This window comes from Enterobacter cloacae complex sp. FDA-CDC-AR_0164, assembly GCF_003071645.1.
In the GTDB taxonomy this organism is placed as follows: Bacteria; Pseudomonadota; Gammaproteobacteria; order Enterobacterales; family Enterobacteriaceae; genus Enterobacter; species Enterobacter ludwigii.
The window spans coordinates 4542001-4599671 of the sequence record NZ_CP028950.1 but is presented as its reverse complement, the minus strand read 5'-3'; the positions used below and the strand labels follow the sequence as shown (position 1 = coordinate 4599671).

52 protein-coding genes, 2 tRNA genes and 1 pseudogene (2 of these 55 only partly in view) are annotated in these 57671 nt (G+C 51.6%); 41 read left to right on the top strand and 14 right to left on the bottom strand.

Features of this window, described 5'->3' with window-relative positions; all coding sequences use genetic code 11:
• The 3 genes from pqiB to rmf form a co-directional block, all read left to right on the top strand.
• Positions 1-187: the 3' end of an intermembrane transport protein PqiB gene (gene pqiB, locus AM410_RS22740; RefSeq protein WP_020884796.1), read on the top strand. 1454 nt of this gene lie to the left of the window's left edge; 187 of the gene's 1641 nt are visible here — the last part of the coding sequence; its start codon lies beyond the left edge, outside the window; its stop codon occupies positions 185-187.
• Positions 184-750 carry a membrane integrity-associated transporter subunit PqiC gene (pqiC, locus tag AM410_RS22735; protein ID WP_025204538.1) on the top strand — a complete coding sequence of 189 codons (567 nt, stop codon included), beginning with the start codon at positions 184-186 and terminating at the stop codon, positions 748-750. Before pqiB ends, pqiC begins: the two co-directional genes overlap by 4 nt.
• Positions 751-1007: 257 nt before the next feature.
• A complete protein-coding gene (rmf, locus tag AM410_RS22730; RefSeq protein ID WP_013097261.1) occupies positions 1008-1175 on the top strand; it encodes a ribosome modulation factor in 168 nt (55 codons plus the stop codon).
• A gap of 72 nt (positions 1176-1247) precedes the next feature.
• Here rmf and fabA read toward each other — a convergent pair whose 3' ends face one another.
• Together fabA and AM410_RS22720 are read right to left on the bottom strand one after the other, a co-directional pair.
• Positions 1248-1766 (bottom strand): bifunctional 3-hydroxydecanoyl-ACP dehydratase/trans-2-decenoyl-ACP isomerase, encoded by a 519-nt coding sequence (fabA, locus tag AM410_RS22725; protein ID WP_014169427.1) that lies wholly within the window; start codon positions 1764-1766, stop codon positions 1248-1250.
• A 68-nt stretch (positions 1767-1834) separates the two neighbouring features.
• A complete protein-coding gene (locus tag AM410_RS22720) occupies positions 1835-3595 on the bottom strand; it encodes an AAA family ATPase (protein WP_108648512.1) in 1761 nt (586 codons plus the stop codon).
• Positions 3596-3781: 186 nt separating this feature from the next.
• On the opposite strand from AM410_RS22720, the gene matP reads away from it, so the two are divergent.
• On the top strand, positions 3782-4234 hold the full coding sequence (matP, locus tag AM410_RS22715; protein WP_014169429.1) for a macrodomain Ter protein MatP: 453 nt from the start codon (positions 3782-3784) through the stop codon (positions 4232-4234).
• Between the two features lie 69 nt (positions 4235-4303).
• Here the strand turns inward: matP and ompA are convergent, their stop codons facing one another.
• Together ompA and sulA are read right to left on the bottom strand one after the other, a co-directional pair.
• A complete protein-coding gene (gene ompA / locus AM410_RS22710) occupies positions 4304-5359 on the bottom strand; it encodes a porin OmpA (RefSeq protein WP_020884794.1) in 1056 nt (351 codons plus the stop codon).
• Positions 5360-5713: 354 nt separating this feature from the next.
• Positions 5714-6223, bottom strand: coding sequence for an SOS-induced cell division inhibitor SulA (gene sulA / locus AM410_RS22705; RefSeq protein WP_025204536.1), 510 nt, complete (start codon positions 6221-6223; stop codon positions 5714-5716).
• A gap of 217 nt (positions 6224-6440) precedes the next feature.
• Here sulA and AM410_RS22700 point away from each other — a divergent pair, with 217 nt between their 5' ends.
• Positions 6441-7067: a TfoX/Sxy family DNA transformation protein gene (locus AM410_RS22700; RefSeq protein WP_020884792.1), complete on the top strand. Its 627-nt coding sequence runs from the start codon at positions 6441-6443 to the stop codon at positions 7065-7067.
• Here the strand turns inward: AM410_RS22700 and yccS are convergent.
• Positions 7024-9186, bottom strand: a complete 2163-nt coding sequence (yccS, locus tag AM410_RS22695) for a YccS family putative transporter (protein ID WP_020884791.1) — start codon at positions 9184-9186, stop codon at positions 7024-7026. The two genes, AM410_RS22700 and yccS, sit on opposite strands and share 44 nt — an antisense overlap.
• Positions 9187-9205: 19 nt before the next feature.
• The gene (locus AM410_RS22690; protein ID WP_047742503.1) at positions 9206-9652 is read right to left on the bottom strand and encodes a YccF domain-containing protein; all 447 of its coding nucleotides are present in this window, start codon (positions 9650-9652) and stop codon (positions 9206-9208) included.
• Positions 9653-9775: 123 nt separating this feature from the next.
• Here AM410_RS22690 and helD point away from each other — a divergent pair, with 123 nt between their 5' ends.
• Complete coding sequence (helD, locus tag AM410_RS22685) at positions 9776-11830, top strand: DNA helicase IV (RefSeq protein ID WP_108648510.1); 2055 nt, start codon at positions 9776-9778, stop codon at positions 11828-11830.
• Positions 11831-11889: 59 nt separating this feature from the next.
• Here the strand turns inward: helD and mgsA are convergent, their stop codons facing one another.
• Positions 11890-12348, bottom strand: coding sequence for a methylglyoxal synthase (gene mgsA / locus AM410_RS22680; protein ID WP_020884788.1), 459 nt, complete (start codon positions 12346-12348; stop codon positions 11890-11892).
• 80 nt (positions 12349-12428) lie between these two features.
• A complete protein-coding gene (gene csgI / locus AM410_RS22675; protein ID WP_032679662.1) occupies positions 12429-13091 on the bottom strand; it encodes a curli synthesis inhibitor in 663 nt (220 codons plus the stop codon).
• A 172-nt stretch (positions 13092-13263) separates the two neighbouring features.
• Here csgI and AM410_RS22670 point away from each other — a divergent pair, with 172 nt between their 5' ends.
• Positions 13264-13680, top strand: a complete 417-nt coding sequence (locus AM410_RS22670; protein ID WP_073395865.1) for a CoA-binding protein — start codon at positions 13264-13266, stop codon at positions 13678-13680.
• 33 nt (positions 13681-13713) lie between these two features.
• Here the strand turns inward: AM410_RS22670 and hspQ are convergent, their stop codons facing one another.
• The gene (gene hspQ / locus AM410_RS22665) at positions 13714-14031 is read right to left on the bottom strand and encodes a heat shock protein HspQ (RefSeq protein ID WP_013097248.1); all 318 of its coding nucleotides are present in this window, start codon (positions 14029-14031) and stop codon (positions 13714-13716) included.
• A 60-nt stretch (positions 14032-14091) separates the two neighbouring features.
• The gene (gene rlmI / locus AM410_RS22660) at positions 14092-15282 is read right to left on the bottom strand and encodes a 23S rRNA (cytosine(1962)-C(5))-methyltransferase RlmI (RefSeq protein WP_032677819.1); all 1191 of its coding nucleotides are present in this window, start codon (positions 15280-15282) and stop codon (positions 14092-14094) included.
• A gap of 175 nt (positions 15283-15457) precedes the next feature.
• Between rlmI and AM410_RS22655 the strand changes: the two genes are divergently transcribed.
• Genes AM410_RS22655 through yccX form a run of 3 tightly spaced genes read left to right on the top strand, consistent with a single transcriptional unit; the run spans position 15458 to position 17107 of the window.
• Positions 15458-16015: a kinase inhibitor gene (locus AM410_RS22655; protein ID WP_025204530.1), complete on the top strand. Its 558-nt coding sequence runs from the start codon at positions 15458-15460 to the stop codon at positions 16013-16015.
• Between the two features lie 7 nt (positions 16016-16022).
• Entirely contained in the window at positions 16023-16814 is a 792-nt protein-coding gene (locus AM410_RS22650; RefSeq protein ID WP_042866505.1) for a helix-turn-helix transcriptional regulator, read from the top strand.
• An 11-nt stretch (positions 16815-16825) separates the two neighbouring features.
• Positions 16826-17107: an acylphosphatase gene (gene yccX / locus AM410_RS22645; protein WP_020884783.1), complete on the top strand. Its 282-nt coding sequence runs from the start codon at positions 16826-16828 to the stop codon at positions 17105-17107.
• On the opposite strand, the gene tusE is transcribed toward yccX, so the two are convergent.
• Both tusE and yccA read right to left on the bottom strand, forming a co-directional pair.
• Positions 17104-17433, bottom strand: a complete 330-nt coding sequence (gene tusE, locus AM410_RS22640) for a sulfurtransferase TusE (protein WP_020884782.1) — start codon at positions 17431-17433, stop codon at positions 17104-17106. The two genes, yccX and tusE, sit on opposite strands and share 4 nt — an antisense overlap.
• Positions 17434-17521: 88 nt before the next feature.
• Positions 17522-18181 (bottom strand): FtsH protease modulator YccA, encoded by a 660-nt coding sequence (yccA, locus tag AM410_RS22635; protein WP_014169445.1) that lies wholly within the window; start codon positions 18179-18181, stop codon positions 17522-17524.
• A 269-nt stretch (positions 18182-18450) separates the two neighbouring features.
• On the opposite strand from yccA, the gene AM410_RS22625 reads away from it, so the two are divergent.
• From AM410_RS22625 to AM410_RS22615, 3 genes are all read left to right on the top strand, one after another.
• Positions 18451-20079, top strand: coding sequence for an ABC transporter substrate-binding protein (locus AM410_RS22625; protein ID WP_020884781.1), 1629 nt, complete (start codon positions 18451-18453; stop codon positions 20077-20079).
• Positions 20080-20223: 144 nt separating this feature from the next.
• Positions 20224-20311 (top strand) — tRNA-Ser (locus AM410_RS22620).
• A gap of 133 nt (positions 20312-20444) precedes the next feature.
• Positions 20445-20532, top strand: a tRNA-Ser gene (locus tag AM410_RS22615).
• Positions 20533-20641: 109 nt separating this feature from the next.
• On the opposite strand, the gene AM410_RS22610 is transcribed toward AM410_RS22615, so the two are convergent.
• Positions 20642-20893: a DUF4942 domain-containing protein gene (locus AM410_RS22610; protein WP_333051776.1), complete on the bottom strand. Its 252-nt coding sequence runs from the start codon at positions 20891-20893 to the stop codon at positions 20642-20644.
• 728 nt (positions 20894-21621) lie between these two features.
• Here AM410_RS22610 and tssB point away from each other — a divergent pair.
• From tssB to AM410_RS22470, 28 genes and pseudogenes are all read left to right on the top strand, one after another.
• A complete protein-coding gene (gene tssB, locus AM410_RS22605) occupies positions 21622-22122 on the top strand; it encodes a type VI secretion system contractile sheath small subunit (RefSeq protein ID WP_025204527.1) in 501 nt (166 codons plus the stop codon).
• Positions 22123-22155: 33 nt separating this feature from the next.
• Positions 22156-23703 carry a type VI secretion system contractile sheath large subunit gene (gene tssC / locus AM410_RS22600; protein WP_108648508.1) on the top strand — a complete coding sequence of 516 codons (1548 nt, stop codon included), beginning with the start codon at positions 22156-22158 and terminating at the stop codon, positions 23701-23703.
• A 13-nt stretch (positions 23704-23716) separates the two neighbouring features.
• Positions 23717-25066: a type VI secretion system baseplate subunit TssK gene (tssK, locus tag AM410_RS22595; RefSeq protein WP_025204525.1), complete on the top strand. Its 1350-nt coding sequence runs from the start codon at positions 23717-23719 to the stop codon at positions 25064-25066.
• Complete coding sequence (tssL, locus tag AM410_RS22590; protein ID WP_108648506.1) at positions 25063-25752, top strand: type VI secretion system protein TssL, short form; 690 nt, start codon at positions 25063-25065, stop codon at positions 25750-25752. The genes tssK and tssL overlap by 4 nt, the downstream gene beginning before the upstream one ends.
• Positions 25752-27431, top strand: a complete 1680-nt coding sequence (locus AM410_RS22585) for an OmpA family protein (RefSeq protein WP_108648504.1) — start codon at positions 25752-25754, stop codon at positions 27429-27431. The genes tssL and AM410_RS22585 overlap by 1 nt, the downstream gene beginning before the upstream one ends.
• 2 nt (positions 27432-27433) lie before the next feature.
• The gene (locus tag AM410_RS22580) at positions 27434-27925 is read left to right on the top strand and encodes an Hcp family type VI secretion system effector (RefSeq protein WP_001007312.1); all 492 of its coding nucleotides are present in this window, start codon (positions 27434-27436) and stop codon (positions 27923-27925) included.
• A 162-nt stretch (positions 27926-28087) separates the two neighbouring features.
• Positions 28088-30760 (top strand): type VI secretion system ATPase TssH, encoded by a 2673-nt coding sequence (gene tssH, locus AM410_RS22575; RefSeq protein WP_108648503.1) that lies wholly within the window; start codon positions 28088-28090, stop codon positions 30758-30760.
• Entirely contained in the window at positions 30757-33114 is a 2358-nt protein-coding gene (locus AM410_RS22570; protein ID WP_108648501.1) for a type VI secretion system Vgr family protein, read from the top strand. Before tssH ends, AM410_RS22570 begins: the two co-directional genes overlap by 4 nt.
• Positions 33115-33129: 15 nt before the next feature.
• Entirely contained in the window at positions 33130-35829 is a 2700-nt protein-coding gene (locus AM410_RS22565; RefSeq protein WP_236900100.1) for a glycoside hydrolase family 19 protein, read from the top strand.
• On the top strand, positions 35816-36676 hold the full coding sequence (locus AM410_RS22560) for a hypothetical protein (RefSeq protein WP_032681311.1): 861 nt from the start codon (positions 35816-35818) through the stop codon (positions 36674-36676). The genes AM410_RS22565 and AM410_RS22560 overlap by 14 nt, the downstream gene beginning before the upstream one ends.
• 6 nt (positions 36677-36682) lie before the next feature.
• Positions 36683-37198, top strand: a complete 516-nt coding sequence (locus AM410_RS24255) for a hypothetical protein (RefSeq protein WP_236900098.1) — start codon at positions 36683-36685, stop codon at positions 37196-37198.
• Between the two features lie 14 nt (positions 37199-37212).
• Positions 37213-37404: a hypothetical protein gene (locus tag AM410_RS24250; RefSeq protein ID WP_131797432.1), complete on the top strand. Its 192-nt coding sequence runs from the start codon at positions 37213-37215 to the stop codon at positions 37402-37404.
• Between the two features lie 152 nt (positions 37405-37556).
• A complete protein-coding gene (locus tag AM410_RS22545; protein WP_108648499.1) occupies positions 37557-37952 on the top strand; it encodes a lysozyme inhibitor LprI family protein in 396 nt (131 codons plus the stop codon).
• A gap of 67 nt (positions 37953-38019) precedes the next feature.
• Positions 38020-38511, top strand: a complete 492-nt coding sequence (locus tag AM410_RS22540; RefSeq protein ID WP_108648497.1) for a hypothetical protein — start codon at positions 38020-38022, stop codon at positions 38509-38511.
• 310 nt (positions 38512-38821) lie between these two features.
• Entirely contained in the window at positions 38822-39532 is a 711-nt protein-coding gene (locus AM410_RS22535) for a hypothetical protein (protein ID WP_050594881.1), read from the top strand.
• 141 nt (positions 39533-39673) lie between these two features.
• Complete coding sequence (locus AM410_RS22530) at positions 39674-39937, top strand: PAAR domain-containing protein (RefSeq protein ID WP_071993110.1); 264 nt, start codon at positions 39674-39676, stop codon at positions 39935-39937.
• A gap of 2 nt (positions 39938-39939) precedes the next feature.
• A complete protein-coding gene (locus tag AM410_RS22525; RefSeq protein WP_032681310.1) occupies positions 39940-41148 on the top strand; it encodes a hypothetical protein in 1209 nt (402 codons plus the stop codon).
• Positions 41141-44512 carry an ImcF-related family protein gene (locus AM410_RS22520; RefSeq protein ID WP_108648494.1) on the top strand — a complete coding sequence of 1124 codons (3372 nt, stop codon included), beginning with the start codon at positions 41141-41143 and terminating at the stop codon, positions 44510-44512. Before AM410_RS22525 ends, AM410_RS22520 begins: the two co-directional genes overlap by 8 nt.
• Positions 44513-44912: 400 nt before the next feature.
• Positions 44913-46520: a type VI secretion system protein TssA gene (gene tssA / locus AM410_RS22515; RefSeq protein WP_108648492.1), complete on the top strand. Its 1608-nt coding sequence runs from the start codon at positions 44913-44915 to the stop codon at positions 46518-46520.
• A gap of 33 nt (positions 46521-46553) precedes the next feature.
• Positions 46554-48323 carry a type VI secretion system baseplate subunit TssF gene (gene tssF, locus AM410_RS22510; RefSeq protein ID WP_108648490.1) on the top strand — a complete coding sequence of 590 codons (1770 nt, stop codon included), beginning with the start codon at positions 46554-46556 and terminating at the stop codon, positions 48321-48323.
• On the top strand, positions 48287-49369 hold the full coding sequence (gene tssG, locus AM410_RS22505; protein WP_108648488.1) for a type VI secretion system baseplate subunit TssG: 1083 nt from the start codon (positions 48287-48289) through the stop codon (positions 49367-49369). Before tssF ends, tssG begins: the two co-directional genes overlap by 37 nt.
• Before the next feature lie 35 nt (positions 49370-49404).
• Positions 49405-49929: a type VI secretion system lipoprotein TssJ gene (gene tssJ / locus AM410_RS22500; protein ID WP_032681305.1), complete on the top strand. Its 525-nt coding sequence runs from the start codon at positions 49405-49407 to the stop codon at positions 49927-49929.
• A gap of 4 nt (positions 49930-49933) precedes the next feature.
• Positions 49934-52396, top strand: a complete 2463-nt coding sequence (locus AM410_RS22495; RefSeq protein WP_108648486.1) for a type VI secretion system Vgr family protein — start codon at positions 49934-49936, stop codon at positions 52394-52396.
• Positions 52397-52400: 4 nt separating this feature from the next.
• Positions 52401-53385, top strand: a pseudogene (locus AM410_RS22490) (DUF6402 family protein).
• Positions 53378-53761, top strand: a complete 384-nt coding sequence (locus tag AM410_RS22485) for a hypothetical protein (protein WP_233098508.1) — start codon at positions 53378-53380, stop codon at positions 53759-53761. The pseudogene AM410_RS22490 and the gene AM410_RS22485 overlap by 8 nt, the downstream one beginning before the upstream one ends.
• 869 nt (positions 53762-54630) lie before the next feature.
• On the top strand, positions 54631-55080 hold the full coding sequence (gene tssE / locus AM410_RS22480) for a type VI secretion system baseplate subunit TssE (protein WP_108648484.1): 450 nt from the start codon (positions 54631-54633) through the stop codon (positions 55078-55080).
• A gap of 90 nt (positions 55081-55170) precedes the next feature.
• Positions 55171-55515, top strand: a complete 345-nt coding sequence (locus AM410_RS22475; protein ID WP_108648482.1) for a hypothetical protein — start codon at positions 55171-55173, stop codon at positions 55513-55515.
• Positions 55516-55602: 87 nt separating this feature from the next.
• On the top strand, positions 55603-56994 hold the full coding sequence (locus AM410_RS22470) for a VasL domain-containing protein (protein ID WP_108648479.1): 1392 nt from the start codon (positions 55603-55605) through the stop codon (positions 56992-56994).
• A gap of 264 nt (positions 56995-57258) precedes the next feature.
• Here the strand turns inward: AM410_RS22470 and AM410_RS22465 are convergent, their stop codons facing one another.
• Positions 57259-57671, bottom strand: partial view of a PDR/VanB family oxidoreductase gene (locus tag AM410_RS22465; protein ID WP_108648477.1) — the 3' portion only. It continues 538 nt past the right edge of the window; the window shows 413 of its 951 coding nt (coding positions 539-951); its start codon lies off the right edge, out of view; its stop codon occupies positions 57259-57261.

Below are 57671 nucleotides of genomic sequence, written 5' to 3'. Positions count from 1 at the left end.
CCGCAGTATGCAGGGCTTCCAGCCTGGCTCGGCGGCGTACAACAAGATGGTGGCAGATATGCAACGTCTTGATCAGGTCTTGCGTGAACTGCAGCCGGTTCTGAAAACGCTCAATGAGAAGAGCAACGCGCTGGTGTTCGAAGCGAAAGATAAAAAGGATCCTGAGCCTAAGAGGGCAAAAGAATGAATAAATGGCTATTAATGGTTGGCGCTCTGCTGTTAACGGCGTGCAGTTCAGGCGTGGAGAACAAGAGCTACTATCAGTTGCCTCTTGCAGCGCAAAACGGGGTACAAAGTACCGCCAGTCAGGGAAACCGTCTGCTGTGGGTTGAGCAGGTTGCCGTGCCGGATTATCTGGCAGGCAACGGCGTGGTCTACCAGACCAGCGACGTAAAATACGTGATTGCGACAAACAACCTGTGGGCCAGCCCGCTGGATCAGCAGCTGCGCAACACGCTGGTGGCCAATCTGGGCAGCCAGCTTCCGGGTTGGGTTGTCGCGTCGCAGCCGCTGGGTAACGACCAGGATACGCTGAACGTCACGGTTACGGGTTTCCATGGCCGTTATGACGGTGCGGTGGTGATTAGCGGAGAGTGGTTGCTGAACCATCAGGGCCAGATGATTAAGCGTCCTTTCCATCTTGAGCTGAAACAGCAGAAAGATGGCTATGATGAAATGGTGAAAGTGCTGGCTCAGGGCTGGGCGCAAGAGTCGGCCAGCATCGCCAGGGAGATTTCCCGGCTGCCATAAGTAAAATTCATCGGTAAAAACCGCAGTCGGCCTGTTGCTGATTGCGGTTTTTTTTTCAGTTTCACTTCAGACCGTTACTTGTGCCGGGTCACAATTTTTGTACAAATGATCTTCCAGGTAGCTCACAAATATGACACCCGTATGAATTTTGAACATTGACGCTGCGACTAATTCGGGGTATTCGTTATCTGTGCCTGCGCAAGTTTGTGCAGACACTGTTTTCTTTCCACCAGACAAAAGAATGAGGGAAACGAGGCATGAAGAGACAGAAACGAGATCGCCTGGAACGGGCTCATCAACGTGGTTATCAGGCCGGCATCGCTGGACGATCTAAAGAAATGTGTCCTTATCAGACGATAAATCAAAGGTCACAATGGCTTGGAGGCTGGCGAGAAGCCATCGGCGACAGGGCACTCATAGCCTGATAACGTCTCTTTCAAAAAAAGAAACCTCCGCACTGCGGAGGTTTCGCCTTTATGGGGTCGCTCAACGCGAAATCAGAACGCGGAAGTGTCCTGGAACAGACCCACTTTCAGGTCGTTTGCAGTATAAATCTGACGACCGTCTACCAGCACTTCGCCATCTGCCAGGCCCATAATCAGGCGGCGGTTAACGATGCGTTTGAAGTGAATACGATAGGTCACTTTCTTCGCAGTAGGCAGAACCTGTCCGGTGAATTTCACTTCGCCCACACCCAGCGCACGGCCTTTACCTTCACCACCCAGCCAGCCCAGATAGAAGCCAACCAGCTGCCACATTGCATCCAGACCCAGACACCCAGGCATTACCGGATCGCCAATAAAGTGGCAACCGAAGAACCACAGGTCCGGGTTGATATCGAGTTCTGCTTCTACGTAACCCTTATCGAAGTTGCCGCCGGTTTCGGTCATTTTCACGACACGGTCCATCATCAGCATGTTCGGGGCCGGTAACTGTGGGCCGTTAGCGCCAAACAGTTCACCGCGACCAGAGGCAAGAAGGTCTTCTTTTGTATAGGATTCGCGTTTATCTACCATGTTCTCAGTAAGCCTTATTTTAGTGAAGGACGCAGGATAGCTAACACGTGTACGCTGAACAAGTCCGATCAGTTTGAACTAAACCAGCCTAACCAGCGTAACGGCCAGGGATAACGATGACGAGCATCCTGCTGCGTCGCCTGAGTAATGCGCTCCTGGATAGTCTGCATCAGGGTTGTTTGCCCTTCGCCGTCCCATACCAGGTTTGTCAGTAAGGGTAGTGCATCATCAATGCCTTCGATGGCCCAGATGGTGAATTGTTCCTGTTCCACGGCATCCAGAATGTCCTGGCTGAGGCTCAAATGGCGCGCGTTAGGGGCAGGAATAATCACCCCCTGTTTGCCGTTTAACCCACGCTGCTGACAAATCGAGAAGAAGCCTTCAATCTTTTCGTTCAGACCACCCACTGGCTGCGCACGACCAAACTGATCGACCGAGCCGGTGATCGCGATGTTCTGATTAACTGGCACTTCTGCCAGGGCGCTGATTAAGGCGCACAGCTCAGCCATAGAGGCGCTATCACCATCGACTTCACTGTATGATTGCTCAAACGTCAGCGAGGCGGAGAAGGGGATTTGCTGCTCAAGCTGCAGCTCTGACATCAGGAACGCCTGCATGATCATCATGCCTTTAGCGTGAATGTTGCCGCCCAACTCGGCTTTGCGTTCAATATCAGTGAACTCACCGTCACCGACATGCACAACGCAGCTGATGCGGGAAGGCTCCCCGAAAGCGCGCGGGTGGCCGGGGAATTCAATCACCGACAGGGCATTGATCTGCCCGATACGTTCGCCTTCGGTCTCAACCAGAATTTGTTCCAGCAGAATTTCATCCTGCATACGGTCAGCAAGATAGCCTTCACGCCACTCACGCTGCGCCAGCATCTGGGTCAGCTGCTCACCGGTGAATGCGCCGTTACCGCTGACGACACCCACTTCACGTAACTGCTTGCCGATCCAGAGCGGGCAGAGCGGCAGCGTCTCCTGGTCACCGGTGTAGCGAACCGCTTCGCGGATCAAACCAGGCCAGGCGTCGGCGGCCGGCGTTGGCAGTGCGAAACGTTCCGCAACGCTCAACACCCACTGGCACCACTGTGCCATATCATCGGCATCGGTAATCTGGATGTTATCTTCGTATTCGCTGTAGACCGCCTGCTCAGCCAGTTCGGGCTCCATCTCCTGGAAGTCAGCCAGCGATTCACGATCACCCGTCAGCACCACGGTCAGCGACAGCGGCATTGAAGGAACTGAGACGGGCAGGGGACGAGACTCGTCGTAGCCAACCCAGTCAAAACGCTGCTGACTAACCACCGTTTTCAGGCGCATCCACAGCAGAGGTTGTGAGAGGAGGGTGCGCAACGAGATGATCAGTACGCCGCCATTCGCGCGGTGCACCAGCCCAGGTTGCAGCGAGAGCTCACCGTTAAACTGGCGCAGACAACCAAAGAGTTGTTCAGCCTCGACCCAGTTAGCGGTAATCACTTCACCCCTGGCAGCAAAGCGGTCGTCGGGCTGCTCTGCCGGTTCGAATGTGACATCATGTCCCGCGATACGATATTGGCCGCCAAAGACGGCGTTCGCTTGCGGTCGCAACTGGCGCATGGCATCACCCAGAAGCGTCAGATATTCCGCTTCTTCCGGGGCCTTGAGCATCATGAAGGGTGATGTTGCCCAGGGGCTTAACACCTGCTCCAGCGCATAATGCAAACGGGGTTGCGTATCACTAAGGATGAATTCGTGTTCTTTTGCGAGATCGGGTCGTGCAAACAGTTCCTGATAGCTCTCGGTATCCGGAACGAGGTCACGCCATGCAAGTTTCGTAATGGTCAAAGTTGATGTTTTTTAGTTAGATGTAAAAGCGTGGAGTATACCGTAAGCGGGGGGCTCTACCCAAGCAGGATTGGGCATTTCGGCAGGGTGATTGGCTGCATTCACTCACAGGATATGATTTCTTTTCAGCAGATTGCCAAAAAACTGATATTCTGAACAGAGTTACGTGGTAACACTGAGATCGCAATGAAATATCAACAACTGGAAAATCTCGAAAGCGGCTGGAAATGGAAGTACCTGGTCAAAAAGCACCGTGAAGGGGAGCTGATCACCTGCTACATCGAAGCCAGCGCAGCGCAAGAAGCCGTGGATATTTTGCTGACCCTCGAAAATGAACCGGTACAGGTTAACGGCTGGATTGAGAAACACATTAATCCTGCGTTGTTAAACCGGATGAAGCAAACTATTCGTGCGCGTCGCAAGCGGCATTTTAATGCGGAGCATCAGCACACTCGCAAAAAATCCATCGACCTGGAGTTTATGGTCTGGCAACGTCTGGCAGGGCTTGCGCAACGGCGTGGGAAAACGCTGTCAGAAACGATAGTGCAGTTGATTGAAGATGCCGAGCATAAAGAGAAGTACGCCAACCAGATGTCGACGCTGAAGAATGATCTTCAGGCTCTATTGGGTAAGAAATAGATTTTTGTTTTCTTCAGATTCAGATAATAAAAAACCCCGCAATGCGGGGTTTTTTTATAAGACGATAACTTATGCCGCTGGCTGAGTTACAACGTCTTTGATGCCTTTAACTTCGATCTCTACGCGACGATCTGGAGCCAGGCAGTCGATCAGTGCAGCGCGAGCTTTAACGTTGTCACAGGTGTTGCCAGTAACTGGGTTAGCTTCGCCCATACCACGTGGGGAGATCTTGTTAGCTGGGATACCTTTAGAGATCAGGTAATCAACAACAGACTGAGCACGTTTCTCAGACAGTTTCTGGTTGTAAGCGTCAGAACCGATACGGTCGGTGAAGCCCAGAACCACTACAGAACCGTCTTTAGGATCCAGGTTGCTCAGCTGGGTGTACAGCTGATCCAGTGCCTGCTGACCTTCTGGTTTCAGGGTAGCTTTGTTGAAGTTGAACAGAACGTCAGACTTCAGAGTGAAGTGCTTGGTCTGTACTTCTGGAGCTGGAGCCGGCGCTGGAGCAACGATTGGCGCTGCATCTTCCTGCTGGCCGAAACGGTAGGACACACCTACGCTCAGCATGCCGTTGTCAGGACGAACACCAACGGTGTTGCCGTCGCCGATGTTGTTAACCCACTGGTATTCCAGACGGGTAGCGATATCACGGGTCATAGCCCACTCAACGCCACCAGCGAATACTGGGGAAACACCGGTGTCATGGTCGTCGCCAGCGATGCTGTTGCTGGAGTCAGCGCGCCATACCATGCCGCCCAGACGAGTGTACACGTCCAGATCGTCAGTTACTGGGTAACCCAGTTTAGCGGTCAGCTGTACGCCCTGAGCTTTAAAAGCGCCGTTTACGTTGTCGCCTTTGTATGGCATACGACCTAACCAGTCGTAACCCATTTCAAAACCAACATACGGGTTAACCTGATAGCCACCGAACGCACCTGCACCAAGCTGGCTCTCGTGAGTAGGGCCATCGTTGTTCAGGCTGCTGTTGTACCAGCCGGTGTCATGGAACTGAGACCAGCCCAGTTTACCACCTGCATACCAGGTATTATCTTTCGGAGCGGCCTGCGCTACGGTAGCGAAGCCAGCCAGTGCCACTGCAATCGCGATAGCTGTCTTTTTCATTTTTTGCGCCTCGTTATCATCCAAAATTCGCCATGAAGGTCTCAATAGAGATTCACGGTTAAATCCTTCACCGGGGGGCGTGGTCAAATATAAATCTACCGATATCTTCGGCTTAGGCCGAGCACCCCTGGCGATGTAAAGTCTACAACGTAGCTGAAAACTTACAAGTGTGAAGTCCGTCAGGCATATGAAAAAAAAAGTTCCGTATACCGATTATTTAACATTTTTCGAACGAGTTTTGTGCAATAAAATTAAGGAGAACCGCACCAGACAAGCCTTGCCGCAGTTTTGGCGCCTGGAACTAAAATCGCATCTTGTGGTCAAAAAAAATTCCAGGAATAATCTTAATTTTCCTCAATGATACAAATTTGAGTGAATTTTTAGGCCAGAAAGTTGTCCTCTGCGATAAGAATCTGGTCGAACCGGACGCATGATCAACCCGATCGCACTACCTTCTTCAGCCGCTTCCGTCAGCCGAAAATGATCCTCATCGGTCAATTCGTCTGATAACCATCCAATCACCACGCTGTAATTCCCCGTACGTAACGCCCGGATCATCGATTCCACAGTATCGCAGGGAGAGAGTTGGTTAATTTGCATGACCTTTGTCAGCGGCAGGCCTGCGGACTGCACCCATTCACGGCTCAGTTTTTGTTGAGGCGTCAGCCAAAGCTGCCAGCGCGACTGCTGACCAAGCTGTTGTAATAACGGCAACAGCAGAAGTTGAGTGAGCAGGGGCTGGTCTTCACGATAAACCACTTCACTGATAAGCCCTGTCGAAACACGCCCGGTGGAATTCTGCGTGACATTGCCAGCGGAAGAAGAGAGAGAGGTTGAGCGATTTGCATAGCCTGAAGTGTACATATTCATTCCAGCCCTGTAGTTACTGTATGGATATACAGTAACCCCTGTATGCATAAAGATCAACCTCATTTTCGGAAAGCGACTCGCAAAATTCATTCATTATTGATGCGCCTGGAAAAATCATCTTGCTCAACGACGATAAGTTGCCTATTTTCCTGCTAACGGATCCGCTAGTAAGAAATTTCGTTGTTACTTTATGATTTTGAAGGGAAATATCATGAAAAAGATATCTTATGAACGGATTTATAAATCCCAGGAATACCTTTCACCCTTAGGTGAAATCCACCATCGTGCGCTGTTCGGTGGGTATACCCTGGCCGTAGATGATGCCGTCTTCGCTATGGTCTCCGACGGGGAGCTGTATCTCCGGGCCTGTGAGGAAAGTGCAAAATACTGTGTAAAAAATGCCTCATCATTCTTAACCCTGATGAAACGGGGTCGCCCGGTGCTGCTCAATTATTATCGTGTCGATGACGGACTGTGGCAGGACAGAGAACGGCTGCTTCAGCTCTCCTCGTTCGCGCTCAATGCGGCACGAAAAGAGCGTTCGCAGCGTGATCGGCGAAACCGCCTCAAGGACTTGCCCAATCTCACCTTTCAGCTTGAAGTGCTGCTCTTTGAAGCCGGAATCACTGATGAAGAGACGCTGCGGGAGCTGGGGGCCCGTGCGAGCTGGCTAAAGATGCGGGCGAAAAATAAAGCGCTCAGCATTAAAGTGCTCTTCGCACTGGAAGGGGCCATCGCCGGACTTCATGAAGCGGCACTCCCGGCGGGAATTCGCCGGGAGTTAACGGAGTGGTTTAATGCGCTGCCTGAGCCACAGGAGAATCACTCCTCCAGGTAGCGATCTGCAGTTGCAGTCGGCAAATTTCTGGCAGCAGAGCGATAAGGAGGCCAATCTGCTGAAGAACCAGCGGTGCTTTGCTGTCGCTTCCAGGGTCAATATGCGTTATACGCTGAGCCAGTTCATCCAGCGCGTGTTGAACGCGAGGCTCATCGGCTGGTCGGTGATGAAGCGCGTCATCGACATAGCATACGGCATCATCCAGCAGGGCGAGGATGGCCGGGTGAGTCAATTTCTCACGGTGGGCACCCAGCGTCGAAATATAGCTGGTGAAGGTATGGTTCAGACAGAGCAGGCGGAAAGCCGTTTCCCGAATTTCTGCCGTGGCGCGAGGCTCCGTGGACATGTTAGAGACCACCGAAGCCAGTTCAGCATCACAGTTATGCGCATCGCGGCGTGCGATACGATAAGCCAGACGGTTATCGCGACCCTGATGATACTGCTCAAGGATGGCATCAAGGTATCGACAGTTCGCGTTCATCGCCCTGTCTACCACACGCGGTAAATTACGGAATCGCCAGTCCGGCCAGATAAAACTGACCGCCGCCCAGGCGATAGCGCAGCCAATCAGCGTATCTATCACGCGGGGCAGGGCCACTTCAAATCCTTCACCCAGCAGGTTAAAGCAGAGTAGAACCAGCAGCGTGATGAACATTGTGGCATGCGCATACTGCACATTACGGAAGGCGAAGAACAACACACCGGTGATCACGATCAGGATCAGCTGGCCTTCGACAGAGGGCACGAAATAGAGCACCGGCAGCCCAATAGCGACGCCCACCAGCGTACCAATAATACGTAGCGCAAGGCGGTGGCGGGTGGCGTTATAGTTTGGCTGGCAAACAAACAGGCTGGTCAGCAGGATCCAGTAACCGTGATGTAACCCGGTTATCTGAATGATGGCATAACCCACGCACAGCACCAGTGACATCCTCACCGCATGGCGAAACAGTGCCGATTCCGGCGTAAAGTTGCGGCTCAGTCGCAGCCACATATCGCTGAAGCTATGCACGCTGTCATCAGCAAGCTGATTCTCCACATCTTTATCGGGGAGCGCCATCGCCTGCTCGGATTCAATGGTAGCCAGCTGAGCATCTATCGCCCGCAGGTTATTCAGCAAAAATCCCAGTGCTTTAATATGTTCCGGCGATGTTCCACTGGCCTGAACGCGATCGAGCGCCGCATCAAGATGGCTAAATACGCGTTCGAAGCGCGGGTCATGTTGATAGGGCGTACGCAGCAAAATGGAGCGTGCCAGCTGCTGGCATGCCTGAGACTGCATCGACAGCAGGCGCTGGAAGCGGAACATCACGTCGCTGTAGCGGAACTTCTCGCGCAGGGCAGCATACTGAACGTGCGAGGAGCTGGCACGCTCATGTATATCCTGCGCCGCGAAATAGTAGTGCAAGGTTCTTCGCGTTCCGCGCTGACCGCGATCGCCCCGCAGACGGGTAAGCAGTGAGGCTTTCGTCTGGTTAAGCGTGGCGACCAGTTGACCGTTGGCCAGAGCCAAATCGTAAAGCGGAGACTGGCTCTCCTCCTCGATATCCGGATCGAAGAGCCGGGATTTTAGCTCAAGATAGTGGGCCAGTTGCTCAAAGCTGCGGGCAAGGTTGTCCTGAAGAGGGCGAACCGGAAAAATAAGATGCCCGGTTAACGTCAGCAGGTTATACCAGATGGCCCCCAGCAACAGCAGTATGGGTTGCTGGTACCATTGATCGTAAAGGGAAACACCCAGCATGGTGTAAATGGCGATCAGCAGGGCACCAAAGGCGATAGTGGCATAGCGCTGCCCAAGGCCGCCAAGCAAAATAAACCCGCTGGTAGAGAGCGTAAGGCCAATGGCAAACAGCCAGGGCCAGGGGAAGAGCAGCTCCACGGAGGCTGACGCGATAAAAAAACAGACCAGCGTAATCACAAGATTACGCAGGCGCCCGGCAAGGCGATCGTCCAGATCCGCCAGCGCCCCCGCAACCACTCCCAGCGTGAGCGGGATGGTGAGTTTTACGTCATTCAGCCACCACGGCAGGGCAACCGTGCCGCAAAGTGCGATAAATATTCTGACGTTATAAAGCCAGATGCTGTTCCAGGTATAACGGCGAAGCAGTGGGCTTAGCATAAGCACGGCCAGTCCTTATTTACTGAAAACGACGACGCGCGTTTGCTTCACGTGCCGCCTGTGCCACTTCTACCGGAACGACCCTGCGCCCGACTGGCCAAAGCGCGATGGCGGCAATCTTAAAGTTCGCGATCCCCACCGGAATACCAATAATGGATATGCACTGGGCAATACCGGCAAAGATATGCATCACACACAGCCACCAGCCGAAGAAAACCAGCCACAGAATATTGAGGACCGTGCCTCCCGTGTTCAGCAGTGCGTTTTTGCTCTCCGGGTTCAGTTCGTCAACGTGGACGGCTTCATTCCCGTACGGGATTAAAGAGAGTTTGGTGATTTCCCAGCAGGAGCGGGTCAGGGGGAGCGTAAAAATAAGGACGATGCTCACCAGCGTGGCAAAAAGCCAGGCAAGAGTGGTGGCAAAACCGCCTAACACAAAATTCAAAACATTCAGAACAGTACGCATAAACCCTCAGTTCCTTTCGATATGATTAACGCCCAGTGATTGTAACGTTTTTTTAGGCTGGAGCACCTTAAAACTGGCAGTTAAACTGTCAGGTAAATTATCTCTTCGTGGATTCGGCTGGACATGGAACTGAAAGCAACATCATTAGGCAAACGCCTGGCGCAACACCCCTACGACAGGGTTGTCCTCCTTAATGCCGGAGTGAAAGTCTCCGGAGAACGCCACGAATACCTTATTCCGTTTAATCAACTGCTGGCTATCCACTGTAAACGCGGGTTGGTCTGGGGCGAACTGGAGTTTGTCCTGCCTGACGATAAAGTCGTGCGCCTTCACGGTACCGAGTGGGCTGAGACCCAGCGCTTCCATCATCACCTGAATATGCTCTGGCAGCAGTGGAGCCAGGATATGAGCGTGATTGCCGCTCAGGTACTGCAGCAGGTACTGAACGATATTGCACAAAGTAACGAGCAACAAACGTGGCTCACCCGCCAGCAGACGGCCGGGTTGCAGCAAAAGATCAGGCAGGCGCTGGCGGCACTGCCGTTATCCGTGACGCGTCTTGACGAGTTCGACAATTGCCGTGACGCCTGGCGTCAGTGTCAGGCCTGGCTTGGCGATACAGACAAGAGCCGGCTGGCGCACAACCAGGCGTGGACAGATGCCATGCTGACGCGTTATGCCGACTTTTTCAGCACGGTTGAATCTTCACCGCTTAACCCTGCACAGGCGCGCGCCGTGGTTAACGGCGAGCACTCCCTGCTGGTGCTGGCGGGTGCCGGAAGCGGCAAAACGTCGGTGCTGGTGGCCCGTGCGGGTTGGCTACTGACAACGGGTGAGGCTGTTGCCGACCAGATACTGTTGCTGGCGTTTGGCCGTAAGGCAGCCGAGGAGATGGACGAACGCATACAGGAACGCCTGCATACCCGGGATATTACCGCCAGAACCTTCCATGCCCTGGCGCTGCATATCATTCAGCAGGGCAGTAAAAAAGTGCCTGCCATCAGCAAGCTGGAAAACGACACGCAGGCGCGTCAGGCGTTGTTCATTAAAACGTGGCGTCAGCAGTGCAGTGAGAAAAAGGCGCAGGCTAAAGGGTGGCGTCAGTGGCTGGAAGAAGAACTCAACTGGGACGTACCGGCAGGCAATTTCTGGCAGGATGAAAAACTGGCTCGTCGCCTGGGCTCTCGCCTCGACCGCTGGGTTAGCCTGATGCGGATGCACGGCGGATCGCAGGCCGAGATGATTGAAAGCGCGCCGGAGACGATCCGCGCCCTGTTTTCGAAGCGGGTTAAGCTGATGGCTCCGATACTGAAAGCCTGGAAAACCGCGCTGAAAGAGGAAAATGCCGTCGATTTCTCCGGTTTGATCCATCAGGCCATTATCATTCTTGAGAAAGGCCGTTTTGTCAGCCCGTGGAAGCATATCCTGGTGGATGAATTCCAGGATATCTCGCCGCAACGTGCCGCGCTGCTCTCGGCGTTAAGGGCGCAAAATAAACATACCTCGCTGTTTGCGGTGGGCGATGACTGGCAGGCTATCTATCGCTTCAGCGGGGCACAGCTCTCCCTGACGACTGCATTCCATCACTATTTTGGCGAAGGCGATCGCAGCGATCTGGATACCACCTACCGCTTCAATTCCCGGATTGGTGAAGTTGCCAACCGCTTTATCCAGCAGAACCCGCATCAGCTGGTAAAACCGCTAAATAGCCTCCGGGCCGGGGACAAAAAAGCCGTTACCCTGCTGGCGGACGATCAGCTGGAGCCGCTGCTGGACAAACTGAGCGGCTATGCGAAGCCGGATGAACGTATTCTGGTGCTGGCACGCTATCACCATCTTAAGCCTGCGGCGCTGGAAAAAGCCGCGACCCGCTGGCCGAAGCTGCAGCTCGATTTTATGACCATCCACGCCAGCAAAGGACAGCAGGCCGACTATGTGATAGTGATGGGGCTTAAAGAGGGGAGCGATGGTTTCCCGGCTCCGGCACGAGAGTCGGTAATGGAACAGGCATTACTGCCGGTCCCGGAAGATTTTCCGGACGCCGAAGAGCGGCGTTTGCTGTACGTGGCGATGACCCGCGCGCGTCATCGCGTGTGGCTGCTGTTCAACAAAGAGGAGCCGTCGGTGTTTGTCGATATTCTGAAGAGTATTGATGTCCCAGTGGCGAGGAAGCCTTAACGGGATAGCGGAGCGGTAATATTGCAGGCCCGGTAAGCGTGTCGCCACCGGGCAAAAAACTACTTCAGTCTTTCGGAAAGATAGCGCTGATAATCCGGGATCAGGATCTCAACCGGTGAGTTGAAGTGCGGGGATTCAATGATGAAATCTGCCGTCGACAGGTTCGTCGCCACCGGAATATTCCATACCGTTGCCAGACGCAGCAGGGCTTTGACATCCGGGTCGTGCGGAACCGCATTCAGCGGATCCCAGAAGAAAATCAGTACATCAATTTTCCCTTCAGAGATCTGAGCGCCGACCTGCTGGTCGCCGCCCATCGGGCCACTCAGCATGGCATTGACCTCCAGACCCGTTTCGCGGTGGATCAGGTTACCGGTTGTCCCGGTCGCTGAGAGAGCATGCTTTTCCAGCAATGGCTGATGGCGGCGAACCCAGTTAAGCAGCATTTGTTTACAGTGATCGTGCGCAACCAGAGCAATGTGTTTGCGTTCCGGTAGCGTGCGTGTTGTCAGTTCCATAATCTTATCCATCAGGTTAACTGACTACACGATGACGGGAACCGCCTGACGCTGCAAGAGAAAGGCGAAAAAAATGTGGCTTATGATGAAGGTTGTTGCTTCACCCACTGTAAAAAACGGGCCCGGGTCTCAGGATCGGCCTGCTGGAACCAGAATTTAAGACGCTGTTCCGTTAACGTCTGGGACTGTGGCGGAATAACATCCAGCTCTGAGACACCGGACAGCAGCGTACTGTCGTCTGCCATCCTGGTGGCAAACTGTGGAAGGGAAGCGCGTTTGCCTGCCTTGTTATAGATTTCGGTCGCGGCCTCGTAATCGGTGCCTTTCGGGGACGAGGTTAACGCCAGAATATCGAGTTTTACCGGAATCGGCATTGAATCCCCGTCCAGCAGTTCAAGGCGCGGAGAGGCGTCAAAGGCCGCCGACTCTTTTTCGGTTTCAAGACGCGGGAGGGTAATGTTCACCTGACTGACCCGCTGGGTATTAAAGCTGACAATCAGCGGCGCAGAGATATACATGCGTTGTTCATGATTAGCGAGGCCGATGGTTTTTTCTACCCGCAATACCAACTGGTGTGGCCCATTATCAAGTTCGATGCTGTCCGCACCGCGCAACAAGGAACTGGACACTTTTTTTCCGTCCAGCACCAGCAGATCAATATCCGTTGTAAGCCGTAGCGTGGTCGCAAAGACGCAAACTGGCATCACTAACGCAATCACAGCAGTGGCAATGCCGGTTTTCATAGAGGGCTCCTGTTGAAATGACTCGGCCGCGGTAATGTATCCAAATATTTCGATAATCACGTTTACTAACATATAGACATATTCTGCCGTTTTGCCCTCATGCATCTGCATGGGATGCATGGTTGAGATGTGCGCTTTGACGTACACTCATAAAAAAGCCTGGAGGAAAACCATGAAAGAGAACGAAATTGCCGAGATTCTGACATCGACGCGCACGATTGCACTGGTAGGGGCAAGCGATAAACCGGATCGCCCAAGCTACCGGGTGATGAAGTACCTTCTCGATCAGGGCTATCACGTCATCCCTGTGTCGCCGAAAGTGGCCGGTAAAACCTTACTGGGTCAGCAGGGATACGCCACGCTGAACGAGGTACCTGAAAAAGTGGACATGGTGGATGTTTTCCGCAATTCCGAGGCGACGTGGGGAGTGGCACAAGAGGCCATCGCCATCGGCGCGAAAACGCTGTGGATGCAGTTGGGTGTCATTAACGAGCAGGCGGCGGTGCTGGCGCGAGAAGCCGGTCTGACGGTGGTAATGGACCGATGTCCGGCGATTGAGATTCCCCGTCTGGGGCTGGCGAAGTCATAAAAAAAGCCCGTTTATCGGGCTTTTTTTACACGCTTAGTTCCGCAGGCGCGGGGCCTGTAACTGTTTGCGGATAGTCTGAGCAAGTTCATCCATCGTGGGTTGCTCTGGATGCTCATCCTGCAGTTCGCTACTCAGCTGCGCTTCAGCAAGGTAGGTGTGAACGGGTTGTCCATCATCCCCCTCCATCACCACATGATACCAGGGCGCGGCGCGAAGCTCTGCGTTAACCGCCAGCTCATCCGCTGACGGTTCATCAAGGGAATACTCCGGGTCGATATCCACGACCACACCCAAATACCCTAGCAAAGTGTGGCGGACCTGCTGGCCGATACCGAATTTGCTGGCAATCATAGTCACCTCCCGGGAAACACTACTTACACGTTATGTGCGGGCAATATTTCTCTTTTCAAGTTACATGACGCGACAGGCAAACCCTTTCAGATACAGCCCTTCCGGGTAGGTAGCGATCACCGGGTGATCGGCTGCCTGACGGAACTGTTCTATAAATTGTACATCACGACCAGCATCTATTGCGGCATCAGCGATGATTTTCTGAAATAAATCTGTGGTCATCAGGCCGGAGCAGGAGAAGGTGAGAAGCACTCCACCCGGGTTCAGCAGCTGGATGGCCAGCATGTTGATATCCTTATAGCCGCGGCAGGCACCCATCAGCTGACTTTTGTTCTCCACAAACTTCGGTGGATCCATCACGATGACGTCGAATTTCTCGCCCTGATCGCGATACTTACGCAGCAGCTTGAAGACGTCATCGCGAACAAACTCGGCTTTGCTCAGATCCAGCTTGTTCAGCTCGACGTTTTGTTTCGCCACGTCCAGCGCTTCCTGAGAGGTATCAACGCTGACAACCTGGGCACAGCCGCCCATCAGCGCCGAGACGGCGAAACCGCCGGTATAGGAGAAGCAGTTCAGCACGCGTTTGTCGGCAACATACTGGCGAGTGGCCAGGCGGCTGTCACGCTGGTCCAGGTAGTAACCCGTTTTATGGCCGCCCTGGATATCCACCAGCAGCTTCATACCGTGCTCTTCGATTGGCAACAGGGCAGGCGGCAGTTCACCGGTGACCGGACCTTGCGTCAGCTCCATGCCCTCTTTTTTGCGCACTGCCACATCGCTGCGGTCATAAATGGCGCATTCCGGGAAAACCGATTGCAACGCGCTGATCAGCGCGGCACGTTGATATTCAGCCCCTGCGCTTAACAGTTGCAGTACCAGGAAGTTACCGAAGCGGTCGATAGTCACGCCAGGCAGACCATCGGACTCACCGGCAATCACACGGTAGCTGTCCAGACCGTCACGCTTTGCCAGCCACTCACGCCACTGCTGCGCCTGCTGTAAACGACGAACGAAGAAATCAATATCGATCGTTTCATCTTTATCAAAGGTCCAGACGCGAGCGCGGATTTGGGACGCTGGCGAATATGCGCCTCGCGCTAACCATTTCCCCTGATGGTCAACGATATCGATGGTCTCTCCGAGGCTGGCTTTGCCTTCCATACGGGCTACTGCACCGGAAAAGACCCAGGGATGGCGGCGCAATAATGACTTCTCGCGCCCTTTGGCTAACACTAAACGTACACTCATAATTTGCTATTCTGTCGATTCCAGGGAAATGGCGCGTAGAGTAGCACATTCAGCAAGTCGCAATCATCTGCGGATGCCTTTGAGCGTTTCGGCACAAAATCAAATCGCTTAGGCACAGTACTGCGCTGCAGTGGGCTTTACAGTAGGGTTTCCGGTATAGCAAAGGGAAACACAAATGAAAAAGCGCCGTGCGATAGCAGTAACCACCCTGGCGGTGGTCAGTTTTCATGTTTTAGCGGCATCGTCTTTCACCATCAGCAGTCAGGATCTGGCCAGTGAACGGCCGTTGTCGCAACAGCAGGTGTTTGATGGGTTTGGGTGTCACGGTGGGAATCACTCTCCACAACTGGCGTGGAAAAATCCGCCTGTCGGGACGAAAAGTTTCGCAGTCACGGTATTTGACCCTGATGCCCCTACCGGAAGTGGATGGTGGCACTGGACGGTGGTCAATATTCCCCTCCAGACGCTGACGCTTCCCGCCGATGCCGGAAACCCGAAGGGTGAGACATTACCGGCCGGGGTTGTGCAGGGGCGTAATGATTTCGGTTATTCTGGTTTCGGCGGCGCATGTCCGCCCAAAGGGGATAAGCCGCACCGTTATCAGTTTACCGTCTGGGCGCTGGATGTGGATAAATTGCCTGTCGACAGGAATGCCAGCGGCGCGCTGGTGGGTTTTATGCTTAACAGTCACGTCCTGGCGAAGGCCAGCTTAACCGTTACCTACAGCAGATAAGGATGGCATGGTGCAGGGAGTCCAGTTTCAACATAAACATTTGACGGCTGGTGAAGTGAGTGCCAGTAAAATGCATCACCTGCACCAGGTTAAACTCTTTCTCCCTGCCATTTGCCATATCACTCACGGCAGTAAAGTGATTGTTCAGGACGATAACCGCCTGGTGGCGACGAAAGCGTCGCTGATCATTATTCCCGCCAATACGCCGCTGGAGATCATAAATCAACCCGCGAATGGTCTCTTTCGCTCTGACTTATTGATGTTGTCACCGGAGCTTCTGGCGGAGTTTAAAACGCATTACCTGAAATCCTGGCCGCGCACAGAATTGCATTCCCTCTGTGCTCCCCTGAGTGAGGGGCTGGCATTTATGTGGAGTAACCTGCTGCATGCCGTGCGTCAGGATTTACCAGAGGCGTTACAAAAGCATCAGGCTTTCGGCCTTTTGCTGGCATTGCTACATGACGGCGTCGCAGGGCCGTTGCTTATAGAGCGTAATAGCCACCTGTCCGAGCAGGTGCGGCAGTTCATCATGCTGTCGCCCGCCAGGGCCTGGACTGCACAGGACGTTGCCAGCCGCCTGGCATTGAGCGTGCCGACGCTACGCAGACGGTTACGCGAAGAGTCGCAGAGTTTTCGCCAGATTGTTGAGGAGGTGAGGATGGCCGTTGCGCTGTCACACTTACAGTCAACCCGGTTACCTATTGGTGAAATCGCATTACAATGTGGTTATCTTTCCAGCTCTCGTTTTACTGCCCGTTTCCGGCAACATTATGGCTGTTTGCCGAAAACGCTACGTTAAGGAGTAGAAAAATGTCAAAAATCTGCACAATTGCCTGGGTACACGGCATGGTTCAGGGTGTCGGATTCCGTTACAGCACGCAGCGCGAAGCTATGCAGCTGGGGCTCACGGGATACGCGCGAAACAGGGATGATGGCAGCGTTGAGGTCGTTGCCTGTGGTGATGCGGAGCAGGTTGAAAAGCTGGTTGCATGGCTGAAAGCAGGTGGGCCGCGCAGCGCGCGGGTTGATAAGGTTTTAACCGAACCCCATCAACCCGGCCGGGAATACGTTAACTTCGGTATTCGCTACTAAATGCATTTCACCGGTTTTGGCAGGCCGGCGATTTTGGTGGCCTGTTTTGCCGGGCCTTTCGGGAACAGGCGATACAGGTAACGGCTGTTGCCTTTCTCTTCACCGAATTTATTGGCCATCGCCTTGACCAGCATGCGGATCGCCGGGGAGGTGTTGAATTCGAGATAGAATTCGCGCACAAAACGCACCACTTCCCAGTGTTCCGGGGAGAGGGCGATACCTTCGTTTTCGGCGATTTTTTCCGCCAGCGGCTCGCTCCACTGGCTGCTCTCTTTCAGATAACCGTCGTTATCAGTTTCAATCTCTTTACCTTCAAAACTCAACATAGTCATTCACGCGTCAGTCAAAAACCGCAGCAGTGTACCAAAAAACAAAGCCCCGCATAAGCGGGGCTCTGGTTCACAGCATTGTTGATTAATCGCGGCTGGCGAAGCCCAGGATGCTCAACAGGCTGACAAAGATGTTGTACAGCGATACATACAGGCTCACGGTGGCGCGGATGTAGTTCGTCTCACCGCCGTGAATGATGTTGCTGGTTTCATACAGGATTGCGCCAGAAGAAATCAGAATAAACACGGCGCTGATCGCCAGGTGCAGGGCAGGCAGCTGCAGGAAGATGTTTGCCACCATACCTACCAGCACCACCACGATACCTGCCATCAGCATACCGCCGAGGAAGGACATATCCTTACGGGTGGTCAGCACGTAGGCCGAACAGCAGAAGAACACCAGCGCGGTACCGCCCAGCGCCATGCCAATCACGTCGCCCATACCGGCGGACAGATAGGCGTTAAGGATGGGCCCCAGGATATAGCCCAGGAAACCCGTAAAGGCGAACGCGGACAGAATACCCACCGGTTTATCAGCAGTTTTGTAGGTCAGGAACATCAGACCATACATCCCCACCAGCGTCAGGATCAGACCCGGTGACGGCAGCATCAGCACGGTGCTGGCCGTTGCGGTCATCGCCGAGAATGCCAGCGTCAGGCTGAGCATGAAATAGGTATTGCGCAGCACCTTGTGGGTACTGAGTAGCGATGTGCGGTCGCGTGAAGAAGTAATTATACGATCCATGAGTCACTCTCTTATGACAGATGTAATTAGCGGAAAGAATAGGAAACGGCGCGCCAGTCTCAAAGTGGTTTTACCCATCTTTACTCAGGACGTTAGCGTTACTGATGGTTGTTTATTCTTCAGAAAACCTTTTCAGCAGAATGAACAACGGTTTGCTTCATTTATTCAGATCAAGCTCTTATAGGTTACTGAAAAATATTGCGTTATTACACGTTGAGCGCTAAGTGTTATTTCCGGATCGTCAAAAAACAGACAATAAGGCGAAGGAAATGAAACCACAAGCACGCACGCGCTTTACACTCTCTTTGTTAACGGCAGGGATCCTGTGCGCCAGCACGGCGACCTGGGCGGCTAACGTGCCAGCAGGAACACAGCTGGCCGATAAACAGGAACTGGTCAGAAACAACGGTAATGAACCGGCCTCACTCGACCCGCATAAAGTCGAAAGCGATGTCGAATTCAATATTATCAGCGATATCTTCGAAGGGCTGGTTAGCGTTTCTCCAACTGGTGAAATACAGCCACGGCTGGCAGAAAAATGGGAGAACAAAGACAACACCGTCTGGACTTTTCATCTGCGTCCAGGCATCACATGGAGTGACGGCACCGCGATTACCGCGCAGGATGTGGTCTGGAGCTGGCAACGTCTGACAGACCCCAAAACCGCCTCGCCGTATGCCAGCTATCCGGGCAACATGCATATTGTTAACGCCGCTGATATCGCTCAGGGGAAAAAAGCACCGGATACGCTGGGTGTAAAAGCCATTAACGATACCACGCTTGAGGTCACGCTGACTCAACCTAACGCCGCATTCCTTGCCATGCTGGCCCACCCGTCGCTGGTGCCGGTGGATAAGGTGCTCATTGGTCGGTTTGGTGATAAGTGGACCAAACCGGAGCATATCGTCACCAGCGGAGCGTATAAACTGTCGCAGTGGGTGGTTAACGAGCGCATCGTGGCGGAGCGTAACGCGCGCTACTGGGATAACGCACATACCGTTATCAATAAGGTGACCTATCTGCCGATCACCTCCGAGGCCTCGGATGTAAACCGTTTTAAAGCAGGTGAAATCGATATTGTTTATACGGTGCCGATCAACCAGTTTGCCCAGCTCAAGAAAACCCTGGGTAGCCAGCTGGATGTCTCCCCGCAGCTTGCCACTTATTACTATGAATTCAACACCACCCGGCCGCCATTCAACGACGCGCGTGTACGTAAGGCGCTGAACATGGCGCTGGATAAAGAGATCATTGCCGGGAAGGTCTTAGGGCAGGGGCAGCGTCCGGCGTGGCTTATCAGCCAGCCAGATATTGGCGGTGTGACGCTCCAGAACCCGGACTATGCCAGCTGGCCGATGGATAAACGTATCGAAGAAGCGAAAAAGCTGCTGGCCGAAGCCGGCTTTAACGCCAGCCATCCGCTGCGTTTTAACCTGCTCTATAACACCTCTGAATCGCACCAGCGCATCGCGATTGCCGCCAGTTCGATGTGGAAGAAAAACCTTGGGGTGGAGGCGAAGCTGCAAAATCAGGAGTGGAAAACGATGCTCGATACGATGCATACCCACGACTTCGACGCAGTGCGCTACGCCTGGATTGCCGATTACGACGATGCTGCCACTTTCCTGAACAACTTCCGTACCGGTGACAGCGAAAACACCAGCCAGTACAGCAATCCGGAGTATGACCAGGCGCTGGTGAACGCCGCGAAAGCCAAAACACCGGCAGAGCGCGGTAAGTTCTATCAGCAGGCGGAAGATTTGCTGGCGCGCGATGTTCCTGCCATTCCGGTTTATCACTATGTCCGCACGCACCTGGTCAAACCGTGGGTGGGAGGATTCACGCCGGACAAGCTGGGGTACTATTTCACCAGGGACATGTATATCAAAAAACACTGAGCATGAACGCTGAATTTTGTGCTGATAAAATGGCCGATACGTTGTCTATTCAACCGATTAAACGCGTTTTGGCTATTTTTAAAGCGAACGAATGCAGTCACTCTTTACAGTATGCGGAGAGGTGTTTATAGTTCGCCTCACTTAGGAAGTGTGGCCGAGCGGTTGAAGGCACCGGTCTTGAAAACCGGCGACCCGAAAGGGTTCCAGAGTTCGAATCTCTGCGCTTCCGCCAGACATAAAAGCCCTGCGATAGTCATATCGCGGGGCTTTTTGCTTTTAAGGGGCATGGATAGCACCCGCAGAAAAAAATAGAAAAATTCCTGCTTTACAAGGCGCTAATAGATGTTTATAGTGCGCCTCACTTTGGAAGCGTGGCCGAGCGGTTGAAGGCACCGGTCTTGAAAACCGGCGACCCGAAAGGGTTCTAGAGTTCGAATCTCTACGCTTCCGCCAAATTTGAAACCCAGGTCGTTATGCGACCTGGGTTTTTTGTTTTTGTCGGTTTTCAGTATGCCATTGTCGTCTGGCTTGTATCGGTGGGGCTAAGAATTCATCGGACGGATTAGTAACCGGCATCTGTTACATCTTGCTCCTGGTGTTCCAGGATAATGCCAGCGATGATGTCATTGGGGTTATCCACCGGTTCTGGTCGTTTAATGACGTGAGTCGTTCCCTTCTCAAAATAGTTAATAGCAAACATCTCATCTTCATCACGATTGCAGTGCCTGTTTTCATCAATGAGAGCATTCAGTCGTCTGGTTACATTTTCATGGTTATCGGATGTAGCCACACGATCTAAGGGAATCAGCTTCACAGGTACGCCCTTATGCATATAACTTACGGAATGATGGACACCCTTCCGAATTTTTTCAAACTACACAGAACAGGTTGTTGTTCAAGGTCGTACCCAGACCTCGAACGATACCTGAGATGTACATATCACGAGTACTGGGGCGAGGCATGCAAAAATCCCCTGTGATATTTGTTTTTCTGATGAAAATAATAAGACCCATTTAAATAAATAATAAAAATGGTGAAGGCCAGTAAATGTCGCCAATTTTTCATACAGGCAGGCACGTTCTGCCTTTCATTTTTTGATAAAAGTACAAAATCAGATATTTCATGTTATTGATGAGATTTTATACAAAGTTGTCCCTAAATTAAATTGATCACTTACTGTACACCCTTATTTCATAAGGGTTAAAGGGGTATGCAAGAAAATTCTTATAAATCAGAAAGATGATCTTTGGCTGTCAGGATTTCTATTGGAAGCATTTTGTTACATTTTTTGATTTCCGATCGGGTGGGGAACGTTCCTACACTCCGGCCATTGGGTCTTATCCGAAATTTTTTCATTTCAGACAAATACTCAAAAACACAATGTCGATATGCTGGTGAATGGAATGTGCCCGCTTTTAATTCCGGGGTTTTGATTTTCGTCCGATGACGTGAACCTGGAAGTTGTTCTGGCTGGGTTTGCCTTTCTTATTAATTTCTCACTGGCATTGACCGTTTTTATAACTCCATAAAACAGGGATAGCCATGTCTAACTCTTCTTTTCAGTCCGAAATACCCAAGGCACGTATTAATTTAAAGCTTGATTTGCATACGGGCGGAGCGAGCAAGAAAACTGAGCTCCCCCTGAAATTACTGGTGGCGGGAGACTTCAGTAATGGTCAAGAGACTGCACCACTATCGGAGCGCAAAAAAGTTAATCTGAATAAAAACAACTTTGACTCTGTACTTTCCGAATATTCCCCAATCGTAAATATTACCGTTAAAAACACGCTTGCTGGTGATGGCAGTGAAGACAACATCAATCTGACATTCCAGAGTATTAATGATTTCTCTCCGGAGCAGGTTTCGCGGCAAATACCTCAGCTGAAGGCCATGCTCTCCATGCGCAATTTGCTTCGCGATTTAAAAGCAAACCTGCTTGATAACCAGGCTTTCCGAAAAGAGCTGGAAAAAATTCTTCTCGACCCTGCATTAAGTGCAGAACTCAGAGCCGAACTCTCAGCCCTGGCTCCGAAACAGCCATAACGGCCATATGCTTTTAACGGATTAATAAGGAATATGTTGATGTCTGTAAAAAATGAGAATGCCGCGGGTAACGAGAGTGTAGTGCTTGAACGTCCTGCAGCAGGTGGGGTATATGCGTCCCTGTTTGAAAAAATCAATCTTAACCCTGTCTCTGAGCTAAGTGCGCTTGATATCTGGCAGGATGCACAGGCGATGTCGGATGCAACAGCAGACGAACGTTTAACTGCCGGCATGAAGGTGTTCCTGGAATGTCTGACAAAAGCGGGCTCAAAAGTTGAGAAACTCGATAAAAACCTGATTGACCACCATATCGCGGAACTGGATTACCAGATCAGCCGTCAGCTTGATGCTGTTATGCATCATGAAGACTTTCAGGCGGTAGAAAGTCTGTGGCGCGGTGTGAAATCTCTTGTCGACAAAATCGATTTTCGCCAGAACGTGAAAGTTGAACTCCTGGATATGTCTAAAGAAGATTTGCGTCAGGACTTTGAAGACTGCCCGGAAATCGTCCAGAGTGGGCTGTATAAACATACATATATTGATGAGTATGATACCCCGGGTGGCGAGCCGATTGCTGCGCTGATTTCCGCTTATGAATTTGATGCGTCTGCGCAGGATGTAGCCCTGCTGCGCAACATCTCTAAAGTGTCTGCTGCTGCACATATGCCGTTTATCGGTTCTGCCGGCCCGAAATTCTTCCTGAAAGACAACATGGAGGATGTGGCGGCCATTAAAGATATCGGTAATTACTTTGACCGCGCTGAGTACATCAAGTGGAAATCCTTCCGCGAGACGGATGATTCCCGCTATATCGGTCTGGTCATGCCGCGTGTACTGGGGCGCCTGCCTTATGGTCCGGATACCGTACCTGTGCGTAGCTTCAACTACGTCGAAGAAGTAAAAGGTCCGGATCATGACAAATACCTGTGGACCAACGCCTCGTTTGCCTTTGCATCCAACATGGTACGCAGCTTCATTAACAACGGCTGGTGTGTACAAATTCGTGGCCCACAAGCTGGTGGTGCCGTTCAGGACCTGCCTATCCATCTGTATGACCTCGGTACCGGCAATCAGGTAAAAATCCCGTCTGAAGTGATGATCCCGGAAACCCGCGAATTTGAGTTCGCGAATCTGGGCTTCATTCCACTTTCCTACTACAAGAATCGCGATTACAGCTGTTTCTTCTCGGCGAACTCCACGCAGAAGCCGGCCACGTATGACACCGCTGATGCTACTGCCAACAGCCGCATCAACGCCCGTCTGCCTTACATCTTCCTGCTGTCGCGTATCGCGCACTACCTGAAGCTCATTCAGCGCGAAAACATCGGCACCACTAAGGATCGTCGTCTTCTTGAGCTGGAGCTGAACACCTGGGTTCGCGGTCTGGTGACGGAAATGACCGATCCCGGCGATGAGCTGCAGGCGTCCCACCCCCTGCGTGATGCGAAAGTGGTGGTGGAAGATATCGAAGATAACCCGGGCTTCTTCCGCGTGAAGCTGTACGCCGTGCCGCACTTCCAGGTAGAAGGGATGGACGTCAATCTGTCACTGGTATCCCAGATGCCGAAAGCCAAAGCATAGGGCAGGAGCAGGGATGAAAATATATCGTCCACTGTGGAACGAGGGGGCTTTACTGTCCCCTCAACAGTTCCAGCAGCAGGCTGAATGGGAGTCTTTTCGCGGTGCCGGTGCATCTGCGCTAGCATCCCCATTCCCCTGGGGGGTAGAAAAGATTGAGTTTAATGACAGCCTTCTTCCGTCTGGTCTGATCCAGATTACGCAGCTACGCCTCTGGCTGGACGATGGATCGCTGATTGATGCTCAAAGGAGCGATCTGCCTCCACGTCCACGGGAGTTAGATGCCAGCCAGCTGGCAGGTCTCGATTCCGTAACCGTTGTCATCGCACTGCCTCACATGCAGCCGGGTATTGCCAACGTAGAACAGGAAGGTGTTACCGCAGACCGCCCGCTCCGCTATCGCGAGGAATGGGTGACGTTGCAGGATGCCTTCGGGTCCGAAGAAGAATCCATAGCCGTTGCCCGGTATAATTTCACCATCCGGTTTGCCCATGAAAGCAATGATTCCTGGAAAGTGTGCCCGGTGGCCAGACTGATCCGTGATGGACAAAATGCATGGCGACTGGATCCGTCCTTTATTCCGCCCGTTGCGTCTTTTGCGGCAAGCCCTGTCCTTCGCGAACGTCTGGTGCTACTCAATCGTCAGTTACGCTCCCGGCGCCAGCGTCTGATGACGATGCGTCGTGAAAGCAACGAAAGGCTCGCCGATTTTGCCGTCGCCGATGTTTCCCTTTTCTGGTTGCTGAATGCACTGAATTCTCACGCCAGAGTGCTGACAGAATACGAACGTTTTCCTTCCCGGCCACCTGAACAGGTGTGGGCGGAGCTTGCACGTCTGGCAGGCAGTATGCTGACCTTTTCCCTGAATCATGATCTTGACGCCATTCCGGGTTATGACCACGAGGAACCGGCCAATGCGTTTCCTCCGCTGTTTGACCTGATCACGGGTTTGCTGGAGGCCAGTCTGCCATCCCGGGTCATTGCCCTGGAAATGTCCCGCCCGGACGGACAGACATGGAAAGCCAACCTCCACGATATCCGCCTGCGTGAAGAGGCCGACCTCTGGCTCTCTGTGCGCTCCGATATCCCGGCCTGGCAGGTCGCCGAGAAATTCCCTGCACTCTGTCAGGCAGGTTCACCTGATGATGTTAGCGAGATCTATGGTGCGGCACTTAAGGGTATCCCGTTGATCCCGGTGAGCAGGGTCCCGGCAGCGTTGCCTGTACGCATGGAAAACCAGTACTTCGCACTCGATATGGAAAGCCCCGCTGCGCATGAAATGCAGGAGCAGGGCGTATGCATGTTCTATGTGCCTGAGTTGCTTGGTGCTCTTGAACTTGAACTGTTCGCGGTATTGCGCTCATGAGACAGGATATCGACATCGACCAACTGATGGCGGAGACCTGGCTTACCGTCACTATGCTTAAAAAAGGTGCCGTTACGCTTAATGGCACTGCGCTTTACAACAAATGCGTTAAACAGGTTGAAAGTGTGCGAGAAGCGCTGGAGCGTGCCGGGTATGACGACGCCAGTGTGGAGCATATTTCCTACGCACAATGTGCCTTGCTGGACGAAACGGTGATGAGCCGTAAGTCTGAAAAAGGCGAGGAAGGAGAGGAGCCGAAAGTTGATGAAGGCCAGGTGGCCTGGCGTAAAGCGCCGCTTCAGGCCCGTTTTTTTGGCTCATTCCGGGCAGGCGAAGCGTTGTGGGATCGGATTGCAGAGGTTCTGCGTCAGCCCTCACCTAACCCGGCCGTTTTAACCTGCTATCACCGGGTGATAGCGCTGGGTTTTCAGGGGTTATACAGCCTGAAAACGGTCAGCCAGTCGGAGCGTGATGAGGTAGTGAAAGCCCTTTCTGAACGGGTTTCTCCGCCTGATGCAGACCTGTCTCTGGTTGTTAACCGGATGGGGAAACATCGCTGGAGTCTGATGCGCTCAGTCTGGTTCTGGATAGCGCTCGCCGTCATTCTTACCGGCGTTATCTGGTGGGGTGGTCACCTCTGGCTCCAGTCACTGTTGTCGGCACAAATACCGGAGCTGCATGGCTAATGCGTAGAACAGTCATCATTCCGGTCGTCCTCCACGCCCTGGTAGCCGTTGCCACGTTGCTGTGGTTGCTGTGGTATTTCATCCCGACAGGCAACGTTTTTAAAGGCCTGGCCACTCTGCTGATCCTCTTTCTGGCAGGCTGGACTGTTTTTAAAAACTGTCGGAGTGAAGAGCACACATCCGACGTTACCCTCCCGGCTGCTGAACTGCCATTACTCGACACCCAGGGCCCCGTTGTACTGGTGTGTGGTGACATGCTGGAAGCGTTGTTTCAGGGAGGCCCTCTGCGTAAAACAGCCCAGGGATGGTGGCTTCGGGCCGGTGACGTCAGCCGGTTAACTGACGTTGTCCGCAGCATACAGAAACAATTCCCTCGACAGGTTGGTCAGCTTTCGGTGATGTATCGCTGCCTGCCAGATGAACATCAGGATGAAGCGGTACTGCGCTCCACACTGAAAACGCTCCGCCAGCAGTGTAAACAAATTAAATCCCTGACGGGTTTCACACTGCCGGTTGTGGTGAATGCCGAATTTTCCGGGCCCGAAACGCCGTGGATCATCGTTCGCGGTGACAAGCCGATAGTCTGTCCGGTTAATGATTCGCCTCAGGCGTTTATTGACTGGCAGCAGGCGGAAGACAATATCCTGCTACTGCCAACTGTCAGCCAGGCATTTTCCTTTATCCGTAATACGCTGACTGATGAGCTGGAGAAACCGGACCGGCTAACGCCGCCTGTACGTGTTTTTTCCGTGGCCATGCGCCTCGGCGTGGTCAATCCTGAGGCTCAGTCAGTCTGGTCCACCTGGCTTTGTGCCCGGACCTGCTTGCAGTTTTCCCGCCAGCCCGGTCAGTCAGTTCTGGCAACCCTTTTCCCGGATGCCGTTCTGCCACTTCTGGCACCTTTTGCATCAACCGTTCAGGGGGGGCAGCGTACCCGCCGCCTGGTGCTGCTGATGTGGCTGTGCGCGCTGACCGCATTGGGTATTTCCGCGCTCAATAATCGTGACCTCATCCGTCAGGTGAGTGCCGATTTACAGCGCTGGAACGCGATCCCGATGAATCACTACCGTCCTAAAGCAGACTCGCTGGCTGCTCTGAAACAGGATGCACTCCTGCTTGAACGCTGGCAACGGCAGGGAGAGCCTTTACGTTACAGCCTGGGCTATTACCCGGGACAACGCCTGTGGCTGGCCTTGCAGCAGGCCATTGATACCTGGACACCTCCACCTGCCCCTGAACCAAAACCGGTCCCGAAAATAGTTCGTCTCGATAGCATGTCGCTTTTCGATTCCGGCAAATCAGCGCTCAAAGAGGGGTCAACCAAAATACTCGTCAACGCGCTGGTGGGGATCAAAGCCAAACCGGGCTGGCTAATCGTGGTCAGCGGCCACACAGACAATACCGGTAGCATACAGCTCAATCAGACCTTGTCTTTACAACGCGCTGAAGCCGTCCGTAACTGGATGCGTGATACCGGGGACGTCCCGGAGAGTTGCTTTGCCGTTCAGGGCTACGGCAACAGCCGACCGATTGCTTCAAACGATACGCCTGATGGCCGTGCGCATAACCGGCGTGTCGAGATCAGTCTGGTACCGCAGGCTGACGCCTGTCGTCTGCCAGGCTCAAAACATGCGTCACAGGATGTACGTGACGTTTCAACTCAAGAAATGGAGAAGTAAACATGGCAATCCCAGTTTATCTGTGGCTGAAAGACGATGGCGGCGCTGACATTAAGGGCTCTGTAGATGTGAAAGATCGCGAAGGAAGCATCGAAGTTGTTGCTCAGGAACACACACTGTATATCCCGACTGATAACAACACTGGAAAGCTGACCGGAACCCGCATTCACACGCCGTTCCTGTTTACCAAGGAAATCGACTCTTCCAGCCCGTATCTGTACAAAGCCGTGACCACGGGCCAGACCCTGAAGTCTGCTGAGTTCAAGTGGTACAAGATCAACGATGCCGGTCAGGAAGTTGAGTATTTCAACACCAAACTGGAAAACGTCAAGCTGGTGAAAGTTGCACCAAAAATGCACGACATCAAGGATGCTTCCTTCGAGAAGCATAACCACCTTGAGCAGATCGAGCTGCGCTACGAAAAAATCACCTGGACCTACAAAGACGGCAACATCATTCATTCCGATTCCTGGAACGAAAGAACCACCGCGTAAAAACCAGGCGGACAGTTTCCCTCTGTCCGCCTTTTATTTTGTTCCGCACAGCGCCTGCCAGACGGACGCTTTGCAGAGCAGTTTGACCATTTATCGGCATGAACCTTATGGGCATCGGTTGACGGCCAGGGGCGGTAGCGTGCCTGAACACGAGGGAACGACATGGAACATCATTCAGCAGTCCTGTTACGACGACTTAACCCTTACTGCGCCAGAGCGCTGGAAGGTGCAGCCTCTTTATGCCAGACCCGTGCGCATGCAGAAATCACACCTGAGCACTGGTTGTTAAAATTGCTGGAGCAGGGCGAAGGTGATCTGACCGTTCTCGCCCGCCGTTATGAATGGGATATGGATACCGTCTGGCAGTCACTCCTGAGCTGGCTGGATGCACAGCCACGTTCTGTCCGCACCCGACCGGAGCTCTCAGCGTCTCTCCAGACCCTGCTGAAACAGGCCTGGCTTGCCGCCACGCTTGCCGGAGATGAGCAGATCCGCAGCGTACATTTGCTCGCGGCCATGGTTGAGACGTCCGGACTGACACGCTGTGATGGCCTCTGGCCTTTGATGACGCTGACCACCAGCCAGCTGGAAAGGTTACGTCCCTTGCTGGAAGCCCAGTCGGATGAGCGGCATGACGTTGCGCTCAGTGAGAAGCCTGGCAATGTCAGCATTATTGGGCGGGCCGCACCGTTACAGCATGAAGCACAACACCAGGCTGAAGGCGGAAGTGCGCAGCCTGCCGTTTCACAGGAAGAGTCCGTTCTCAATCGCTTTACGGTCGATGTAACCGCCCGTGCCCGGGAAGGAAAGATTGACCCGGTCTTTGGACGCGATAACGAAATCCGTCAGATGGTGGACATTCTCTCCAGACGCCGTAAGAACAACCCGATCCTGGTCGGTGAACCCGGCGTGGGTAAAACGGCCCTGGTTGAAGGACTGGCGCTGCGTATCGCTGAAGGTAATGTGCCCGAAAGTCTTAAGCCTGTCATCGTCAGGACCCTGGATCTGGGCTTGCTTCAGGCGGGAGCAGGTGTAAAGGGTGAATTTGAGCAGCGACTGAAGAATATCATCGACGCCGTCCAGCACTCCCCGGTGCCGGTGCTGCTCTTTATCGATGAAGCACACACCATCATTGGTGCCGGTAATCAGGCGGGCGGGGCAGATGCAGCCAACCTGCTGAAACCGGCACTGGCTCGCGGTGAACTGCGAACCATTGCGGCCACAACCTGGAGTGAATACAAGCAGTACTTCGAACGTGACGCAGCCCTGGAGCGCCGGTTCCAGATGGTCAAGGTTGATGAGCCCGATGATGACACCGCCTGCCTGATGCTGCGTGGCCTGAAATCACGCTATGCCGAACACCACGGTGTACATATTACCGGCGATGCCGTCCGCGCAGCGGTGACGTTGTCCCGTCGTTATCTGACCGGACGCCAGTTGCCAGATAAAGCAGTGGACCTGCTGGATACCGCAGCGGCCCGGGTGCGGATGAGCCTGGACACGCTGCCGGAACAGCTTACCCGGTTGCAGGCTGAACTGACTGCGCTTGGCATGGAGCAGCAGGAGTTACTGGAAGATATTTCGCTGGGTAACAGTGTTGATGCCAGTCGTCTACCGCAGATTGAACAACGGACCCAGGCGCTCAGTCAGCAAAAAATGGCCCTTCAGTCACAGTATGAGACCGAGAAGCAGCTCACCGACTCGCTGAAAGCCTGCCGTGAAGACATTAGCCGCCAGGAGGAACTCTCCGCCCTTCAGCACGAGCTTTCTCAGATTCAGAATAACAGTCCACTGCTGGGTCTGGATGTTGATGTCCGCACCGTCGCGACCGTGATCGCCGACTGGACAGGGGTTCCTCTCTCGTCGCTGATGAAGGACGAGCAAACCGAATTACTGACGCTTGAAGAACAGCTGGCAACCCGTGTAGTTGGCCAGAGTCCTGCACTGAATGCCATTGCCCAGCGCCTGAGAGCGTCAAAAACCGGACTGACGCCGGAAAACGGTCCGCAGGGTGTGTTTTTACTGGTGGGTCCAAGCGGAGTGGGTAAAACAGAAACCGCACTGGCGCTGGCTGACGTTATGTATGGCGGTGAAAAATCGCTCATTACTATCAACCTGTCGGAATACCAGGAGTCGCACACCGTTTCGCAACTGAAAGGCTCTCCACCGGGGTATGTAGGATACGGCCAGGGCGGCATTCTCACCGAGGCTGTGCGTAAGCGGCCCTACAGCGTGGTGCTGCTGGATGAAGTGGAGAAAGCACACCGGGATGTGATGAACCTGTTCTATCAGGTGTTTGACCGGGGCTTTATGCGCGACGGGGAAGGGCGTGAAATTGATTTCCGCAATACCGTGATCCTGATGACGTCCAACCTGGGCAGTGACCCGCTGATGCAGTTGCTGGAAGAACAACCAGAAGCCACTGAGAGCGATCTGCACGAGTTGTTACGTCCGATCCTGCGCGATCACTTCCAGCCAGCGCTGCTGGCTCGCTTCCAGACGGTGATATACCGCCCGCTGGCAACGGATGCCATGCGTACCATCGTCGGTATGAAGCTGGCACAGGTGAGCACACGCCTGCAACGCCACTACGGTATTTCCACTCACATTGATGAAAGCCTCATCGACACGCTGACAACCGCCTGTCTGCTACCGGATACCGGGGCCCGCAACGTGGACAGCCTGCTTAATCAGCAGATTCTGCCGGTTCTGAGCCAGCAGTTACTAAGCCATATGGCAGCAAAACAAAAGCCTTCCTCGCTACAGCTGACCTGGGATGATGAAGAGGGCATTGTGCTGGCCTTCGATGAAAATACAGAAGTGGTGGCGTCATGACCGATTCTTTAATAAGCAAGGCAAACAGCCAGATACAACAACTGCTGGGCCAGTCACGCTACCGCGTAGACGTGCATGGCTGCACTGAGTTTCTGGATGTGCTGTGCTTCAGTGCGGTGGAGTCACTCAGCCAGCCCTGGCGGTATGACGTGGCGGTGACCTGCACCTCTGCGGATATCGCCTGCGACACGTTACTGCTGAAACCGGCGTCATTTACTTTCCAGACACCCGTGTTTGACGGGACACCAGCGCTGCCGGTCCGGGCGATATTCGGCGTGGTTAAGTCATTTCGGCGCGTGTCCACCTCAAGTGATGAGACCCGTTACGCACTGACGATCGTTCCCCGTATCGCCCTTCTGGACTATACGAAAGGGAGCGAAATCTACCTCAATCAGTCAGTTACAGAAGTGGTTGAACGGGTATTGCGTAAGCACGGACTTGAAGGTCCTGATTTTGAGTTCCATCTGTCCCGTGACTATCCGGCCCGCGAACTCATTACCCAGTGGCGGGAAACCGATCTGGCATTTATCCAGCGCCTGCTGGCGGAGGTGGGCATTTACTGGCGTTATGAAATGGACAGCCGTCTTGAGCAGGATGTGGTGATTTTTCAGGACAGCCAGCAGCAGTATGAATTTGGTGTCACGCTGCCATTACGCAACCAGGCCGGGATGAGTGACAGCGGGCAGGAGAGCATCTGGGATATTCAGACTGCATATAACGTGGTAAGCGGAAGTGTGGCCACCCGTGACTACAACTACCGTGATGCACTGACGCCTCAGGACAGCACCGAAAGTATTTTCAGCAAAGAGGGGATCACCACCGGGGAAACATACCATTATGCGGAGCCTTTCCTGACAGCAGGTGACGCTGAAAGTACAGAGACCGGGGCATACTTCGCCCGTCTGCGTCACGAACGCATTCTGAACGCGCAGTATCACGTCAAAGGTCATTCCTCCAGCCCTCATCTGGCACCGGGTCAGGTACTGGAAACGGACGGCTCATTACCCGATGCCGTAAAAGGCGGTATCGTCATCACCACGGTACGCACCAGCGGTTCACGCAAAAGTAGCTTTACGCTGACGTTTGAGGGCATCCCCTACAGCGAAACCGTCTGCTGGCGTCCGGCATTACTTAATCGCCCGGTCATATCCGGCTCGCTTCCGGCCCGGGTGGAAAGCACTCAGAAAGGCGATACCTACTCCTGGCTCGACCCGGAAGGGCGCTACCGGGTGAAACTGGACTTCGACCGCAACAGTCCGGAACAGGGCTATGCCTATTTGTGGCTTCGGCTGGCCAAACCCTATGCCGGTGATACCTACGGTTTCCACTCCCCGCTTATTGACGGAACTGAAGTGGCCGTAGTGTTTGACAGTGGGGATCCGGATCGACCTTACATCGCCTATGCCCTGCATGACTCAGAACATCCGGACCACGTCACCAGTGACAATAATACGCGGAACGTCTGGCGCACTCCGGCGAACAATAAGCTGCGGATGGAGGATAAGCGCCAGGAAGAGCATATCAAGCTCGCGACGGAATACGGCAAAACGCAGCTGAACATGGGGCATCTTGTTAATGGTCAGCGTGAAAAACGCGGGGCCGGTTTTGAACTGCGAACGGATGAACATGGCGCAGTACGTGCGGCAAAAGGGCTGTTCCTGACGGCGGATGCCCAGGCCAAAGCCCAGGGACCGGTTCTGGAAATGGCGCCTGCGATTAACCAGATTAACCAGGCCAACAGCCAGATGCAGGCCCTGAACAGCGCCGCTGAAGCAGCCGGTGCCCTGGTATCCGACATCAGCACCCAGATTAGCCTCGTAACCGACAAAATCAAAGACCTCCAGTCTGCGGTCCTGCTGGGGAGTGCTCCACAGGGCGTGGCATTTACCTCAGGTGAACACCTTCAGCTCAGCAGTACCCGCAATACCATGATCAATGCAGGGCAGCATCTTGATGTCGGTGCGATGAAAAATTTGTCCGTGAGCGTTGAAAAAGCGCTTGGTCTGTTTGTGCATAAAGACGGGGCGAAGCTGGTTGCCAACCAGGGTGACATCGAGATTCAGGCTCAGCACAACACGATGGCCCTGTTTTCTGAAAAGCAGCTGACGGTGACCAGTAGTGAAGACGAAATTATTATCAGCACGCCTGAAACACTGACGCTTAACGGTGGTGGTTCTTATCTGCGCCTGAATAAGAACGGTATTGAGCATGGCTCTGAAGGGATGATGATAATGAAAGTGGCTAGTTACCTGGTGCCGGGGACCGGTGCCAGCCAGCAGATGGATACACCGGACTTTAAAGTGACGAACGTCACGGTCACAACTAAAAACTCCGCCAAATGGACGAGTGAATAACAAGGAAGGTTAGTTATGACTGCAAAGATGCCTAAAATCAGCTTTCCCGTGCCCTCAAACAAAAATGGTCATCCCTTTTCCTCTGTGGAAGAGTTGTTATCGATGATCGGAGGGGAAAGCTCAGGATTGTATCTGGTGGGAAGTCAGGGAATGTGGCATGGGGGGATCCATATTACTGATGCCACTATTCCCTGGTGCGCCCTGAGTACTGACAGTGGAGCTGAGAATGAATATTGTCGCGAGCTCTATAAAGGGGAACAATTTATTCGTTGTATGGCGGATGGTGAGATAGTTGCCTGGCGCGTCAGTAAGGACTATGAGAGTGCTGCGATTGAATGGCGCGGTGAAAAACTGTTCCTTTCGACCTCTTTTGTGCTGGTGAAACATTATATCCAGCCGGGTGATACAGAAGAGAGCGGACTGACATTTTTCACTCTGTATATGAATCTGGCGCCTTATGCTGCTTATAAACAACAGGGCAGCCTGGCGGACAGAAAAGTGGCTGGCGTTCAGCGCTATTACTCCAGTGCGGAAGATTTGCAGGCAGGGCGCGCAGCCGGAAAACTGGGGAAAGACACCGTAGTCACGCTGAGTGACACTATTGTGACCCGCAGCAGCGACCAGCGTCAGTTTACCGAAGTAACCATTACCCGTGAGACGAAGAATACAGCAGGAGAAACACTTGCCGCAGGCACCCGAATCTGGACGGTATCAGACCAGGGGTATCTGAAAGCAACAGAATCGGTGCCTGTTCCGTCCTGGTGGGCAAAATGTTCTCCGGCTTACACTAATGAGTCAGAAGGTGTTGTGAACTGCACTTCGCGTACAAACTGGGCGTACTATCTGAGCAGTGACGATGTTCTCCAATATAAAAATGCAGGCAGCCTGGTAGCCGATTTTCCGCTTTCATACGAGCCCGGTAATACCGCACAGCAGGTCATCCGTCCAGGTAAGAATCCAGGCGATGCAGCAAAAACATTCAGTCTGGTCACTCTGGGCCGGGATAAGGATAAGTTGAAAAAGGGCGACCGGGTATGGTTAGTATCAGACGGCGACAGTCTGACGCCTGTTGCACCGGCAGCATCCGGTAGTGGACCCGTTTTTAATGATGTGTATGCACCTTCAGAGCCTGTACCGATCAATGCCGGAGACAGTCTCGGGCATATGGGTTTTTATCAGCTACCGGAAGAAAATGGCAAACGCTCGCGCTACCAGGTACATATAGAATGCCTGAGCATGGATGATATGGAGAAATTCATCACCAATCCAGGAAGGGTGGGGGAAGATAATCCGGTTTATCTGACGTGGCAAGCCGATGCACCGTTGTTTGAAAAAGGTGAGCAGGGGATGGTTGCGGGCAGTCGTAAAACAAAGATATCGGGTATTGTTACGCTTGCAAAAGTGCCGGGTGCCGATGCTGAGGGGAACGCACTGACAAATAACCGGGATGCGGCTTATTTTCAGATACGTCAGGAAGGTGGCTGGCTATCTGCCTCCAGTGTTCAGAAAGTGTCGCAGTATGCGTTAGGCGAGCTCGGGTTTGTGACGCTGAATAAGGCACCGGAGAGTTTTGACCTGATTGATGGCATAAAACAACCGGATAACGTGGTGAAGGGGATTCTGGAGCAGTTGTATAAAGCGGCACAGGATGAAACCCGGACCACCCACGCACTCAATAAGTACAACTACAAGCGCCTGCTGGAGTTGATTGACAGTAACCAGGATGGGTATTACTCGGAGCAGGAGTACCTTCAGGCGATTCACAATGTTTCCTACCGTGATCATCTGTACCGGGTGATAGCAAAGCATGCCAGTGAATGGTACTACGGCAAGGACGATCAACTATGGAAGACCTATCTGGATACGTTAACCACGGATGCGCCGTTGTGGAAAACATATCTGGAAGCGTTTCTGGATAAAATGACGTGGATGAAAGCAGTGTCGGAAAAGGGTGTGGTGCTGGGGCCGGAAGTCTGGCATATGCATCCAATTGTATTTTTAAACGCTATAAAGAAAGGGAAAACCAAAATTACACGAGAGATGCTCAGGAGAATTTGGTCTGACCGGAGAAATGTTTCTGACTCTGTCCTTGATGTTGTTGCTGAAGAATTTTCAAATAAATTTGATATGTGTAATATTAATACTAAAAATAGACTATATCATTTTTTCGCTCAAATATATCAAGAAGTAGGGCCTGCTTTTAATTTGAATGAGGGTTTTAACTACAGGCCACAAGTGCTTATAGATAAATTCGCATATTATCGTAATCACCCTCAAGATGCTCAAGCGGATGGCTTTATTCCGGGAAGGCAAGCAGCAAATAAACAAAGTATTGCGAACAGGGCATATGGTGGGCGAGAGGGGAATGCTGATATTGCAAGTGGAGATGGATGGCGATATCGTGGAAGAGGAATGAAACAGTTAACCTTCAAGAATAACTATAGATCTTTTACAAATTATCACGAAAGAGTTTGGGGTGAAAGTATTGATTTTGAAACCAATCCAGATTTTTTAGTTGAAACTGTTTATGCGGCAAGGTCTGCTTTGTACTTTTGGGTTCAGAATAATTTATACAGTAGAGCTGATAATGGGGTTGGTAGTGCGGTGTCGGATTCAATAACGCGAATTGTTAATCTTCATGATAATCACTATGTGGATAGACATAATAATTTAATAAGATTTCTGCAAGAGGGTGTTTTTGATGAGATATTTTAAAATATTGGCATTGATATTTGTTTTTTCCACAAAATTATCACATGCAACAGATTTCAAATTATCATCATCTGATCAAGTTGAGGATGTGAAATATTTTTTATTGCAAGTGCAAAATGATAATAAAAGTAAAAAAATAGACGTGGGGCTTGAAGGTAATTCCAATAATGCTGAAATAAAACAATACTATACTTTTTCTTGTCAATGGGGAAAGGCTTATGGAGTCAGATTAAACATGGATTCATCCTCTAATGATGGGCCCTTGTTATTTGATAACATATATGTGCTAGATGGAGAATTAAATATCGTTTTTGCAAAATCCTATAGTCGCATGAGTAAAAAATGGGTTGATCCAGTCAGCTTAAATAGTGCGGTTTGTAAACGTTCAGGCGGTCATTTAAAAAATGATTCGACAACTAAAAAGGACTACATTGTAAACTTCGAAGCTATACAGCAGGGGCCTTTTGTTTTAAAAGGCATTAATGATACAGTGATTAAATATATCAGAGATGATTCTTTAAATCTTATTCGTGAAGATGCGGATGGTGAACGTGTTGTCGATACAATAAAAAACCATGACAACAAGTCGCCTTCGGTTCGCACCGTATTTTTTATGAATATTAGTTCAGAAATGAATGTTATTAGTCTGGTCTCCTGGGGAGGGGGTATAGACGAAGGTGATTATTATAAAATATATGGATATACATATGATGAAACAGGGCATCTACGTTTGAATACTACCTTAGATAAAGATTCTAATTTATCAGGGTGTAATACAAATGAATCTCCATTTAAATATAAAAATGCGAACTCCATAAAAGAATACTTGATTAAAAAATATGGTGCCTAAACTCACGTGATTCACAATGTTTTCTACCGTGACTATCTGTACCGTGTGATTGCGAAGCATGCCAGTGAATGGTACTACGGCAAGGACGATCAACTATGGAAGACCTATCTGGATACGTTAACCACGGATGCGCCGTTGTGGAAAACGTATCTGGAAGCGTTTCTGGATAAAATGACGTGGATGAAGTTTGTGTCGGAGATGGGCGTGGCAGTGGGGCCGGAAGTCTGGCATATGCATCCGGTGGTGCTTTTAGATGCTTTGGGTGAAAGTGAAGACGGAATGGCTCTGAAATGGCTCAAAGTAGATAAGGGACAAGTTACTTTCGATGCTGAAGGTAATGATATTACGGGAAACCGCTACTTCAGCCGCCGAATTCATTGGCCTGGAAATGATCTCTCAGGTGTGACCCTTGGTCGAGGGTATGATATGGGGGGAGAAGTAAAGATTCGGTGTATAGTGATATGGTTGCATCAGGAATTGATTCAGATAAAGCCAACAAAATTTCGATGGCCGCAGGTTTGAAAGGAAGTGCTGCAATGAATTTTGTCCTTTCTAATCGAGAGTCTATAGGTGAAATTACCAGGATGCAGCAAAATAAATTATTTGGATTGATATATCCAACCTATGTAGATAGAGCCAAACGGAATTATAAAGATAAAACTCACGGAGCACCTGGCGCTCTGCCATGGGATAGTTTAGAGCAAAAAAATCCAAGACATACTTGTTGATTTTATATATCAGGGTTTTAGTGGTGAAAGACCCATGAGGGCTGGAATGTATAATAGACAGCAGGGGTTAATTTCATATATAGAAAATAATGTAACAATTTCCAGTTACGAGAACGGGCGTCATAGAGCAAATTACTTAAGAGGTCAGTAACATGTCATTAATTAAAATATTAGTGTGTGGTTTGTCATTGCTGGTATCGGTTTCAGTATTAGCAGACGATGTCTGCTCTGCGAAAAGTGAAACTCAATCTATTGATTCTTGTTATGCAAAATTAAAAAATCACTCTGAAAAACGTCTTAATGATGAGTATTCTGCACTCAGAATAAGAATAGCTGAAAATTATTCAACGGATAAAGATCTGTCAGAACGTTACTCGGCGAAACTATTGTCAGCACAAAGGGGTTGGTTGAAATATAGAGATCAGCAGTGCGCTATGGAGTCACTATTTGCTGACTCAGGATCCCAAGCTAATGCAACGTTAGTAAATAAATGTATTTATCGCATTAATGAGCAACGGATCAAGGAAATGCAATCCTTACCTTATTAAGATTAGCTATGCAAAAAGTCGTGAATAATTTTAAGAAATCACCAGCGGTAAGAGGTTTGTTCATTATATGAAGCGGCATTTCAATGAGAAAATATATAGTATTTTTAGCGGGAGTGCTTTGCTTTTTTTGTCGGCAGGCGCGATGGCAACAAAGCAGAATGTGACTAATATTATCACTTGCTCATTACCTGGAGAAGGAGTCAAAGAAGCTTTATTTTTCATTGATAATATTACAAAAGAAATAAATTATAATTTTAAAAGAGATGGAAAAGTAGAGCTAAATGTTATTTTTAACGAAGCGAATAAACTAAGGCGCACCAGAGATAACGAAATGGGGGTTACTTATTATGGATTCAAGCGCGGTAAATATAGTTATGTTATTAATGTAATTGATGGTTCTGAAAATAATGAATATACGATGTCATTTGACATCCTAAAGAATAAACGAATTATTCAATCAAGGGATTGTTTACCTAGTTCATTCAGAAGTGATGATATTGTAAGTGATTATATTGTTGACATTCCTTATGTGAATAAAAATGGGTACTTTTTCCCATGAGTCGCCTTAAATGCTATTTTTTTGTTGCAGGGCTTAATATAAACTCACCCGCCTCAAACCTGTAAGTGTGAGTGTGTTTCAAATGAAATTAAATGGCTGGAGGAGTACAAACTAACAAGAAGAATGACCGATTCTACACTCCGTTATAATTCATTAAAGGCTAAATTATGATTTATCGCATATCTATATTTATTGTGTTATTCACCAGTTTTTTTTCCGTAAGCTATGCAGATGTCGTAATCAGTTCTCCAACTGAAGGGAGTTTGACTTTTTCACAGAAAAAAAATGGTGAACATTATGAGGATAATTCATGGGGCAAAATTTTTTTTCCAATAAAAATTACTCTGCTGATCTCAGTCGGGATGACCGTTTTTACATTGAGGATGGCTCTTCAAAAGTCTCACCCTCAGGAAAATACCTGATTGTTAATAGTGTCTCAGGTGGAACTGTTGAGTTCGGAGATGGAACGTCGAAGTATACAGAAAGGGCTTATTGTAGTGTTATTGATATGAGCAATGGTTGTATTGTAAGTGACTGGGATGGAGAAGCATGCGGATATACCTGGACTGAAGGGAAAGATGTACTGGCCAGTTCTGAAGAAGTTGGTGCTGATATTTTTGATTTCAATACTATGCGGCCTTCAATTATTAAAATGAAAGACAAACTTTCTTCGCTTGATGCCAGAGGTGCAAGTAACTTGCTCCGTTGTGATGCCCCCTCCATAGAAAATATAGATAAATACCAACAATTAGCAAGGGAGAATAAAATTAATAAAAAACTTGCATTAGATGCAATATTATCATTTTTGCACACCCGTAAAGAAGAATTATCAATTACTGAAAGGGCAAATTTATTTTCCGCCCCGAACAATAACAGCCAAACTAAAAATTACCTGATCCCAGGTGATAAAATAAAAATCATACAGTACTCATCAGATAGGAAATGGGTGAATGTAGGTTACATTAATCACAAAAACATACCCCTAATCACTTGGATCAAGTCCGATACTATAGCCAAATGATTTTATAGCGAGGGAGTGACAGCAAAATTATCACCCCTTCGCTTAATTAAAAAGGAATTTCGCATTTTATCATTTGTTCGAGATCAGGCCACTCAATAATTTCGAAAAATCACATACAACCTAACAATGAGACCTTAAATAATGCTCCAGATTATCCGAAAAGGCGATCAAACCACTCACGGTGGTTCAGTCATGACCTGTTCTGCCACAATGATATTTGGCGGGGTTGGCGTGGCGCGTAAAGGTGACATGGTTTCCTGCCCGATACCAGGTCATGGTCTTACAACGATCATAGAAGGTAACCCGGATTACCTTGATAACGGGATCCCTGTAGCCTTTCACGGCCACAAGTGCGGTTGCGGTTGCACATTGATCAGTTCTTTTGTACCAGCTAAGGTTGCCTGAGTATGCCCGTGTTGCTGGATGCTATCCCCGATAAAGCGGCGAAAGTGCCGCGACCCGATACCCGCCGTTGGCTACTGTTCCTGGCATTTGTCATGTCAGGGGGGATTGCGTTAGCGCTCTGGAACTGGACGACGGAGCGAACAGGTTTTATTTTCTGGTTTACCGCGCTGGGATTACCCTTCTGCACATGGGGACTTTTTTTCTCCGTTCGACGGTTCGCATATAAAGCAGGGCAGGTTGGGTCTGAGTCCAGGAATGTGGAACGGGAGAAACTGATTGAACGTGAAACGCGCCGGGGTCAACGCTGCGCGTGGATACTCGGTACTTGCATTCAACATATTTCCGGAAATAAACCAGGGATGCTTAGTAATGCGGTTATGCATCCCACACCGACAACCGGGATATCCACGCCACGTGGAGGTACCGCTGCCGTCAGATATGCAGCCCTCACGGCCTTTCAGACCGACTTAGAGAACGAAATTATTTCCACCGCGTCAACGCTCGTTGCCCATGTACAAAAAATTACCGACACCCTGCCTAAGGATATTCCCTGTTGTGTGATGCTGGACTGCGACGACGATATCCTGGAACCGGTGGAGAAACACCTCAAAAATGAACTCGCTGCAAAAACAGGGCGAGTTTTCAGGCTTCTTGCGGGAAAAGGTCTTGTTGCGTTTGATGCCTGGCTGGATAACCGATGGGAGCATCCGGGCATTCTTGTCGCAGTGACGTTTTCATTGCCAGCGCAGCCTAATGTAAATGACGCTGATGCAATTACTCTTGTGGTGCTCAGCAACCGTAAGGCTATTGGTTATCCAGATGCGGTATGCCTTCATCGTCCTGAAAAGGGCCTTGAACACACGCTGGGAAAAACACTGCAACGGGCAATATTATGGGCTGGGAAAAGTTCTGAAGCACTAAATGCTGGTTGGCATACCGGACCAATCACATCCAGGGGGAGCGCGTGGAATAAAGCCTGCGAAGATAACGGAGTAATGTTCAGCTTGTCAGAAGACAATCGCAGTATTGATCCGGCACTGGGATATGCCGGTCGTGCCGCCCCCTGGCTTGCCATAATTCTTGCCTCGGCTGTCTGTAACGAGAATGGCCCCCAGGTTATCGCCGCACAACCCGCCGCTGACAAAGACGACATCTGGGTAGCGGTCATCACCAAAGAAGAAGTTCGCAAGGGAACGCCCAAAAATGTCTAAGGTAAAAGTAAAAACACTCATCGGCTCCGTTGTGACTGTCGCCTTTTTTCTGACGGTCATCGTGGCATTTCTCTTTTATGCCTTTCCGGAAAATGTCGCCTCGGCCACGGGGTTTGGGCCGTATGACGGGCAACGGATCCTCACGTTCAGTGCCATCCTGGTTGCCGCGATGCTTTTATTCGGCTGGCTGATTGAGAAGGCCTTCGACTTCGCAGGTAAATCGGGGCTGTATTTCCACTGGGGTCAGAAAAAGGCGCAGATGGTCGCCCCGGCAACAGGCACCATTGCGAGCGAAGATGATGAAGAAGAACCTGTCTTCAGCGAAGACGCCGTGTCCGAACACCTGCGCTTTCGCTATGGACGCCGCTGGCAGCGTAAGGTGCGAATCCTGCTGGTGATGGGTAATCCGGACGACGTCCAGAAAGCGGCCCCAGGCCTGTCTCATGACCTCTGGCAGGAAGGCGACGGCAACGTGCTGATTTATGGCGGTGATGCGCAGTCACTCCCGGATGAGATCTTCCTTTCAAAACTGGTACGCCTGCGATCCGGTCAACCGATTGATGGCATCATTCAGGTGATGAGTACCTCAGCGCTCCCGACGGACAGCGAGCGGGATGCCTTCTTGCGTTGCCGCCAGAAAGCCGACCATCAGCTTGGCTGGCAGGCGCCTGTCTGGCTGTGGCTGACTGATAAGGCTACCGGTGTTCATCAGGACGCGGAAACGACTGCGACAGGGGTCATATTCGGGCCGGAAGGCACCGTGAAAGGTGCGGGTGAAGGGTTTTCTACACTGGCGCTACACCTGCAAAAAGCAGGTATGGCACAGATAATGAATAATCCGGCTGACTTTGGTCTTCTTCAGTTGTCCCTCCGACTGCGGCAGGAGCTGAAAGCCAGTCTGGCTGTTTTACTCAGCGGGCTGATGCAGGGATCTGCGGCCTGGCGTTTACGTGGTGTCATGTTCAGCCCCGAACTGGCCGTTGCCGGAACGGTACCAAATACACGCCTCGACACACCGACCTGGAAAGCCGTCATTGATGACTGTGATGCCGTCAGCGGCAGAAAGCTGGGCTTCGACTGGCTGAAGATGCTGCGGTTAATTCTGCTTTCCCTGATTGTTCTGTGGGGGGCCGGTACACTGCTGTCCCTGATCGTTAACCGTACCCAGATTTATCAGGCACAGGAAACGGCGAGTCAGGCAGCGGATACCACAAAACCCCTGGCAGAACGCCTGCACAACCAGCTCGTACTCCAGCAAGCCATTGCCCGTCTGCAACACCGTGAGGCGACCGGCGCTCCATGGTACACCCGATTTGGTCTTAATCAGGACAGCGACACGCTGGCCGCACTCTGGCCGCTGTATGCGAAAAACAACGCACAGCTGATGAGGGATGCCACCGCAGATAGTCTCAGGCAGCAGCTGAATGCTTTTGTGCAACTGCCTCCTGCCAGTGATGCCCGAATGCAGGGCACACAGCACACCTATGACGTGCTCAAAAGTTATCTGATGCTGGCCCGTCCGGACAAAGCGGACGCAGGCTGGCTGGCAAAAAACGTGCTGAAAGCCTTACCGAAACGCCAGAATGTGCCGGATGGCATATGGCAGGACATTGCACCTAAACTGCTGGGCTTTTATGCGCAAAACCTCCCGGCACATCCGGAATGGAAAATTAAGCCTGACGCGGAATTAATCAGCACGATCCGTCAGATCCTGCTTAAGCAGGTAGGTCAGCGTAACGCTGAATCTGGCCTGTATCAGGACATGCTAAAGCGCGTGGCCAGCAACTGGCCTGATTTAACGCTTGCCGATATGACAGGCGACACCGATGCCTCAACGGTATTCAGCACTGACGAAGTCGTCCCCGGTATGTTTACGCGTCAGGCCTGGGAAGAGCAGGTTCAGGATGCGATTAACGAGGTCGTCAAGACACGCCGTGATGAAATTGACTGGGTACTGACGGATAAGACGCACCAGACAGGGAGCGATATCTCCCCAGAGGCGCTGAAAGCCCGCCTGACTGAACGCTATTTTACCGATTTTGGCAATGCCTGGCTGAACATGGTCAACAGCATTCAGTGGCAGGAAGCCACGTCACTTTCTGAGGCGATTGCCCAGCTCAACCTGATCGGCGATGTCCGTCAGTCGCCGCTGGTGGCACTGATGAACACGCTGGCCTGGCAGGGCAAAACAGGGCAAAAGGGCGAGGCACTGGCCGATTCGATTGTCGATTCGGCGAAAAAGCTAATCGGTCAGAAAAAAAATGCCAGACAGTTTATTGAACAGGCACAGGGCCCAAAAGGGCCGCTCGATGAGGTGTTTGGACCGCTGATGGGGCTGATGGAAGGTAAAGAGGGCACCGGTGCCAACGGTAACCTCAGTTTCCAGTCCTGGCTTGCCCGCGTCACGCAGGTACGCCTGAAACTCCAGCAGGTTACCAGCGCCCCGGATCCGCAGGCCATGTCGCAGATGCTGGCCCAGACAGTATTCCAGGGCAAAGCCATCGATCTGACCGATACCCGCGACTATGGCAGTCTGGTTGCGGCGAGTCTGGGGCAGGAGTGGAATGGATTTGGCCAGTCGTTATTTGTGCAACCGCTTGATCTGGCCTGGCGGCAGGTACTTGCCCCGGCTGCGGGAAGCCTCAATGCCCGCTGGCAGTCGACCATTGTTGAACAGTGGAATAAGGCCTTTGCGGGACGCTATCCGTTTAAAGCCACCGGCAGCGATGCCTCGTTGCCGTTGCTGGCTCAGTTCCTGCGTAGCGACTCGGGTCGAATCACGACCTTCCTGAAAACGAATCTTGGCGGGATCCTCCACCAGGAGGGAAATCGCTGGGTCGTTGACCTTTCCGCAAGTCAGGGGATGGTTGTCAGCCCGGATTTCCTCCGGGCGATTAATCAGCTGGCGGAACTGTCAGATATCGTGTTTTCACAGGGCGATGCGGGTGTTCACTTCGAACTGATGACGCGTCCTTCACGGGATGTTGCCAGAGTGCAGTTTACCCTTGATGAGCAGAACCTGGATTACTTCAATCAGATGGAAAGCTGGCAAAGCTTCACCTGGCCTGGAAACACTTACTATCCTGGCGTGTCGCTCAGCTGGCGTAGTGTGAACAGCGGCATGCAGCTGTATGCCAGTAACCAGGGCAACTGGGGGTTCATTCGCCTGCTGGACAAGGCTCTCATCACTCCGCTTGACGCCAGCCGTACACAACTGGTGTGGATCACCGCCGATGGCAACCCTCTGAAGTTTGTGATGCGTAGCGAGCTCGGTACAGGTCCCCTGGCATTGCTGAAACTTCAGGGATTCACGCTGCCCGACACTATCTTTAGCGTCGCAGCTGGCGGAGAAGAGCGCCAGTAATGATGGGCGGGAAAATTTACCCGGCACGGGCTTTCGCAAAACAGGTTGAAGGCTGGTCTCAGGGTATTTGCAGCAAAGTGAACCGATGGCACGAAACTGAATCCTCATCCCCATGCCAGTTTATGACCTTTCGGTAGTGTCGCGCATGGCTCAGCGACTGGCTGAAGCATAATCCAGCGCCAGGTACACCAGGGGACAGCACCTCCGCGCCCCATCGGCGCCTTCGTCCCCATGTCAGAAAAGCCCACAGGTAAAGCTACTGGAAGGCCAAACCCACTCAGGGGGAGGAGAAAAGTATGCTGCTGAAATGGAAGCTACCGCAAATCGTCAATGGTAAGGACGACGCTTCTCTGGACGCGGTCGTGAGGTTTATAAAAGAGACAAACAAACGGGAAAAAGAATGAGCTCACCGGAAGAACTGTTAACCGCCTGCGCCACCAGGCAGGAAGAAAGGCAGCGCCTCATCTCGCGGGCAAATGATGCCCTGTCGCTCTGGGATAACTGGCTGCACCCGTTCACCTCCGGGGCAGAAACCGGGGACGATCCCGCATATGATGATAATTTTCAGCTGATGCGTGAGGAGATCAACAAGCTTTCAGGTACCGATTCAGCGTTATTGTGTGAGCTAGCCCAGAAGTGTCTTTGCGAATGCGCCAAAGACATTCGTGTCGTGACCTGGTACGTGCAGGCCCGACTCAGCCGCGACGGTGAAAAGGGGTTGTCCGAAGGCTTACTGCTGCTTGTCGCGATGCTGGCCCGCTACGGGCAGGCATGCCATCCCCGGCGTCCCGTAGCCCGAAAAGCTGCGCTGGAGTGGCTGAACAGTGCAAAAGTGATTGATGCACTGCTGTTATGGCCCGAGGTGGACAGCAATGATGCCGGTCTGACGGCTGGCGTCATCAGCCTGCTTGAATCCACAGTGGCTGACTGGCCGGAAGCCGAGAAACCGTCTTTTGCAGGCCTTTGTACCGCTCTTGAAAACCGTCTGGCACGTTCGGGTGGCATGGAAGCGCTGGTCCCCCAGAACAGCAGTACGCATGAGCACGGGCGTGAACCTGCCCATTCTGATTCTCCGCAGCTGTCAGCCGTGAAATCTGGCCGCGATTTACTCGACCAGGCAAAGTTACTTTCCCGCTGGCTGAGCGAGCAGCCGCAGGGCTGGCTGGCTTCTCATCGACTGATAAAGACCGTGCGGTGGGATACGGTCGATCAGATCCCTCCGCTGGACAGTAGCGGGCGCACCCGCCTGGTACCGCCTAAACCCGAGTATCGAGCTCAGTTGAAGCGCCTTTACCTTCAGAAAAACTGGGTCGAGCTGGTTGAGCAGGCCAGCCAGATGTATTGCGAAGGCGTGAATCATTTCTGGCTCGATCTCCAGTGGTATCTCTGGCAGGGGCTCAGCCATGCGGGTCAGCCCTGGGATACTTGGTCAGACTCCGTCCTGTTCGATCTGCGGTTGCTGCTTAAACGCCTCCCGGGCCTTGAAGGGCTGGCATGGAATGACGGCACTCCCTTTGCCGACGAAGTCACTACTGCCTGGATTGCTGAAAAAGTGAATGAAGAGGGCCTGATGTACGGCGATGAATCCGCTACCGTCGTTAATGGTCAGGCGGACGATGTGCTGCTTCTTGAGTCCGAAGCCATGGAAAAGGGAGACACCGAAGGGCCTGAAGCAGCGCTTGCCTGGCTCCAGTCCCGACCGGGGATGGATACCCCGCGCCATCGCTGGCTGATACGCCTGCTCATGGCCCGGGTGGCAGAGCAGTATGGCCGAAACGATATGGCGCTTCATCTGCTTGGTGAACTCACTACCCGTGCGCCACTGCTGACGCTGGAAGACTGGGAGCCCGCTCTGTTATTTGAAGTCCAGGCTCGACGCCTGAAGCTGCTACGCATGAAAGCCGGTCGCAGCGAATCTGATAAAGCCCGTCTGATGCCTGAGATGGATACGCTATTGGCAGGTCTGATCGCCATTGACCCGGCCCGTGCCATGGTGCTCTGTGGCTAATGTTCTCTTTAATAATTTTCAGGAATGCCGTGCATGGATGATTTAACCCTGCGCTATTACGAAGCAGAGATGCGCTACCTGCGAGAAGCCGGTAAAGAGTTTGCCCGGGCTCATCCGGATCGTGCTGCGATGCTTAATCTGGATAAACCCGGCGCCCGCGATCCTTATGTGGAACGCCTGTTCGAAGGCTTTGCTTTCCTGATGGGCCGTCTGCGTGAAAAGCTTGATGACGACCTGCCAGAGCTGACCGAAGGTCTGGTGAGCCTGCTGTGGCCACACTATATGCGGACCATCCCGTCGCTGGCCATCGTCGAGTTCTCGCCTGACTGGCGTAGTCTGCGTCAGGCCGAAATGCTGGCTGAAGGCTTCTCCGTTCTGTCTCGTCCTGTCGGGCCGCACAAGACCGCCTGTCAGTACCGGACGACTCGCGATGTGCCGCTACAACCGCTGCACCTTGCAGATGCCCGCCTCCATACTGAAACCGATGGCCGCTCTGCTATCCGTCTGCGCTTCGAATGCCCTGAAAAAGTGGACTGGAGTAAAGCCGGGATCGACAAAGTCGCCATCTTCCTCAATGCAGAAAGTCCAGTTAGCTATGCGCTGCATCTGGCAATGACCCGTCGTGTTCACGCCATGTATGCCCGTCACGCCGGGACCTACATCGAACGCCATCAGTTCGATGGCTGGTGCAAACCCATGGGCTTCGATGACAATGATGGACTGTGGAAGAAAGCCGATACCGCCTTCAGTGGTTACCAGCTGCTGCTGGAATATTTCAGCTTCCGTCCGAAGTTTATGTTTGTTGAGTTACGTGGACTCGACAGCATCGGGCTTTCTGCCACAAGCACCTGGTTTGAAATCGATATTGTGCTCAGTGAAGCCTGGCCATCCGATCTGCCTTTTGAGACAGAAAACTTCCGTCTGCACTGTGCACCGGTCATTAATCTCTTCACTCTGGAAGCCGACCCGCTGACCCTGGATCCGCTCGATAATGAATATCTGCTCAGGCCGCTGCGTCTTCAGGATGGTCACACCGAGATTTACAGCGTCGATAACATCCACGGTACGGTGAAGAATGGCAAACACCCCTATGTACCGTTCACCAGTTTCCGCCACCGTGGCGGCATGATGCGCCACGATGCCCCTGAGCGTTACTTCCACACCCGCGTGAAACGCGGCCCCTCTGGTCTGTATGACACATGGTTAATTCTCGGGGGCCGCTCGTTCGAGCTGGAGCAGTTGTCCGATAAACCAGAATCCCTTTCGATGCGAATAACCGGTACCAACGGGCAGCTTCCGCGTAAGGCACTGGAAAGCACACTACTGGACAGGGCCGTGAAAGCAGGCAAAGTGTCCGTCAGGGTACTGAACCTCTCGGCCCCCACCATGCCACTGTATCCCCCGGCAAACGACCGTTTCCACTGGCGGGTGATGAGTCACCTCGGATCAAACTTCCTCAGTATGATGGATAACCCTGAAGTCCTGCGGGGGACGCTGGCGCTCTATGACTGGACCGACGATGAAATGAACCGCCGTCGGCTTGAAGCAATCGTCGCCGTGAAGCACACCCTGATCCGCCGTTTTGAGAAGGGCTTTATGCTCCGGGGCGTGGACATTGAGGTCACGCTGAATATGGATAATTTTGCAGGCGAGGGTGATGTGAATCTCTTCGGGGAGATGCTGCACCGGTTCTTCGCGCTCTATGCCGATATTCACCTCTTTAATCAGCTCACGCTGGTGCTGCAACCGACAGGGAAACGACTGAGATGGCGCGAGAATCACAGCCAGCACGTACCGGGCTGACGCTGGCCCTTAACAAAGATATCTGGCGGGCCAATTTCTATCGTTTCTGCCAACTGCTGGAGCAGGAAAATCCGGACGCCCCGAAACTGGGTACCACCAGCCATCCGGGCGACGATCCGGTGCGTTTCAGGCCCTGGCCTGGTATGGGTTTTCCGGTCAGTACCCTGAAAGCGGTGGAGAACGACGAAGACCAACCGACATTGCCACCGACCGTCCGCACCACATTCCTCGGCATGTATGGCGTGGATTCGCCTCTGCCGACGACCTACCTGGACGACATTGCGCAGCGCCGTGAAGGACACGAGGCGATCACCTCATTTCTGGATATTTTCAGCCACCGGATCACCACACAATATTACCGGATCTGGCGAAAATACGCCTATCCGGCGACCTTCGAGGCAGGTGGCCGCGATGCCATATCACAGTGTCTGCTGGGGCTGGTCGGCCTTGGTATACCGGGCACGGCTGAGCAGGTGGCAACGCCGGTTTCACGCTTCCTGGCCCTGCTGGGCACCATGCGATTACCCACCCGCAATGCTGAAGGCCTCCGGGCCCTGGTGAGCCTGCTGGCACCGAATACCCGGACAATTATCACGGAACCCGATCCGGTTAAGGTGCATATCGATAACCGTAGCGGGCTGGGTATCGGGAGCCAGATCCGTCTTTCGCAGCGAGCCACGCTGGGTAAAACCGTAAAAGAAGCATGCAGCCGGGTCCTGGTGTCACTGGAGACAGCGGATCCTGACGAGGCGGAAGGCTGGTTACCCGGTGGTGTCCTTCATACCGATTTGATGGTCCTGCTGCGTGTCTACCTCGGCTACCGCAGTGACGCCCGAGTGCGCCTCACCGTGCCTGTGCGATTGCTCCCTGAGCCTCGTCTGGGCAAGGGCAGGCGTATACAGCTGGGCAGAACCGGTTTACTGGGTCTGAAGGAAGGCAAACTCAATACGCCACGGGAAAGTCTGACCGTCAATCTGGGTTGCTATGAAGGGCTTCACTATTCGGTACTGCAACCCGCAGAAGACGGACATTACCGCTTCGACTAATCACGTATTCCCTCTCTCAATAAAGGAACTTTTGAATGGCAACAGTAACCCGCTGGTGGGCGCTGACGCTTATTGCCTGTGGTCTGCTCGCAGGCTGCGGTCTGACGCAGACCGTCACGGACGGTACGGTCAGCATCACGAAATCCATCTTCTATAAGAAAATTAAAACGCTGCATCTGGATTTTACCCCACGCACGGCCATTAACGCCGATGCCGCGCAGACACCGCTGGCAACAATGGTGCGGGTTTATCTCCTCAGGGATCGGAAAGCGGTTGATGCCGCTGATTACCAGACGCTGCTGCGCAATGCCGATACGGTACTTAAGGACGATGTTCTGGCATCAAAAGAGCTGCTGGTGATGCCCAACGGCAGCGTTTCTCTGAATATGCCCATGGATGAAGAAGCACAGTTCGTGGCGGTGGTGGGATTGTTCAATCGTCCCGATCAGAAAAACAACCGCTGGCGTCTGGTACTGACCCGTGACGACCTCGATCCGGACAAACCCCGGACCATCGAGTTGGGTGACGGCTGGCTCAGCCTCGAGCCGGTAAAGGAGTGACATAATGGATAACTGGCTTGCGCTTTTTGACGGGCAGACTCGCTATTTTCTGGATATCAACGACAGCCAGGTAAAACCGGATGTTCTGCGATTTCGCGGCAGGGAAGCACTGAGCGAACCGTTCAAATGGGATATTGAGTTCACGACCCAACAGGCGAATATCCCCCCTGAACAGGTCCTGATGAAATATGCCTCTTTCCGGATGCGGAGCGGTAAAAATGTCCACGGCATTATCACCCGCCTGGAATGGCTTTCCACTTCAAAGGATCAGTCCCATTACCGTCTTACGCTCAGTTCCCGCCTGGCGCTCCTGGGATACACCCGGCAGTGTGCGGTATATCAGAACCAGTCCGTTCCTGAGGTGGTGGAGCAGGTGCTGCGCAAACACGGGCTGGAGGGACCTGATTTTGAGTTCAGACTGGAGCGCACGTACCCGCCGCGTGAAATTATCACCCAGTGGCGGGAAACGGACCTTGAGTTTATCCGGCGCATTCTGTCTGAGGTGGGGATTTACTGGCGTACGGTGATGGACGACGTGCGCGGTCTGGATACGTACATACTGGCCGACAGCCAGCTCAACTACCAGTTTGATGTGCGCCTGCCCTACAGCGAGCCATCGGGTTTGTTTGACGGTGCGGAAGAGTCGGTCTGGGATGTACGAACCTGGCACACCCTTGCCACCGGCACGGTCGCCACGCGGGATTATAACTACCGGACAGCCTCCACACCGATGGATGCGACGGTCAGCGCGCGTAACGACGCGGTCACCACCGGAGAGCATTACCGCTACGCAGCGCCTTATCGTGACGCAGGTGATGACACCAGCCCGGAGCCGGAGACCGAATCCGGCGCGTTCTGGGCCCGGCTCCATCATGAGCGGGAGCTGAACAGAACGACCCGCATTCACCTGTTCAGCAACGCTGCCCACCTTGCGCCGGGACAGGTGCTTGAGCCGCAGGGCGATGTCATAACTGCCCTGAAAGAGGGCGTTATCCTCACCCTGGTGACCTACCGGGGGGCCCGTGATTCCCGTCTGCATGTGTCGGTCTGGGGGATGCCTTATACCGAACGCTACTGTTTCCGTCCAACTGAAATCCCGCGCCCTGAAATCCACGGCACACTTCCGGCCCGCGTCGAGAGCCGGGAGAAAAATGACATCTACGCGCACCTGGATGAGCAGGGTCGCTACCGGGTAAAGCCGGACTTCGACCGCGAAGGAACAGAGCAGGGCTTTGGGTATCTGTGGCTGCGTATGGCGAAGCCGACTGTCGGTGACACGCTGGGCTGGCATACGCCGCTCATTGACGGCACTGAAGTGGCCATTGCGTATAGCAATGGCGATATTGACCTGCCGTACATCGCGTACGCACTGCACGACTCCGAACATCCGGACCTCGTGAACCGGGATAATCACACCCGAAATATCCTCAGAACACCCGCTAACTCAAAATTGCGGATGGAGGACAAACGTGGCGAGGAGCATATCAAGCTCGCCACGGAATACGGCAGGACGCAGCTCAACAGCGGGCACCTGGTGGACAATCAGGGCAAATCCCGCGGCACCGGTAGCGAACTGCGCACTGATGAATACGGGGTTATCCGCGCCGGAAAGGGGCTGTTCATCAGTGCAGATGCACAGGCGAAAGCGCAGGGTGAGGCGCTGGACATGGATGCCGCGCTGAAGGAAATAGACAGGCTTAATCAGCAACTGCAACAACTGGAAATAGCCGCCGAAAATGCACAGGCCCTGAAAGCGGATGTCGACAGCCAGATACAGATATTTGAGCAGCGGCTGAAACCGCTCAATGAAGCTGTGCATTTTACAGCCCCGGAAGGCATGGCCCTGACCAGTGGTGAAGATATGCAACTGGCCGCAGCACGAAACGTGGTCGTCAACGCCGGGGGCGATATCAGCGTCGGAACAATGGGCAATCTGACCGCACTGGCCGGAGAAAAACTGGGGCTCTTTGCCCGGATCGGACAACTGAGCGTCAAATCCGGAGAAGGACCAATAGATGTCCAGGCGCAAAACGCCAGTATGCGGTTGTTTGCTGAGAAGAAGCTGACGCTGAGCTCAGTGAGTGACATTTTGTTCGCCGGGAAAAAACGTATCACGCTGATCGGCGGCGGAAGCTATCTGCGACTCGAGGCCGGGAAGGTCGAGTATGGTACGACGGCGTCGTACATACGCAAAGTGAAGCGGACTATGGCAGCAGGAAGCAGTCCTCAGTCTCCAGAACTTCCATTTTTACCAGGGCCAGGCGATGCTTTTCGCAGGAGCTTTATTCTTGTTGATGATAGAACACAAGAACCAATATCAAATATTGGATATGAATTAACATCGTCTATAGGTAAGGTAGTTAAAGGGGTTTCATGCGAGAAAGGTCTCACTGGCTTTATAAGCCATACAGAAGAAGCTGATATCGAGTTAACCATATTAAAGCAAAATTCATTATATATAGGATAGTTCTATGGTTGATATGAAAGTTAAATCAAAACTTACTAACCAGGATGAAAATAAAGAAATCATCTCCGTTAAGATATTCAAAATAACGGACATTCCTGATGTAATGGAGAAGAAAGGTTGGAAAATTGCAGCTAGTTTTATGCGAAAGTGGTTCAATGACCCGTATTATGAAATGAGTAAGCAGGAGAAGCTTAACAAAATCGACATCAGCACAATACAAAAACAGCACATTCTCGACGATTTAGAATTTGAATGGCTATTAACTTCATCCTCACGAATAAAACCAATCTATGATAACTTTGTAATGAAAGTTTCAAGCGTCATTGAGTATGACGATTTTCTGGGGCGAAAAAAGCAAATTACAAATCAGCTTTCGAATGGACTTTGCTATATTTTGAATAGGTTGGAAAAATCTGGGTTTTTGGTTAACAATGAGCTAAAAAGCTGTTATGTGAACTATGACAATATGTCAGCAATCGAATTGGATAAGACAAGCCAGTTTAACTTTATAAAAATTGGTAGTACATTGTGGGAGAAGGCGACTGATAGTCTGGATGATGTATACGGTGCTCTGGGCTCTTTCATAATCAAAGTTGCATTCACAAATCTAAATGTAACAAGAGATCAAAGAGGGTTTATGAGATTGGAGATTAGAGAGCTGGGACTGTACGTCAGGGACACCTACGAATTTATGAATGATGGTGATGACCAACCTTTGGGATATTGGGGAGAGTGTGGGGTCATCAAACCCGGGGTAATTAGCGAACTTATGAAAAAAGAATTCATCGATGAGGACGGTTGTAGATACTTTAGGATTACAAACTCATCATTTGTCAAATACAGGGGGAAATACAAGAGCACCTATAAAACTGGAGATTTTTTTTGTATACTCTACAGTGAAGAAAATCCCTACAAATATTATCATTCATCTTAGCAAGATAGATATGGAGGAATATTCTTTCTGGAAGGGAAAAAACATAAATGAATAATTACTTAAAAAAAATATTTTTCCTGATCTTTATCTCAGTGATCATTTTTTCCTTTATTTTAATGACTGTTAAAATCTTGGCTTATAGAGGCGCAATAAAAAATGATTCAATATGGAGTCGAGATAAAAAGTGCGAGCTGGTCACTTATATTCCTGATTATCGTCCATATGGTGGAATTGGACGAGTATTGAGGTTGTTTTCTAATCAATCCTTCTTTATTGTGTATGACCAGAATGGAAAGAAAATAAAAAACTCTGCATGGTATTTTTGGCAGTCTCAATTTTCTGATTTGGTGGCCCCAGAATGGCATGGACAGAACGCAACTTATCCTACAAGTGATGGATGGGACGGATGGCATATTCCTGAATGCCATTAACATCTTAGCAATTCATGTTTAAAATAATCAAATGACCAGATGTAACAATATTGGCATTAAAGAACATTCGTCGATGGAATAAAAACATGCTTAGCTCAATTAAGCTCATAGTGAAATTGATACTCTGTTTTTTTGTATCACTATCTATTATTCTTCTGTCAATAAAGACACTGACTTATAAGAAATCTACATCCAGTGAAAAAATATGGAATGAGGTCAACTCTTGCTATGCTATTACTTACATTCCTGACTACAAGCCTTTTGGCGGCGTAGGACGGGTATTACGTCTTTTTTCAAATTAATCATTTTTCGTCGTCTATGATAAAACTGGAGAAAAAATAAAAAGTTCAGCTTGGCATTTTGGGAGTGTCAGTTCTCTGATTTAGTTGCACCTGAATGGTCAGGCATTGATTTTCTTTCCCCATCTGACAGCGGGTTTTCAGGCTGGATTTTACCTGAATGCAAAAAATAAAAAAATTAGTAAAACTAATAATAGCTTTCCTTGGATGTATTATCGTTCTAGCAGTGCATCATTTGGGTTACGAATGGTACATAACTTACTTTACACCAAGGAGTAGGGGGTAGGGCTCGGATTTGTAATCTTCTATATGAGATACATTATCATATCCATTACATTTCTAGCAACATCTATAAAACCAAAGCACTCTTCAGTAATCTTTGGCCTGGTTATTATCTTTATGCTTTATTCTTGGTATGGAACAAATCCACTTCGAGTAATATTGATGTTTTGTTCCTCATTATCCGGTTGTTCAATAATTATTTTTGCAAAAAAATCCTTAAAAGAAACATAAGGTAATTCACATCCCTTAGAACCTAAACCTCTATCATTTAAAATAATTTGCTATATTATGAGTCAAAAAACGCCATCTTTATATGAAATTCTTACCGGCAACTTTACAGGGGATCTTCCCCTTGAAGTTGTAAACGAAGAAGACCAGGTCATTTTATCTGTACTGGATAACATCCAGCGTATTTTGAACGCCCGAGCCGGGACCATATCCCATTTACCAGATTATGGTTTGCCGGACATGACCAAAATTCTGCAAGGCATGCCGGGTACAGCCCACGAGCTGATCGATACGCTGGCCGGTGTCCTGCTCAAGTATGAACCCCGTTTGCAGTCCCTCAATGTAACTTTACTCGAACAGCACGTGCCAGGAGAGTTGCGTTATGCCATTGATGCTGAGCTTAAGGGCATTGGCCTCGTACGTTACGGCACCGAGTTTATGCCCGAAGGACGCGTGATGCTGAGGCACCTGAAGCAACAGCAGTATCTCGATACCGCAATTCGTGTGTAAGGCCAGACAGCTTTCATCAGTTCCAACATCCAGTAAGAGTCAGGCCGATATTGCATATTTTTGCCATCGAATGCGCAGCTTCAGGAGCAAATGGACGCGTGGCTGGAGGGTACCGGATTGAACGAGGGGACGCTGAATACATCCGTTACGGATCTGCTGGTGGAGTACGGGGCTCTTGAGATTACCGATATCTTTCTGTGTGTAGATGACCAGTCTGTGAAATTGACACCAGTATTTTTGTACGGCCAGGGCGTGACCGGATGCGTGGAAGTGACCCTTCATGCAGAAGGCTGCGTGATCTCTCTGGGGCGCCTGTTCATACGGGCAGGTCATTTCAGTGACTGGACCTTTAATCCCCCGGGGATGTTGCTGCGCACAGTACAACCTTTTGATCAAAGTACTTCTTTTTGTCTGGTTTTAGCGCTTCTTTCATAGCTATTAACCTGGCAGTACCAGCAGACTTGTGGTGAAGCTGCATAAAGAGGAAGTACAGCACCGCAACCTTCATTTGGATATTCAGCCATGAATGACATCAATCCACGAAAAATCAAAACCGGTGGCGATCCGCGCACGCTAGCGGATTATGCCACCCTGCGTGATGAACTGAGTAAGCTGACACATCCGGCCCGTCCGGATGTGAACTGGCATTATGTCGAAAAACTCTGCCTTTCACTGTTTGAGCAAAACGGTGTGGAGTTACAGACGGCGGCCTGGTACACGCTGGCACGGACGCAACTGGCCGGCTTATTCGGCCTCAATGAAGGCCTGGCGATACTGGATGCGCTGATAAGCCATCAGTGGGGCACACTGTGGCCGCAGCCGGTACATGCCCGCATGGAAATCCTCAGCAGTCTGAACCAGCGTCTTCAGCAACGGATGCGCTCGCTCCCGCTCAATTACAGCGACCTAAGACAACTGTATCGGGCTGAGCAACTGCTTGGCAGTCTGGGGGAGGTGCTTCAACGTCTGGAGCTTAAGCATCTGAGCCAGCTCGATACGTTGCGTTCCCTGATGCACAACAGCGCTGTCCGGCTGGAAAACAGCAACGATACAACCAGTACCGGGTCGAATATTCAGTCTGGGATTGTCCTGCCTGCCACCGTAAAGAATGGTGCAGTAATATCATCAGGCTCTCATACCGGTAGTCTCTCTGAAGAGACCCCAGCGCCAGACAGCCCAGTGAAGTGGGTATTCGTTGCACAGCCAGAACACCACGCAAATGTGGAAGTACTGACGGCAATGCCCACTCAGGTAAAAAAGTGGAAATCCTTCGCTGCCGGAATGTGTACCATGCTGATAATAAGTACGGGCGCAGTGTGGAGCTGGCAATTTCTTCACCGACCAGACCCGCTACAGACTCAGCTTGCTGCCTCACTGGCTCCGTTACCTGCACCTCTCGCGCCTGAAAAACTGGATATGTTGCGTCAGCAATCTCCGTCATCACAAACAATGATAGAACAAACACAGCAGCAGCTTGCCCGACTGGATAAATTGCCTCCTGACTGGAGTATTACTTACAGCCGAAAACTTATAGAACAGGCTCAGGTGCTGTGGCCGGAGCAAGCAAAACCCCTGATACAACAGTGGCAGCAACACCTTAATGCTGCCGCATTACCGGTAGAACAGCTCAATGGCTGGTATAAGGGGATGTTATCGCTACAAAAATTGAGTGACCAGCTGAACGGGCTTGATGAGCAGAAAGGCAAATACATGACGGTCAGTGAACTGAAGTCCGTTGTATTTTCCGTCCGGCAGTCTTTTAACCAGTCGATACCGGCTGAAGAGCAACTGCGTATCTTGTCAGAAAATCCTCCTGGTGTACCTTTACCTGCAGCTGCGAGGTCTCAGCTGGAAATGCATCTGAAACAACTGGCAGCCCGATATGCTGAAATAAAACGGAATGCATCAGAGTAAATCCATCGTTAAGATACTTTAAAACTCGTCATTATGACGGGAAGTTTCACGGATATTTCCCCCTTTTAAGATGATGACGTGTCAGGCCAGTTATGCTGCCATGAGGGATCGTTTTATCGTCTGGTCTGCTGTTTTTTGGGGTGATATCGGTGATTATGGACATGCTTTTTTCTCCGAAACCCTGTATGCCATTTGTTTTGACTATCCGTGGATCCCGCCAAATTTAAACACCCTGCGATAGCAATATCGCAGGGTGTTTTCGTTCTACAACCCAATCACCAGTTCCCCTGAATGGCTTCGCGAGCAGCACAGCGCCACCTGCTGGTCTGCCGCGCTTTTCTCCGCCTCCGACTGCACGCTATCCCGGTGATCCACTACGCCGTCGATAACCGGCGTCAGACAGGCGCCGCAAATCCCCATTTCACAGGAGAGCGGTACCGCCACGCCGTTTTCCAGCAGCACCTGCGCGATAGTTTTGTCCGCCGGCACCGGCCAGCGCTCGCCGGTTGATGCCAGCTTGACTGTAAAAATCTCGCCCGTTTCATTACAGTCGGCGGGCATAACGGGCTGGAATGCTTCGCTGTGAAGATTGCTCTCCGCCCAGCCTTTCGCGAGGGCGACCTGATACACTTTCTCCATAAAACCTGCCGGCCCGCAGACCCAGGCGTGGAAACCGG

Bases quoted from the DNA above. Each gene is read 5' to 3' on its own strand.
- pqiC (WP_025204538.1), top strand. From the start codon at position 184: ATGAATAAATGGCTATTAATGGTTGGCGCTCTGCTGTTAACGGCGTGC.
- rmf (WP_013097261.1), top strand. From the start codon at position 1,008: ATGAAGAGACAGAAACGAGATCGCCTGGAACGGGCTCATCAACGTGGT.
- fabA (WP_014169427.1), bottom strand. From the start codon at position 1,766: ATGGTAGATAAACGCGAATCCTATACAAAAGAAGACCTTCTTGCCTCT.
- matP (WP_014169429.1), top strand. From the start codon at position 3,782: ATGAAATATCAACAACTGGAAAATCTCGAAAGCGGCTGGAAATGGAAG.
- ompA (WP_020884794.1), bottom strand. From the start codon at position 5,359: ATGAAAAAGACAGCTATCGCGATTGCAGTGGCACTGGCTGGCTTCGCT.
- sulA (WP_025204536.1), bottom strand. From the start codon at position 6,223: ATGTACACTTCAGGCTATGCAAATCGCTCAACCTCTCTCTCTTCTTCC.
- AM410_RS22700 (WP_020884792.1), top strand. From the start codon at position 6,441: ATGAAAAAGATATCTTATGAACGGATTTATAAATCCCAGGAATACCTT.
- yccS (WP_020884791.1), bottom strand. From the start codon at position 9,186: ATGCTAAGCCCACTGCTTCGCCGTTATACCTGGAACAGCATCTGGCTT.
- AM410_RS22690 (WP_047742503.1), bottom strand. From the start codon at position 9,652: ATGCGTACTGTTCTGAATGTTTTGAATTTTGTGTTAGGCGGTTTTGCC.
- helD (WP_108648510.1), top strand. From the start codon at position 9,776: ATGGAACTGAAAGCAACATCATTAGGCAAACGCCTGGCGCAACACCCC.
- mgsA (WP_020884788.1), bottom strand. From the start codon at position 12,348: ATGGAACTGACAACACGCACGCTACCGGAACGCAAACACATTGCTCTG.
- csgI (WP_032679662.1), bottom strand. From the start codon at position 13,091: ATGAAAACCGGCATTGCCACTGCTGTGATTGCGTTAGTGATGCCAGTT.
- AM410_RS22670 (WP_073395865.1), top strand. From the start codon at position 13,264: ATGAAAGAGAACGAAATTGCCGAGATTCTGACATCGACGCGCACGATT.
- hspQ (WP_013097248.1), bottom strand. From the start codon at position 14,031: ATGATTGCCAGCAAATTCGGTATCGGCCAGCAGGTCCGCCACACTTTG.
- rlmI (WP_032677819.1), bottom strand. From the start codon at position 15,282: ATGAGTGTACGTTTAGTGTTAGCCAAAGGGCGCGAGAAGTCATTATTG.
- AM410_RS22655 (WP_025204530.1), top strand. From the start codon at position 15,458: ATGAAAAAGCGCCGTGCGATAGCAGTAACCACCCTGGCGGTGGTCAGT.
- AM410_RS22650 (WP_042866505.1), top strand. From the start codon at position 16,023: ATGGTGCAGGGAGTCCAGTTTCAACATAAACATTTGACGGCTGGTGAA.
- yccX (WP_020884783.1), top strand. From the start codon at position 16,826: ATGTCAAAAATCTGCACAATTGCCTGGGTACACGGCATGGTTCAGGGT.
- tusE (WP_020884782.1), bottom strand. From the start codon at position 17,433: ATGTTGAGTTTTGAAGGTAAAGAGATTGAAACTGATAACGACGGTTAT.
- yccA (WP_014169445.1), bottom strand. From the start codon at position 18,181: ATGGATCGTATAATTACTTCTTCACGCGACCGCACATCGCTACTCAGT.
- AM410_RS22625 (WP_020884781.1), top strand. From the start codon at position 18,451: ATGAAACCACAAGCACGCACGCGCTTTACACTCTCTTTGTTAACGGCA.
- tssB (WP_025204527.1), top strand. From the start codon at position 21,622: ATGTCTAACTCTTCTTTTCAGTCCGAAATACCCAAGGCACGTATTAAT.
- tssC (WP_108648508.1), top strand. From the start codon at position 22,156: ATGTTGATGTCTGTAAAAAATGAGAATGCCGCGGGTAACGAGAGTGTA.
- tssK (WP_025204525.1), top strand. From the start codon at position 23,717: ATGAAAATATATCGTCCACTGTGGAACGAGGGGGCTTTACTGTCCCCT.
- tssL (WP_108648506.1), top strand. From the start codon at position 25,063: ATGAGACAGGATATCGACATCGACCAACTGATGGCGGAGACCTGGCTT.
- AM410_RS22585 (WP_108648504.1), top strand. From the start codon at position 25,752: ATGCGTAGAACAGTCATCATTCCGGTCGTCCTCCACGCCCTGGTAGCC.
- AM410_RS22580 (WP_001007312.1), top strand. From the start codon at position 27,434: ATGGCAATCCCAGTTTATCTGTGGCTGAAAGACGATGGCGGCGCTGAC.
- tssH (WP_108648503.1), top strand. From the start codon at position 28,088: ATGGAACATCATTCAGCAGTCCTGTTACGACGACTTAACCCTTACTGC.
- AM410_RS22570 (WP_108648501.1), top strand. From the start codon at position 30,757: ATGACCGATTCTTTAATAAGCAAGGCAAACAGCCAGATACAACAACTG.
- AM410_RS22565 (WP_236900100.1), top strand. From the start codon at position 33,130: ATGACTGCAAAGATGCCTAAAATCAGCTTTCCCGTGCCCTCAAACAAA.
- AM410_RS22560 (WP_032681311.1), top strand. From the start codon at position 35,816: ATGAGATATTTTAAAATATTGGCATTGATATTTGTTTTTTCCACAAAA.
- AM410_RS24250 (WP_131797432.1), top strand. From the start codon at position 37,213: ATGAATTTTGTCCTTTCTAATCGAGAGTCTATAGGTGAAATTACCAGG.
- AM410_RS22545 (WP_108648499.1), top strand. From the start codon at position 37,557: ATGTCATTAATTAAAATATTAGTGTGTGGTTTGTCATTGCTGGTATCG.
- AM410_RS22540 (WP_108648497.1), top strand. From the start codon at position 38,020: ATGAAGCGGCATTTCAATGAGAAAATATATAGTATTTTTAGCGGGAGT.
- AM410_RS22535 (WP_050594881.1), top strand. From the start codon at position 38,822: ATGGGGCAAAATTTTTTTTCCAATAAAAATTACTCTGCTGATCTCAGT.
- AM410_RS22530 (WP_071993110.1), top strand. From the start codon at position 39,674: ATGCTCCAGATTATCCGAAAAGGCGATCAAACCACTCACGGTGGTTCA.
- AM410_RS22525 (WP_032681310.1), top strand. From the start codon at position 39,940: ATGCCCGTGTTGCTGGATGCTATCCCCGATAAAGCGGCGAAAGTGCCG.
- AM410_RS22520 (WP_108648494.1), top strand. From the start codon at position 41,141: ATGTCTAAGGTAAAAGTAAAAACACTCATCGGCTCCGTTGTGACTGTC.
- tssA (WP_108648492.1), top strand. From the start codon at position 44,913: ATGAGCTCACCGGAAGAACTGTTAACCGCCTGCGCCACCAGGCAGGAA.
- tssF (WP_108648490.1), top strand. From the start codon at position 46,554: ATGGATGATTTAACCCTGCGCTATTACGAAGCAGAGATGCGCTACCTG.
- tssG (WP_108648488.1), top strand. From the start codon at position 48,287: ATGGCGCGAGAATCACAGCCAGCACGTACCGGGCTGACGCTGGCCCTT.
- tssJ (WP_032681305.1), top strand. From the start codon at position 49,405: ATGGCAACAGTAACCCGCTGGTGGGCGCTGACGCTTATTGCCTGTGGT.
- AM410_RS22495 (WP_108648486.1), top strand. From the start codon at position 49,934: ATGGATAACTGGCTTGCGCTTTTTGACGGGCAGACTCGCTATTTTCTG.
- AM410_RS22485 (WP_233098508.1), top strand. From the start codon at position 53,378: ATGAATAATTACTTAAAAAAAATATTTTTCCTGATCTTTATCTCAGTG.
- tssE (WP_108648484.1), top strand. From the start codon at position 54,631: ATGAGTCAAAAAACGCCATCTTTATATGAAATTCTTACCGGCAACTTT.
- AM410_RS22475 (WP_108648482.1), top strand. From the start codon at position 55,171: ATGGACGCGTGGCTGGAGGGTACCGGATTGAACGAGGGGACGCTGAAT.
- AM410_RS22470 (WP_108648479.1), top strand. From the start codon at position 55,603: ATGAATGACATCAATCCACGAAAAATCAAAACCGGTGGCGATCCGCGC.